This window comes from Euzebya rosea (assembly GCF_003073135.1).
Taxonomy (GTDB): Bacteria; Actinomycetota; Nitriliruptoria; order Euzebyales; family Euzebyaceae; genus Euzebya; species Euzebya rosea.
On the sequence record NZ_PGDQ01000012.1, the window covers coordinates 1 to 57,671 of the forward strand.

The window sequence follows — 57,671 nt, forward strand, 5'->3', positions numbered from 1 at the left end:
GCTGTTGGGTCATCGTGTGGGTCCTTCGCGTTGTAGGAGACATGAAGTTCACACGGTGGCCCGCCCTATCGGGCGGACCCTGCTCCTACACCACGTGGTGGGACTCACCCCTTGCCTGCACCCCTTGGACCTAGTAAGAGCCTGAAGCGGTGTTGAGCGGCATCCCTGCCTGAGAGGGTGTGGAGGTTCCGATCAGCTTCCTGTGGATACCGAAGGCGTCCATCGGTCAGGTCCCACCCATCCCTGCTGGCAGTGTGTGCGGCGTGCAACTTGCCGGACCCTCCGTCCGGCATCTGGCAGCGTAGACCACCCAAACGTGCGGTGCGCGCACAGCCATCGAGTTCAGAAACATTGCCGCGACCCGTCCCAGTAGATGGAGCAGTCCATCTCCTCGTCGCGGAGGACCCGCATGCCGCACAGTGGTGAGGCGGACTCCCGACAGAAGTAGTCGCCTTGAGGATCCGTGCACACGACATCGCCGTCCGTGGGATGCGGGCTGCAGGTTCCATAGGCCCATGTCTCGATCTCTGGACCGCAGTCCACGTCTGCGTTGCCGTAGTTGAAGCACCCGTCTCCCTGGAAGACGATGGCCTCCGGGTCGCCGCATGCGGCCTGGTAGTAATCGCTGGTGGGGTCGAGAGTGCAGAAGATCTCGCCAGATCCTCCGGAGGCGCAGTAGAGGTCGACACCGGTGCCGTGGCACCGCCCTTCGATCCGGGTCGTTGACGCCGGGGCGGGTGTTGGTTGCTGGGCGTCGGTGGGGGCGACGGTGTCGATGTCGAAGTCCTCGGGCTCGAGGAGCCACTCCGTGCACAGGTGCATCACGGATGCCGCCAGCAGGCTCTGGGCGTCACTCCGTTCGAACCCGATCGCTTCGATCACCTCCCAGGCGTCGACGAACGCGTCCAGGATTTCGCGGGCGTCGTCGGGGCTGGCGATCACCGACACCACGAAGGTGCCTTCGGCTAGGTCCAGCTCTATGTCGTGCGTGTTCCCGCTGGCAACGAACTCCGCAACGGTCTCTCCGCCAACCGACACCTCGACGGTGCTGCTCGCCTCAGCGGTGATGGACAGGCTCACCCGTGACCCGGTGACCTGGTCCCGCACGACGGGCTTGGGCGGAGGGGTCGTGTCCCGCGGGGGCGGGGGCGGGGGTGGCGGAGGAGGTGGGGGCGGGGGTGGCGGGGCGGCCGAGGAATTCGACCCGCTGCTGGACGACCCACTACCCCCGTGGCAGTGACGCTCGCCGGTGGTGTATCCGTGGCTTGCACAGTTGGTCCGGCACACATGACACCCCGAGGAGTCGGTACCACCCGAGTGCGCCTCCGCCGGTTGGGTGAGAGGCGTGACCGCCGACGCCAGCAGCAGTGCGAGCCCGAACAACAAGCTGTACACGACCCTTCGGCGGTGATCCCGTGTCGTGATGGCGATCGTCTCGGTGCTCATGCCCCGTGCACCATCTGCAGGTCCTGCTCGAACTCCTGCGACCGGACCCGCAGCGCCCCCACGTAGACGGCGACTTCTCGGGCACCGTTCAGGTCACCAGATGCGACAGGCGTCGCCGCACACCGTCGAGGACCGCTGCGAAGACACAAAGGACCGAGGGGTCTGGTGTCTCGACCGTCACGCTGCGCACACCGGGGTCGAGCTCGGCCTGCCGGGTGAGCGTGCTGATCAACGAGCGCTCGCGCTCGTCCGTCGCGGTAACCAACGGGGCGTACCGCCGCCACGTCTTTACCCTCAGCCCCCATTCCACGACGCCGCCGGTGGGTCGCGTGCGCATGTGGTTCAGCGCGTCGCGGTGACGCCGGACACTCACCCGCTCGCCGGTGTCGAGCGTGGCGAACGCTTCCGGCTGCTCGAACTCCTCGAGCTGTGATCGGGTGGTGGGGACGAACGCACCGGATCGTGGGTCGTTGACATCGTGCACAGGGCTTCCTCCAGGAACTCGCGTGCGCGCGGATCCTCCGCACACCCGGTCGTCGTGACTGCGTCGCGCGGGTCGCACAGATTGCAGAACGACCGAGCCAGCATGGCGTTACGGCGAGGTCAGGTCTGACGGTAGATCACCCCTCGACAACGAGAACCAGCGTCTAGGGTCCGGATGCTCCGGGCAATCGGACCCGACGACGTTCCCGGGATACCTCGAGAACCTGTGCGAGGCCCACGATCTCAAGAGCGACTACTACGCACACACCGGCGCGGCCGTCGGCGAGGAGTCCGTACACACGCTGTGGCGGAGGTCCAACCCCGACGCCGGCTTCCACTGCGACTTCGTGCTGGTCCCCCGCTCCTGGATCGTCCACGACGTCGTCGTGGGCAGCTACGAGGAAGGGGGCCACCCGGCGCTACCGGTGAAGAGCGACCACGCGCCCCTCATCGCCCGCGTCTCCCCCGGCGGCTGACACGAGGATAGCATTGCCGCGGAACGGACCTTCGTCACATGTGACGCATTGCATGGGCAACGATGACAACAGCCGAGTCGGAACCACCGGTCGGCACGCAGTCATCGACGTCAGAAGGAACGACCCATGAACCGCCCTGTGATCCTCGCGATCCTCATCCTTGCCATCCTCGCCGCCGGCGCGACCGTCGCCTCGTCCCAGAACCAGGTCTGGCGGATCACCGATGCCACATCGACCGTCGAGGACAAGCAGATCGTCCTCCGCACGACCATCGAGAACCCACGCTCCTTCGGTGAGCTGAGCTGGTACGAGGACAGCGACGACAATGTCAACAGGCTCTACGTCTCCGCCGGCAACCTCGGTTCGTCCACGAGCGTCCGGCAGAACGGTGAGTCGATCGACTGCCCCGGCATCACCACGACGTTCGACAGCAGCAGCGGGCAGGAGGAATGGACCACCACCATCCCTGCGGGATGCATCCAGGAAGGCACCTACTCGATGTTCGTCAACCGCAGCAACATCGAGGGCGGCGACACTTCCAACACCTTCGGCCCGGTCGAGCTGACCTCCCCCGGCGGCGACATCCCCGCCCCGGAGTTCGAGCCCGCCGCCATCGAGCGACTCGCTGGGGCATCCCGCTACGAGACCGCCGTTGAGGTCAGCCGCTTCGCCTTCCCCAACCGCGCGTCCCGGGTCATCCTCTCCAACGCCAACGTCCAGGTTGACGCACTCCCCGGCTCACAGCTGAGCGGCGGTCCCATCCTCTACGTCCCGGCCGACGGACCGGTGCCGCAGATCGTCCTCGACGAGGTCGCCCGGCTTAACCCCACAGAGGTCATCGTGCTCGGTGGCGCCTTCGCGGTCAGCGACGACGTGGCCGCCCAAGTCCAGGCGCAGACGTCCCACCGCACCAACTGACCCCCCGAGGAGACGGGCAGAAACAGTCGCGGTCGGCCCATGACGACGGGCGGCAATCCGCCCGGCCAGTACTCGTCAGCCAGACCGGATCGGCACCGATCTCGACGGCACCACCAGCCTCGGGAACGGCAGCGGCATCTACGTGTTCGGCACGGGTGTGCGGATCGGCGGAACGGCCCCCGGGGCGGGCAACACCATCTCCGGAAACGACGGCCACGGGGTTGTGCTCCAAGGGGGCGGCGCCGTTTTGCAGGGCAACCTGACCGGCACCACCGCTGACGGGGCCTCAGCGCTCGGCAACCGTGGCGGCATCAACTCCGGCGAAGGCATCTACGTCCTGGGCTCCGCGTCCGGTGCCCTCATCGGCGGCACCGACCCCGCCGCCGGCAACACGATCGCCGACAACGGCAACCACGGCATCTTCGTGCAGGGCCCGGACGCCCTCGTCCAGAACAACCGGATCGACACCAACGCCGCTGGCACCGCCGCACTGGGCAACACCAACGACGGCATCGCCTCGTGGTCCTCGGCCACCGGTCTGCGCGTCGGCACCCCCGGAGCGGGGAACCTGCTGTCCGGCAACGGCCGCTTCGGGGTGTACGCCCTCACCGAGGGCATGACCGTCGAGGGCAACCTGATCGGCACCGACGCCGCAGGCACGGGCACGGTGCCCAACGACGACGGTGGCGTGGTCGTCCAACAGGTCGACGTTCGAGTTGGCGGCGCCGACGCCGGGGCCGGGAACACCATCGCCGGCAATGACGATTTCGGCCTGCTCGTGGTCGCGGGCGCGAGTGCCGCCGTCAGCCGCAACACCATCCACGACAACGGGGCGCTCGGCATCGACCTGGGTAAGTCCTTTCTGGCAGATGGGGTGACCCCCAACGACACCGGTGACGGCGATGTCGGTCCCAGCGGGTTCCAGAACTTCCCGGTGCTCAACACCCCGACCGCCGGCCGGGCCCTGCGCGGGTCGCTGGACAGCACGCCCGACACCGACTTCGTCATCGAGGTGTTCGCCTCCGACGAATGCGACCCCTCCGGCTACGGCGAGGGGGAGCGGTTCCTCGGCGCGGTGGACGCACGGACCGACGCGACCGGAACGACAACCTTCTTCGTGGGTGTGCCGCTGGCCGTTGGCGAGGTGGTCACCGCGACCGCGACCGGTCCGGAGGGGACCTCGGAGTTCTCCCCCTGCCGGGAGGTTCGGGCGCCCTCGCCCACACCCACCATCGACCCTGCCGACGTGTCCGCGGCCAGCAGCGCCGACGACCCCATCCAGGCGGCCATCGACCTGTCGAACCTGCGGTTCACCGAACCAACCGCATTCGCCCAGGACACCAGGACGGTCCCGTTCGCGGTTCTCGCCCGCGCTGACGTCTTCGCTGACGCGCTCGGCGGATCGGTCCTCACCGGCGACGCGCCGCTGCTGTACACGGCGGGCGACACCCTCGACCCCCGCACCGCCACCGAGCTCGACCGCATCCTCGACGACGGCACCGTCTACCTGCTCGGCGGCACCGCCGCCCTGTCCGACGACGTCGAACGAGCCATCACCGACGCCGGCCACACCCCAGTCCGACTCGCCGGCCCCAGCCGGGTCGAGACCGCCCTCGCCGTCGCCGACCTCGCCCTGACCCTCACCCCCGATCCCGACGGGGTGATGCTCGCCCGCGCCGACGGCCCGGCCGACAACCCAACCGCAGCCTGGGCCGATGCCATCACCGCCGGCGGACTCGCCGCCGACATCGGCCAGCCGATCCTCCTCACCCCCACCGACACCCTCCACCCGGCCGTCGCCGACTGGCTCGACGGACAGGACCTGCCCGTCACCGCGCTCGGTGGCCCGGCCGCCATCTCCGACGACGTGGTCGACCGGATCAGCGCGACCCGCGCCAACGGCACCACCCGGTACGGCACCGCCGTGACGGTGGCCGACCTCTGGCCCGCCACCTCCGGCGGCTACGTCATCGCCAACGGCACCGCCGACGACGCCTGGGCGTTCACCCTCGCCGCCGCCGGCGCCGCTGCCGACCTCGACCAGCCGACCCTTCTGGTCGACTCCGACCGGCTGCCCGACGAGACCGACGACCGCCTCTGCGCCACCGGCACACGCGCGGACACCACCCTCATCGGCTCCGACCGGCTCATCGACCAGGCCGTCCGCGACGCCCTCACCCAACCCTGCTGAGGCGCGGCACGACCCGGCGATCCCGACGCTCCCCGTGCCCTCGCGCACGGGGAGCGCCGCCATCGTGGGACGACGGCGCTGTGCCGGCGGCTACTCGGGGGGAGCCATCCCGGCAGTCTCGCCGCCGTCGGCCACGAACTCCGCGCCCGTGGAGAAGCTGGACTCGTCGCTGGCGAGGAACACGATCATGTTCGACACCTCCTCGGGCTGGCCGACCCGCTTCATCGCCACGTGGGTCTGCGGCGTCTCCATGCCGTCGGTCATCGGCGTGGCGATCACACCCGGGTGCACGGTGTTGACGCGGACGTCGTGGACGCCGAGGTCCAGGGCGGCGGACTTGGACAGGCCGACGAGGCCGTGCTTGGCCGCGCTGTAGCCGGGAAGGCTCGCGAAGCCCATCAGCCCGGCGGTGGAAGAGATGTTGATGATCGAGCTGGGCGCGCCGGCCTTGAGCGCCTCGACGCTGGCGGTCATGCCGTTGAACACGCCGGTCAGGTTGATGGCGATGAGGGTGTCCCACTGCTCGCCGGTGTACTCCCCGATGGGCGCGAAGTTGGCGATGCCGGCGTTGTTGACCAGGACGTTGAGCCCGCCGAACCGCTCGACGGCCGTGGACACGGCCTCGGCCCACTGTGCCCGGTCGGTCACGTCGAGGTGGACGTAGACCGCAGCATCGCCGAGCTCGTCGGCGAGGGCGTTGCCCTCCTCGTCGAGGATGTCGGCGATGACGACCCGGGCCCCCTCGGCGACCATCGCCCGGGCGTGGCTGGCGCCCATCCCCCTCGCCCCTCCGCTGATCAGGGCGACCTTGCCCTCGAGTCGGGTTCCGGTGGTCGTGCTCATCTCGTTGTCTCCTCCGTCGGCGGATGTCGTGTCAGGGCCCAACCACTACCCCGTCGGTGGGGATTCCCACGCTCGGCCGGTGCGCTTCGTTCGAATCCGAGCGCTGGCGGCTATCGGGGCTCGGAGACCTCGACGCCGTCCGGCGGGTCCGTCAGCAGCTCGACCCGGCCGGAGCCCGACCCGATCATCAGCTGCAGCGCCGCCGAGGTGATCGCCTCGGTTAGCCGGTGGGTCTCGGCAGGGTCGAGGGTTCCCGACAGGCCGATCCGGCTCGCGAGCGGGGTGAGGAGCGGGAGCACGGTGACGTCACGATGCAGCGTGCCGGGGATCGCCAGGCCGACCGCCTGCTCGGTGTCCGCGTGCACCTCGACCAGCAGGGCGTCGTTGTCGTCGCCCATCCACGGGTCGCTGCGCAACGACACCAGCGGCACGTCAAGCCCGGCCGACCGGACCGCCGGGGGCAGCGGCTCGACCCAGGGGTCGTGGCCGATCACGCCGTCGCACGCCGGGACGCCGAGCTCGGCGCAGGCCCAGATGGCCGCCCCTCCGCCGGTCGAGTGGCCCTGGATGACCAGCCGGTCGAGGTCGGCCGCGGCGACCACCTCGACGGGCGCACCCTCCCCCGCCGGTCCGCCGCCGTCGACCAGGTCGGCGACAAGCGCGAGGACGTCGTCGCGGAACAGCCGCTCGAGCTCGGTCGAGGCGCGGTCGTACTCCTCGTCCGACACCCCGTCGGGCAGCAGGTCGGGGTCGATGCCGATGACCTCCCCACCGTCGATGGGCTGGCTGACCAGCGCGCCGTAGGCGTGGTCCATCGCGATGACGAGGTGGCCGTCGGCGGCCAGCGCCTCCAGCAGCTGGGCCTGCGCGGCACGGAACCCTCCCCAACCGTGGACCGACACCACGACCGGCAACGGCTCGGTGGGCAAGGGCGCGTCGACGATCGCGGCGGTCCTGGCCATCCCGAGGTGTCGCAGGAGGAGGGACGGCAGGCCGAGGAAGTCACCGGCGATGGCCGCGAACTCGGCCGGCTGCGTCGTGACGGGGTTGCGTGGCCCCTCGGTCGCGTCGGTCGGATACCAGACCTGCACCGGCAGGGCCCGAGGCACGCCGGCCGGGCCCGACGGGTGGGTTCGGTCGCCGTCGAGGAGGGTGTAGCTGGTCGTGCCGACACCCGCCGGTTCGGTGAGGGACAGGACCGGCAGGGCGGTCCCCGCCACCAGGCTCACGAGCGCGAGCGAGGCCGCCAGCAGCCCGACCAGCTTCTGTCCCCGACGGGATGGGACGTCCCGCCCGCCCGCGCGGACCACGCCGATGACCAGCAGGACCGCCGCCGCCACGTACGCAGGAACCATCTGCCACCGGGCGGCAGCCACGGCCTGCAGCGCGACGATGGCCGTCGCCATGACGGCTGCGGGAAGCGCCAACCGGGGCCGCCACCACGCCGTTGCCGCAGCGAGGAGGACGGCCACCACCGTGGTGAGGTCGAGGAAGGTCATGGCGCCGGACAGGTGTCGGCGGACCTCAACGTCGGCGCACGCTTGTCCACCGGCTCAGCCCTCCCGCAAGCAGTGCGAGCGTCAGCACCGCGAACAGCGGCAGGTCAGTGGCCGGGTTGCCACCGAGGTCCAGGCCCACGACGTGGGAGACGAGGTGGGCCGCCGAACCGACGCCCACGCCGGTGAGCGCGACCACCAGCGCATCGGTGTGCACCGCGGCCAGCAGCAGCACCGCGCCCAAGCCGATCTGGAACGCCCCGATGTCCTGGAGGAAGTGCGGGTTGTAGGGCTCGAAGGTTGCCACGGCGTCGAAGAACGCTCGTGGGGCGGCCAGCGCACCGAGACCGGTCAGCAGGAAGAACACGCCCGCGATGGTGGCCACCACTCGCGGCCAGCCGGGCGTGGGCGACGCCGATCGCGCCGAGGGGCTGGCCGTCGGGTCGTCGGTCATCGTGGGTGCCCCTGGTCGTCGGTCACTCGGGCTCGCAGCCTACGTGGGTCAGTCGTCGTCGACGAAGGAGGGCGTGTCGTGACGAGGGCGCGGTCCCCATCGAACGCCGTCATCCGTCGGACGGGATCACAGCGGTGCCGCGGATCATGATGCGCGCGTTGAAGGACCGCCACCCCTCGTCGATCGTGGTCAGCTGCAGGTCGTCGAAGCCGGCCTGCTCGAGGGTCGCGCCGGTGTCGCGCATGACATCGCAGCCGTTGGCCACCCACTTCTGCACCGGCCGGGTCACCCGCTGGAGCGCTCGGATCCCCGGGGTGGTCGCCACCACGTGCTCGAGGAAGAAGTAGGTCCCGCCGGGCTTGACCACCCGTTGGATCTCCGACAGCACGCTCGCCGGGTCGGCCACCCCGCACAGCACCAACGTCCCGACCGCGTGGTCGGCCTCGTCGTCGGCCAGGTCCATCCGCTCCCCCGCCACGGTCCGGATCTCCAGGTCCACCCCGTGCTCGTCGGCCTTCTCCCGCAGCCGGGCGTGCATGACCGGGTTCGGCTCGACCGCGATGACCTTCACCCCCGGCGCGTAGTACCGCATGTTCGCGCCGGTCCCCGCCCCGACGTCGACGACCGTGCCGGTCATCGCCCCGATCACGTCCTGCTTGGCCTGGCCGTGCACACGCCGGACCCCCGGGTCGATCAGGTCGAGCGTGCGCGCCTCGAACTTCGAACGCAGGCGGCCGAACGTGGGCAGGTCATCAGGCATGCCCCCATACAAGCAGCCGTGACGAGTCGAGCTCCCCGGGAAGTCCACGACTGGCTGACGGGCCCAGCCACGGGCAGCCCGCCAGCACGTCAGCGGCGAAGCAGGCCGAGGGTGTACTCGATGGCGGCGGCCGTGGCCGGGTCGGCGGCGGACCGGTGGGCGTCGAGGGCGCTCAGGTGGTCGGCGGTGATCGACGTCGTCATGCCGGCGAGGGAGTACGCGGCCCTCGCGCGGACAGCGGGGGCCGGGTCGTCGAGCGCGGCGACCAGCGCATCGGCCACCACCGGGGCGTCGTAGGGGTCGAGGAACCCCGCGGCCGTCTCGCGAAGCGCGGGCTGGTCGCCGTGGGCAAGGATGTCGACCAGGCGGCGTTGGGCGTCCGGGCCGCCCACCTGCGCGATCAGCTCGATGGCCCTCGTCCTGGTCCACTCCAACGGGGCCGACTGCACCGCGCGGCCGAGTCCGGCCAGGAAGTCCGGGGACAGCCGGGAGGCGATGGCCTCGGTTGCCTCCCACGTCGTGTCCTCGTCGTCGGACGCGAGGGAGTCCAGCAGCTCGACGTCCGCCGCCGTCAGCGGTCCGGCGAGGGGGGCACCATCGACCCGCCGGGCCCGGCCGTCGTCCTCGGCAACGAGGGCCCCGGACGCCCAGGCCGTGCCGAGCTCCGCAACCATGTCCGCCAGGGAGCCGAACGCCGTCGCCGGATCGGGGTCCTCGGCGTCCACCCGCAGCACCGGTGGGTCCGGCAGCCGGCAGTCCACCACCCAGCACGTTTCCTCCTGGTGAGAGGCGATCACCGGCAGCCACCCCTCGTCCCATCCGATGGGCTGTGCCATCCCGATGTCGCGCGCGACCGACTCGGCGGTGTCCCATCGTGCCCGGGCAACCGTCAGGGCCCGGTCCAGCGGCAACGGTCGACCTCCGACGAGCAGCTCGTGGTCCGATGCCGTCCCGTCGTGCCAGGCGAACCATTCCACGACGGGTTCGGGCAGGGGGTGGCCGTGCAGCCGTGCCGCCGTCAGCTCGTCCCGGCCACGGCCGGGACGCCACGAGTCCACCAGGGGGGAACGTCCCTGCATGGCCGCGGTGAGGTGCTGGGTGTCCATGTCGTGCCGTTTCCTTCCTGATCTACTGCCCGCAGACCCAGGACGGGCCGGGCAGGCTGACGGGCTGGACGCCGAATCCGGACCGTGCACGGTTCGGATGGTTTCGCTTGACGTCGCAGACCCGGAAGAAGGCGGTGAGCAAGCCGGCCTGACGACGTTGTTCCCACTCCGGGACCAGCCGCAGCGACGAGGCCCGGCTGGCCTCCCGCGTGGCATAGAACGGGTACTCGTCGCACCAGAAGCCTGCCGTCGCCGGGTCGTTGGACTGGCATCTGGCGTCGCCGCGGTACCAGCCGCGGGGGATCGCGTTGTCGCCACGGGTCAGGAACGACCACGACCGGTTCCCGGTGATGGCGTCCCTGATGTGATCCGTGGTCCGGGGCGTGTCGCGGCCGGGGAAGAGCATGTGGGCCTTGGTGACGTCGCACTTGCCGGCCGGTCCGTCGACGTCGGCGAAGGCGCTGAGGACGGCGGATCCGACACAGGCGACGACCGCGGCCTCGACCGCAAGTCCGACCACGGTGGTCAGGCTCGGCAGGCTGATGGCCGCCAGCGTCGGCATGGTCCACGTCGGAGCGATGGCGGCGGTCATGGCCATGTAGCCGTTGGGGTCGACGTGGTTCACGGGGTCACCGTTGCCGTAGGCGTACCGGTGCAGCGTCGCTGGCTCGGTCAACGAGGGTGGGAACGGGTCGACGGTGGTGAAGCGGCCGGACCACGGGTCGTAGTCACGGTTGCGCAGGTCGACCAGTCCGGACGCCTCGACGCGCTCGCCGGCGAACCGGTAGGGGTTGACTGTGGCCCCTGTCGTGCTGCGCGGCACACCGAAGGGGTCGTGGTCGTAGGTGTCGGTGACCGCACCCACGGAGTCCGTCACGTCGCGGACGCTGTCGAGGTGGTCGGCGTGGAACATCGACGGCACGCCGCCCCGTACCTGCGCGAGCACGTCGTCGTCGGCCAGGACCGTGCTGGCCATGACGGCGCCGCCGGGCTCCATCTCGGCCAGCACATGGCTGAGCCCGCCGCGGTCGTCCACCAGCAGGTCGGTGTGGACGCCGTCCACGTCGGTGGAGACCCGGTTGCCGAGTGCGTCGTACTCGTGGTCCACCACACGGCCGTCGACGCTGGCCGAGACGATCCGGTTGCGGCTGTCGTAGACGTAGAGGGCCGTCCGACCGCCGCCGCTCTCGCCCAGCATGTTGCCGGCGGCGTCCCACGAGTAGGTCCGTGCGCCCATCGTCAGCAGGCGGTCGTTGTCGTCGAAGGTGGCGGTCTCCACCGTCCCGCCGTGGTCGACGCCGATCCGGTTCCCGACGGCGTCCCACGTGTAGGCGGTCACCTGGGGGGATCCACCGATCGGGGTGACGGTCTCGCTGGCGAGTCGGCCGGCGGGGTCCAGGTGGTAGGACGACGTACCGAGGACCGAGTCGACGACCTCGGTCACGAGCCCGCGCGGGTCGTAGGTGTAGCTGCGGCTGCGAACCGGACCGGCGGGGCCATCGGTGACGACGGTCGTCGGACGTGCAAGCGGATCGAGGGAGGTGGTGGTCACGAGCCCGTTGGGATAGCGCACCTCGGTGATGGCACCGGTGACACTCCGGGTGAGGGCGAACCGTCCGGCGTTCGGGTCGACGACCTCGACCAGGCGTCCGGCCGCATCGTGCACCATGCTCGTCGTCCCGGCAGGGGTCGTGCGCGAGGTCAGGTTGCCGACCACGTCGTAGGCGTAGCCGATCGTGCCGGCAACCGGGTCGGTGCGCTGGACCAGCCGGTCCCGGGCGTCGTAGTCGAAGGTGATCGTGCCGCGGGCGTCGGTGGCGGTGGCCAGCAGACCAGTCGCGGTCCATGTGAACGACCGGGCGCCCGCTGGGCTGTCCTCGGCCAGCAGCTGACCCATCGCGTCGTGCGTGCGCGTGATCGTCACACCGTTGGGATCAGTCGTGGACTCGAGGTTGCCCGCGAGGTCGTAGGTCGCGGCGGTGTGCTGCCCGAGGGGCAGGGTGTGGCCGACTTGCCGGTCGAGGGCATCGTGGCTCCACGTCGTCGTACGGCCCAGCGCATCGACCTGGCGGATCAGGTTGCCCGCCTCGTCGTGGGTGTAGGTCGTCGTGGCGCCGAGCGGGTCGGTGACGGTCGCCAGGTTCCCGACGGCGTCGTGGGTCCAGCTGGTGGTGGAACCCGCTTGGTCGGTGTGGCTGGCCAGGCGCCCCGCGGTGTCGTAGGTGCGGGTCTCCACCGATCCATCGGGATGCTCGATGCGGATCGGGTTGCCCTCCCCATCGCGGTCCGTCCGGGTGGTGTGGCCAGCAGCATCGGTGACGGCCACGATGTGGTCGTCGCCGTCGCGGACCCATGTCGTCGTGCCACCGAGCGGATCGGTCGTCGAGACGAGGCGGTTGCGCGCGTCGTAGGTCATCGTCGTGGTGTTTCCGGCGGCATCTCGCACGGCGAGGAGGTTGCCGACGGCGTCGTACTCACGGGTCTCCACCGCCCCGTCGGGATACGTGGTCGACACGAGCCGGTCCAGCGCGTCGTAGGCGTGGGTCGTGGTCCGCCCGGCACGGTCGGTACTCGACACCACGTTGCCCTCGGGGTCGTGGACGAACGCCTCGGTCGAGCCGTCGGGGTGGGTGATGGTGACCAGGTTGCCGCGACGGTCGTAGGCATGGCTGGTGGTGTGACCGGCGGGATCGGTGACGGCCGTCTGCCGGCCGTGGCTGTCGTAGGTGTAGGTCGTCGTGCCACCGGCGGCGTCGGTGATCGCCACCGGACGGTTGGACGCGTCGTAGGTGATGGCGGTCTCGAGCGTGGCCGTGGTGCCGTCCGCGGACGTCCGCGTCTCGGTGGTCCGTGTCCTGTTGCCGTTGGCGTCGTAGGTGCTGGTCGTCACCGAACCGGACGGGTCGGTGGTCGTCGTGCCGCGGCCGGTCGCGTCGTAGCCGTCCTGCCACGCCGCGCCGTCCGGCCCCACGGTTCGCGTGGTGTTGCCCCTCGCGTCGTGGGTGAAGGTGGTGGCGGCTCCGCGGCGGTCGGTGGCCCGGGTCACGTTGCCGTTGGCGTCGTAGGCGAACGTTGCCGTGGTCCCGTCCGGGCCGGTGGTGGACAGCAACCGATCCCGGTTGTCGTAGGCGAACGTGGTCACGTCGCCGTTGGGGAGCGTGGCGCTGGTCACGTTGCCGCGGGCGTCGAAGGTCCGGGTGGTCGTGTTGCCGTTGGCGTCGGTGACGCTGGTCTCGTTGCCGTTCGCGTCATGGGTGAAGCTGGTCGTGCCACCCATGGCGTCCACGATGCTGGTGACGTTGCCGTCGACGTCGTATGCGGTGACGGTGACGTGGCCGTTGCGGTCGGTCGTGGCCACCTGCCGGCTGCCCGGCTGGAAGTCGAAGGTCCGTCGGTTGCCGTCGGCATCGACCACGGCGGTCAGCCGTCCATCCGCGCCGTACTCGTTGCGGGTCGTCGGTGTCCCGTCGCCGGCCACGATGGCGAGCAGGCCGTGTCGGCGGTTGTAGGCGAACCCGGTCGTGTCCCCCACGGGGGAGGTGTGGGCGATGAGGTCGCCTCGGTCGTCGTAGTCGTAGGCATGGACGTTGCCGGCGGGGTCGGTGATCTCCGTGATGCGTCCGTCGGCGTCACGGGTGAAGCGCAGCTGCGGCCCTGCGGAGTGGGTCACGCCGCTGTCGTCGAAGGTGAGGGTGTTGCCGTTGGGGTCGCGTCGGGACCGGACCCCGTCGGCGATGGACAGGACGTAGACCTCGCCGTTGGGGGCGGTGTACTCGAACGCGTCCGGGTCGTACACGTCCAGCGTGCCGTCGTAGTAGAGGGTGACGTCACCGGGTTGGCCATCGGGAATCCACAGGCGAGTGGCGCCGAGGGGCCGCAGGCGGCCGAGGGTGCCGGGCCTGGCGGTGTAGGCCGCCGTGGTCTGCTCGAGCTTGGAGATGGCCTGGGAGCCGGGGGTGGGCGTCAGGTCGAACTCCTCGACATCACCGCTGGGGGTGGTGACGGTGACGACGGCGGGCCGGTTGGGCGACAGGACATACCGGACGTTGAAGCCGCTGCCGACACGGTCGACGCGCCACTCCTCGCCCTGGAGGCGGTTCGACTGGACCGTCATGGACGAGACAGCCAGGTTCCAGCCGTACCCGAAGTCGCCGGGCCGTCGATCACGGGAGTCATAGACCCGGTCGACGGTGAGGTCCAGCCCGGCCACGTCGACCTCGAGATCGGTCATCTGGATGGTGAACAGGCCAACCTTCTGGTCGCCGGAGACCTGGACGCCGACGGCAGTGGTGACGGTGGTGCCGCCACGGTCGGTCACCTCCAGGCGCAGTTCGTACTGCCCGTTGCGGAGCAGGGTCGGGTCGAGTTGGCCGAGCGCGCCGTCGACGACGGGGGTGACGGACTCGGCGAGGACCGTGAAGTCCGCGGTGCCCACCGGGGCAAGGGCAAGCTCGTAGCGCAACAGGTTGGCGTCGTCGGCGGTCCCCACGACCTCGACGATGTCGCCGATGTCCTGCCCGTCGGTCGGAGCGGTGATGGCCGCCGTCGGGGCGATGTCGTCGTCGGGGACCGCGGCGGCAACGTCGACCTGGATGCTGCCGCTCGTGCCACCTGCGGAGGCGGTGATCGTGGCGGTTCCCGGGCCGGTGGCGGTGACGAGTCCACGGTCGTCCACTGTGGCGACCGCGGGGTCGGTGGATGTCCACTGGGCGCGGTCGGCGATGTCGGTGGCCGTGCCGTCTGCTCGGACGCCATCGGCGACCAGCTGCTGCTGCCCGCCGGGGAGCAGCGCGGTGGCGGCGGACTCCACGACCACATGGTCGAAGGCGTCGTCGCCGCTGCCGTCCGGGATGACGTCGATGGTGACGACGGCCTGGTCGCTGCCCGCGGAGTTGCTGGCGGTGTAGGTGAACCGGTCCGTACCGCTGAAGCCGGCGGGCGGGGTGTAGCGAAGGCTGCCGTCGCTGCCTAGCTGCAGCGTTCCGGTGGGCTGGTCGACCGCGGTCGCCACGAGGGCGTCACCGGTGCCGGCGTCGTCGTTGCCGAGGACGCCGGGAGCGTCCACGACGAGCTCGACGTCCACCGGGGTGGTGTGGCGGTCGTCCACAGCGGTCGGCGGGGTGACGTCGGCGGGGCTGACCACGACCGTCACGGTGGCGGGAGCGGACTCGGCGTCCCCGTCGGAGGCGGTGTAGGTGAACGAGTCGGTCCCCGTGAAGCCGACGGTCGGGGTGTAGGTCAGGTCCGGGGCGGTCCCATCGAGGTTGCCGTTGGACGGCGGGTCGAGGACCGCGAACGCCAAGGGGCTGCCCTCGACGTCGCGGCCGGTCAGCGTCACCGACACGGCGGTGTCGGTCGTCGTCGTGACGCGCACGTCGTCGGCGGTGGGGATGTCGTTGACCGGAGTGACCGTGATGTCGAGCCGTGCGGTCGCCTGCAGGCCGGAGGGGTCCTCCACGGTGTAGCGGAGCGAGTCGGCGCCGGCGAAGTCGACGGCGGGGGTGTAGGTGACCCTCGCTCCGTCGTGGGTGGCGCTGCCGTTGACCGGCGGGTCGAGGAGGACGATCGTCAGCGGGTCCCCGTCGGGGTCGCGGTCGTTGGCCAGCACGTCGATGGTCGTTGCGGTGTCCTCGTCGGTCGTCGCCTGGTCATCGGTGGCGATCGGTGCGTCTGGGGTGGGGACGACCGTGATGGTGACCGTGGCCGGGGCAGAGCGGTCCTCGCCGTCATCGGTGGCGAACCGCAGCTCGTCGGTGCCCGCGTAGTCCGGGTCGGGGGTGTAGGTCCGTGTGTTCCCACTCCCGGTCAGCGACCCGTGGGCCGGGTGGGAGAGGATGTGCCAGGCCAGCGGATCGCCGTCGGGATCACTGCCCGACAGGACGACCTGGACGGGGGTGTCCTCGTCGGTGGTCACGCTGCCGTCGGCGGCGACTGGGGGTGCATTGACCCGGTTGACCGTCACCTCGACGGCACCGATCGTGCACCGCGGGTCGGGGCTGCCCGCGGTGGTGCCGTCGTCGCAGACCGTCGCGGTAAAGGTGGCCAGTCCTTCGTAGCCGGTGTCCGGGGTGTAGGTGATCAGCCCCGTGTCGCTGTCCAGGCGCGCGGTGCCGTGGGAGTCGGGGCCGACGCTGACCGCGGTGAGGGCGAGGGCCTGGGTGGACTCGTTGTCCGGGCCGGGCAGGTCGTTGCCAAGGAGGTCGGCCACCGCGAGGTCGACGGGCACGTCCTCGTCGGTGATGGCCGCGTCCGGACCGACGAGCGGCGGGTCGTTGACCTCGGTGACCGTGACCGTGACCCAGTCGTGGTCGATTCCACCGGCCCCGTCGTCGATCCGGTAGGCGAAGGTCGCAATGCCGTTGCCGTCGGGGACGGGGGTGTAGTGCGCGGTTCCGGCGTCGGTGTCGATCGTCGTGTCACCGCCGTCGTCTGGCTGCGTGATGCCGGTGGCCGTCACGCTGTCGCCGTCGATGTCGATGACGTCGTTGAGCAGGTCGATGGTGGCGGACGTGTCCTCCGCGATCGTGGCCAGGTGGGGCGCGGCAGTGGGCCGGTCGTTGGCCGGGGCCACGACCACGGTGACGGTGGCGGGGGGCGACACGGCCTCGCCGTCGGTGGCGAGGAGGGTGAAGGTGTCGGTGCCGTGGAAGTCGGCGTCCGGCGAGTAGACGACGCCGGTGCCCTCGAGGTGTGCCGTCCCGTGGGTCGGCGTGACGTCCACGGCGAGGGTGGTCAGGTCCCCGTCGGCGTCGTTGGCCTGCGAGGACACGACGATCGGGACGTCCTCGTCCGTGACGGCGTCGGTGCTGCCCAGCGTGGGCGGGGTGTTGGCAACGCCGTCACGGGCTGGTGCGACGTGCAGCTGCACCGTGGCCGCCGGTGAGTCGTGGGCACCGTCGGAAGCCGTGTAGCGGAAGGTGACGAGGCCGACGTGGTCCGTGGGTGGGGTGTACTCGAACGCACCGTCGGGCTGGAGAACGAGGGTGCCTACCGTGACGTCCTCGACGAGCGCGGCTGCCAGCGCATCGCCGTCAGGGTCGGTGTCGTTGCCCAGCACTCCGGGCGCCGGGACGGTGATGGTGCGGCCCTCGGTGAGGTGGAATCGGTCGTCGGTGGAGAACGGCGCATCCGGTGCGGGCGCGGTGCCTGCGGTCGCGTCGTACAGCGGGCCGTCGTCGACGGCAGCGCCCCGGGGCCCCCTGCTGTGCGGGACCGCCACGGTGGCGGTGACCTGGCATGCCCCACCCAGGTGGTCGGTGGCGGTCCAGGTGACGTGGTACACGCGGCCGTTCCCGCCGCCCTGCCGTTCTGCACGAAGGCTGGCGGTCCCCGTGCCGATACCCGAGCCATCGGGAGAGCCGGTGCCGTCGCCGTTCGCCTCGACCGGCTCGTCGGCGCGGATCTGGGTGACGACGACGTCGATGGGGTCACCATCGCCGTCGACGACCCCGTCGAGGGTGACGTCGACCACGCGGTGGTCGGGCGGCCACAGCTCACCGGTGGAAGGCGCGGCGGCGCTGCAGTCGGGGGGCTGGTTCAGGACCCTGACGGTCAGGCCGCCGGTTCCGGTGGCGCCGTCGGCATCAGTGACGTCGAGCCTCGCCTCGTAGGTTCCGGGGGTCGTGAAGGACAGCGTGTGACCCGCCGTCTGCCCGTGCTCGAGGTCGGCATCCACCGGGTCGCCGATGGGGTCGCCGGTATCCCGGTCGGCGATCGTCCAGCGGGTGGCATAGCGGTCGTCCAGCGACCCGGCAGGGTCTGCGAAGCGCCCGTTCAGGGCCACGAGCTCGTCACGGAAGACGGTGCGGTCACGGCCAGCTGACACCTGCGGGGCGACGTTGAGGACGTCCACGGTGGCGGTATCGGTGGCGCACTGACCCAGGACGTCGCAGACCCTGGCCGTGACCACGAGGGAGGTGGGACCATCGATGTCGACGGTCGACAGCCGCGGCGTGCGGCCCGGCGTCTCGAAGGTCCCATCACCGTCGAGGTCCCAGTCGTGGATGGCCGGCTGGGCGTCGGGGGCAACGGTGCCGGTGGCCAGGAGGGTCAGGGCCGCGCCCTCGTCGACGGTGTAGGGACCGCCGGCGTCGACGGTGGGGGCCGGGCAGAGGTCGTCGTTGGTCTCCTCGCGGATGTCGGCAAAGGCGGTGATGAGGTCCTGCGCGGCCTCGGCGTAGACGTAGCGCCCCCCGGTGGGCTCGGCGACCCCCCGCAGGAAGCCCGCGTTGTGTCCCCGACCGAGACCGACGGCGTAGATCACCACGCCTTCGTCGATCGCCCGCTGGGTCAGGCCGTTGGAGTACGAGCCCTGCCCGTCGGTCAGCAGGATGAGGTACTGGGGACGGTCGGGGTCCGGGGTTGCGGCAAGGGCGTTGAGCCCCGTCTGCACGCCGGCACCGATGTTCGTGCCACCGCTTGCGGCGCCGGCGGAGGTGAGCCGCTGCTTGACCAGGTCGCGGTCCGCGGTCAGGGCCTGCAGCAGGCTTGCGCTGCTGGAGAACCGGACGGCCGCCCCCTGATCACCGTCGATGAAGGCGTCCACGAAGTTCTGGGAGGCGGTGACACGGATCCGCTGCGGATCGTTGCTGCTCATCGAGCCCGACGTGTCGATGACGAACGCGAAGTCCGCGGCCCCACCGGTGGCGCCTCCGTCCTGGGGATCACAGAACGGCGCTGCTGAGGGCTGCGCCGACGCCGGCAGCCCAGTCAGCAACACGCCCAGCACGACAACGATCGCCGCAGCGCGACGCGAACGATTCCCACCCATCCCGCAATCCCCTTGACCCCGCCGCCTGCCGACCGTCGGTCAGACACTAGTCACGGTAGGTCATGCCCCCGGATGGTGGCAAGGACGGACAGGTTCCGATCAGCACGGTCCGCAACGACCGCACCCTGCCAGCAGATCTCGCCGTCGGTGTTGGAGGGAGAGCTGCGGTCGGCTCGACGTGTCGCTAGTTCAGGGTGATCGCCAGCTGTGAGGCCAGCAGGGCCCGGATGGCCGGGGCGCCGAGGTCGTCGACCTCGTGGCGGGTGTTGCCGGCGTCGATGGCGGCGACCAGCTCGTCGTAGGGGTTGACCCGGCCGGAGGCGCCCCAGTCGTAGCCCTCCCAGATCTCGAAGTGGATGTGGTCCACGCCGCAGTCGGCGTTGCCGGAGGAGCCGGTGTAGCCGATGTGCTCCCCGGCTTCGACACGGACGCCCTCGAGGGTGCCGCGCTGCCGGAGCTCCTCGACGAGCCGTGGGGCGAAGGCGTGCTCGACCCCGCCGAGGCCGTCACAGCCGTTGGGCCGGTGGGGGGTGTCGTCGTTGAGGTGGATGTAGAGGTACCCGCGGCCGTCGTCGCCGGCGATCGCCAGGTAGTAGTCCCGACAGACCTGGCCATCGACGCAGTCCTCGCCCCTGGCGCGGATGATCTCGCCGTCGACGGTGGCGTAGGCGGGGGCCATCTGCGGGGCGAGGATGTCGGTGCCCTGGTGGCTGCGGCCGCCGGACCGCGGCGCGCCCCAGGTGTTGTCCATCGCGTCGAGCGGCAGGCGGACCGGGAAGAAGATCCCCTCCTCGGCGTCGGGCTCGGCGTCGGCGTCGTCCTCGGGCTCGGTGGTCAGGCTGTCGGTCGGGGCGGTGGGGCCGAGGGGAAGGGCGGAGGCCGTCGATGGCAGCAGGGCCATCACGGCGATCAGCAGGAACGGGGACAGGCGTCGAAGGACGGGCATGGGGGAAAGCTCCTCACGTCGGTCGACGCGCCGCGGGGGGAAGGTCAGGGCAAGCGCAGGCGCGGAGCGGGAGGGTGGGCTCGGGCGCGGCGGCATGGCGGCACGTCGACGGTCCACTGTGCGGCGCCCCCTCAGGCCCGCACCCGACCGTTCGGCCCCTGCCCGGCCGGCCACGGCTCGAAGTGACCATCGGTCTGCGCCACCGTCACATGTGACGCCACTGGCGGAGGAGGCTGGTGCGTAACACCGGGGACATTCGCTCGTTCCCTCCTCCGGCGCCCTGCGACCGCAGTCGCGGGGCCGGTCACGTCCTCAACGCAGTCAGGAACCCAGCAACCATGAGCAGTCCTTCGCGGACCGTCGCGGCATGGCTGACGGCGGCAGCCCTCCTCGCGGGATGCGCGCCGCCGTCGACCCCGGATGCCATCGCACCGACCGACATCAGCGAGCTTCGCGAGGAACGGGCCGAGCTGCTGAGCCGCAACGAGCAGCTCGCCGGTCAGGCGCTGTCCACCCAGCGGAGGGTCGAGGACGCGGAGGCCGAGCTCGTGGCCCTCGGCGAGCTGCTCGACGAGCGGCGAGGTGAGGTCGAGGAGCTGGACGCCGAGATCGACGACCTCAACGACGAACGTCGTGCCCTGGATGCCGAGCGCCGGCGGCTCGAACGAGAGGTCCGCGATGCCCGAACGACCCTGGAAGAGGACACGACGGCAACCCTCCAGCCGGTGGCCGCACCCGCACCTCGGCCTGCCTCCACGACCGCCCATCGAGGCAACTGCGTGATCAACCCCGACCGGGGCGACATCGTGTGCGAGACCAACACCGGCGAGTACGTCTGTCGGGGGTCGGCCTCACCAGCCTGCGGCACCAGGTCGCGCATGGAGACCCGCGGCACCTGCGACGTCTACTGGAACGGCGGCCGGGTGTGCGGACCGAACCGGGGGAGCCACGACCCGCCCGCCCACACGGGCGTGTCGCCGGACGACGTCACGACCAGCCCCTCCCCCGCCCAGCAACCCGCTGACACGCACACCTCGGGCGCGGGTGTCGGCCGCAACTGCAGCGAGGAACGCGCGCACGGGCACTCCAACATGTCCCGCTCGCATCCGCACTACCGGTCACAGTTCGACGGGGACGGCGACGGCATCGCCTGCGAGACCTGACACCAGCGACGACGTGAGCGAGACCGACACCGCCCACACAGCCGTCACCCCGTGGTCGCGGCCACAAGCTGGGCCAGCCGTTCCTCCGGCCGCCCGCTGACCTCCAGGACCCGCGTCCCTGCGACGACCGCTGGGGCATCGACGAGGTCCAGCAGGGCCGCATCCATCGCCGTGCGCAGCTCGGGGTCCTCGTCCTCCGACACCTCGATGCGGTCGTGCGTCGACAGCGGCAGCACCACGAGCAGGTCGACGTGCTGCATCGCGTCCGCCGCCGCCCCGACCTCTCGCTCGCGTTCCGCCTCCGGGGCGGCCGGACGACCCAGCGCCTCCAGCGCGTCGAGGTAGGCGACGAAGTCCAACGGCCCACGCTCGGCGATCACCCGCGCCCCGGCCGGCACCTCGACGAGCCGGTCGGCCGAAAGCCACAGCTGGGCCAGGAACACGTCCACGTCGGGATCGTCCGGGGTCTCGTCGAGCAGCTCGAAGGGGTCGGGGAACACCTCGAACCCCGCTGCCCTGCGCGCGAAGTCGGCGACGAGGGTGCTCTTGCCGCTTGCATGGGTGCCCGAGACGACGATCCGCATGCGGAGGACGCTAGTACAGCAACATCCCGGGAGATGAACGGGGGCGAGCCGACACCCGTCGGCCCGCCCCGCTACAACGCAAGGGACGGGAGCCAGACGGTCAGCTCGGGCACGAACGCCACCACGACGACGACCAGCGCCAACACGGCGAGGAACGGCGTGACCGCACGCACCGCCTGACCCGTACCGACGTCGGCCAGGCCGGCGCAGATGTACAGCAGGATCCCCACGGGCGGGGTCACCGTGCCGACCAGCAGCGCGGTGATGATGATCATGCCGAGGTGCAGCGGGTCCAGTCCCAGCTCGGGCCCGAGGGGCAGCAGCACCGGGGTGATGATCGTGGCCGCGGCGACGGTCTCGACGAACATGCCGAACACCAGCAGGAACCCGATGACGACCAGCAGGATGATCCGCGGGTTGTCGCTCAGGCCGACCAGCGCATCCACGACCAGGCGGGGCAGGCCGACGAACGCCAGCACCCATGCGAAGCTCGTCGCCACGAACAGCAGCAGCAGCAGGACGCCGGTCAGCTCACCGGTCCGGATCGCCATGCGGCCAACCATCGACCAGGTCAGCTCGCGGTAGACCAGCTTGCCGATCACCAGCGAGTAGACGACGGCGACGACGCCACCCTCGGTCGCGGTGAACAGCCCCTCGAGGATCCCGTAGACCAGCAGCGCGGGCAGCACCCCGGCGAGGATCGAGCGCTTGGCGGTGCGCCAGACGTTGGCCAGCGAGAACGGCACCTGTGCACCGACCTGCTTGCGTCCCGACCACCACGTGATGATGCCCAGCGCCAGCCCGACGGACAGGCCCGGCAGGACCCCGGCGAGGAAGAGGTCGCCGATCGACAACCCCGAGATGCCGCCGTAGATGATCAGCAGCACGCTCGGTGGGATCAGCGACCCGATCGTCGCCGAGCTGGCGGTCACCGCGGCGGCGAAGCCCGGCTCGTAGCCGGCCTTCTTCATGGCGGGGATCATGACCCCGCCGATGGCTGCGGTGTCCGCCGCGGACGACCCGGACACCCCGGCGAACAGCACGCTGCCGCCGACGTTCACCAGGCCGAGCCCACCCTTGACCCAGCCGATCAGGGAGTTGGCGAAGTCGATGATGCGCTGGGACATCCCTCCACCGGTCAGCAGCTCGCCGACGAAGATGAAGAACGGGATCGCCAGCAGGCTGAAGGAGTCGATGCCGGCGAACGAGCGGCTGAACAGGGCCGTCAGCGGGATGTCGAGCCACAGCATCGCCGCCAGCGTCGACACCCCCATGGCGTAGGCCAGCGGCACACCGATGGCCGACATGACGAGGAAGACCCCGATGAGCGCGACGCCTTCCACCTAGACCACCCCTCCCCGCTCGACGACGACCGCATCGGCGTCGCCATCAACGGCCACGGACTCCTCGATCCGGACCGGGTCCGGCTCCCCGAGGAGGACCCGGCCGAGGAAGGCCAGCAGGAACAGCAGGCCACCGATCGGGCCGCTGGCGAAGGTCCACGTCGTCGAGACCTCCATGGCCGGGCTCAGCCGGTCGAGGTTGGCGACGGCGAACCGCAGGCCCTCCGTCGCGAGCAGCAGGAAGAACACCACCGACAGCCCGCCGACGATCCAGCGCAGCACCCTGCCGGCCCGGCTGTCGGCGTCGACCGACAGGGTGTCGATCCGCAGGTGCGAGCCGTTGGCGACCGCCAGCGCACCGCCGACGAACGTCATCCACACGAGGATCCGTCGGGCCGTCTCGTCGGTCCAGTCGACGGTCACCAGCCCCACGTACCGGTTGAGGACGTTCGTCAGCGTGATGCCGATCACCAGCAGCAGCAGGCCCGCCACGGTGACCTGCAGCGCCCTGACGTAGAGCCGCCAGGCGGAGTCCAGCCGGGAGGGCGCCCGGGTCACCGCCCGAGCTCCGCCCGCATGCGGGTGAACAGGTCGGTGGTGGCGTTGGCCTCGAACTCCTCCCACTGCGGCAGCACGAGCTGGCGGAAGGCGTCGACGTCCTCGACCTCGGCGACCTCGATGCCCTGCTCGATGAGGTACTCGCGGTCGGCGACGTCAGCGGCCGGCCAGCCCTCGCGGTTGGCGGCCTCGGCGTTGCTGGCGGCGGTCCGGATGGCGGCCTGGTCGGCCTCGCACAGCCCGGACAGGAAGTTGGGGTCGACGGCGATGGCGAGGTTGGCGTAGGCGACCGGCAGCTCGCTCATGCTGTCGCTGACCTCGTACATCGAGGTTGCACGGGTCGCCCAGTACGGCAGCCAGTAGGCGTTGATCGCCCCGGTCTGCAGCGCGGTGTAGGCGTCACCGAGCGGCATGGCGACCGGCTCGGCACCGAGCAGCCGCCAGGCCTCGACGGCGACGGGGGCCTCGGGCACGCGGATGGCCAGGCCCTGCAGATCCTCTGGGGTGGTCGCGGCGTCGACGCCGCCGAAGAAGGGGATGAGCGCGCCCACGGAGGACCAGCCGAGGATCTCGATACCGGCCTCCTCGAGGATCAGCGCGTTGATGTCCTCACCGATCGGCCCGTCCATGATCTGGTGGAACTCCTCCTCGTTCTCGAAGAGGAACGGCAGGTTCGGTGCGGCGACGTCGGGCACGACCGCACCCAGGGTCGAGGCGTCGGACCACGCGAACTCGATCACGCCGTCGCGGAGCAGGCCCGCCCACTCGGCGATGCCGCCCAGCTGCCCGGCGGGGAAGACCTCCATGGTGATCCGGCCGTCGGTGGCCGCCTCGATCTCCTCGCCCATGGCGACGAACGCGTCGTGGCCGATCACGGTGTCACCGAGGTGGTGGGCGAACCGCGTTTCGATGCCGGACTCGCAGTCCTCGGTTCCCGCAGCCTCGTCGTCGGGCCCTGCGGCCTCGGTTGCGTCGGTCGCGTCCGCGGCCTCGTCGGTGCCGGTGTCTGCGGCGTCACCGTCGCTGGAGCTGCAAGCGGTCAGCATCATGACCAGCAGCAGCGCGAACGCGATCGCCCGGGTCGGTGTCGTGGTGGCCCTGTCGTGCATCGTGTGTTCTCCATGTGTCATCACCGCCCGAGGGGGCGGTCGGCTCTCGCCACGAGGGCGACTGATGCGCCTGTCGTTCGCGCCGTTCCCCAGCGCGCAACAGACGATCTACTGACTGGTCGGTAGAACACTAGGGCACCACGACAAGCAGGCGCATCAATATCCGTGAACTCCACGACAACGAGACCGCGGGGGCGGGAGGGTGTCAGGTGCCGTGGATCGCGCCGAGCGTGTCGTCGGCGAGGGCCTGCCCGGCTTCTTCGTGAAGGTTGCGGGCCACGTCGACGCCGGCGGCCTGCAGCTCGGCGACCTGGTCGGGGTAGTTGGCGACGGCGGCGATGCGCACGTCGGGGAGGAACTCGCGGACCCGCTTGACGCACTCGACGTTGGCGTGGTGGCGGCCCATGGTCACCACGACGAGCTCGACGTCGGGGTGCAGCCGGACCCGCTCCCAGAAGTCCCGATCCAGCGCGTCGCCCCGGATGACGTTGCGCCCCCTCCCGACATGGCGCAGCAGCTTGGCCTCGTCGACATCGACGCCGAGCACGCAGTTGCCTCGACGGATGACCAGCTCGTCGAAGGCGCCCGTGCCGACCCGCCCCATCCCGAAGACCAGGATCCGCGCGTCGGCGATGTCGATGACCGCGTCCTCGGCCACGGTCGGATGTCGCTCGAGGGAGGCCAGGGCGTCGCCCACCCGCCCGTGAAGCGCGTACCGCAGCCGCCCCCCGATCGACGCCGCCACGAACGACAGCCCGACCGCCACGGCGAGGGCGGCCAGCCACTCCTCGTCGATGAGCCCCTCCCCCAGCGCGGCCGCCGCCACGATCAGGCCGAACTCGCTGTGGGTCGACAGGTGGAGCGCCGCGCCGAGGGAGGTTCGGGCCCGCAGTCGGAACCGGGTGAACAACCAGACCAGCAGGAGGGTGCGCAGGGGGAGGACGACCAGGACGATGCCGCCGATCGCCCATGCGGGCCCCGTCGGGATGCCGGCCAGCCCGATGGACAGGAAGAACCCGACGAGGAGCAGGTCCTTGAAGTCCAGCAGCCGGCTGGCCAGCTCGGGGGCACGTCGATGGTTGGCGAGCAGGATCCCGGCGACGAGCGCGCCCAGGTCCGGCTTGAGGTCGACCAGCGAGAACAGCTCGGCGCCGACACCGACGGCCGCGGTGAACCCGAGGAGCACCAGCGTCTCGCCGTGGCCGACCCGGTCGAGGAGCCAGCCGAGCAGCGGACCGACGATCAGGAACGCCGGGACGACAAGCAGCGCCCAAGGGGAGGGCTGGGTGCCGCCGACCGCGACGAGGAAGGCCACGGCGAAGACGTCCTGCAGGATCAGCACGCCGATGGCGACGCGGCCGGCGACCGACGCCGTTTCGTTGCCCTGCTCCAGGACCTTGACGGTGAACACGGTGGAGCAGAAGGAGAAGGCGAACCCGATGACGACCAGCCCGACGGGGTCGAGGTCGGCGGCCAGCGGGAGGCCGAGCCATCCGACGAGCCAGAGCAGGCCAGCCATCCCGGCGGTGGCCAGGACCGCGAAGGCGGTGGCGGTGCCCCAGACCTGCGGCGCGGCCAGCGTGCGGACCCGCAGCTTCAGGCCGATGCCGAAGAGCAGCAGGAGGATCCCGACGTCGGCGACGACCTCGATGGCGGAGGTGGCCTCGAACCCGAACCCGTGGAGGACGAACCCGGCGGCGATGTACCCGATCAGCGGGGGCAGCCCAACGGTGCGCGCAAGGAAGCCGAACCCGAAGGCGGCCAGCAGGAGCGCGATGTCCATGGGTGTGGATCATCGCCTGTCTCGCGGACGCGCACATCCCCCAGATCGCGTAGGGGCCGGGAGGAACAAGGCTGTGCACAACCGTTCGGGCCCTCGTGCGGCTCGCGCTAGATTGCCCCCGACATGGTGGTGGCAGGGGGTAGGGCCGGATGACGACGGCAGGGATCGACAGGAACGACGCCGAGCTGGAGATGACGGTGTCCCTCGCGCCCGGACACGGGCGGATGCAGCCCGGCAGCCTTCGTGCCTACACCGACGGCCGCGTCGTGCTCCGACGAGGCGCACGGGAGTGGCAGTTCGGGCCGAAGGCCAGCGTCGACGCGAGCGAGCAAGGTGAGGTCGTGGTCGCCGACGCCGCAACCCCGGAGCGGCTGGTACGCCTGCGGTTCGGGGACGTGCCGACGATCACCGTCGAGCAGCGCTTGGCGATCGTCGCGGCACTGCTCGTCGTGGTGCCCACTGCCGTCCTCCTCCTCGGGGTGAGCGCCCAGGTCGTCGGGGTCGGGGTGATCCTCGTCATCAGCCTTGCCCTACGCGGCCGGAGCGACGGCACCGCCGAACGCCAGCGGTTCCTCGAGCACGCCGAGCTCGTGGGTCATGGCCACTTCGACGATGCGAAGGCCGACCTGACCTGGGTGCCCACCGTGGCCCTCGCGGGCCCCGTCGATCGCCGAGACCGTCGACTGATGTTCGTGGAGTACGCGGCCGGTTCGCTCGGGGCCCTTCCCTTCGTGCTGGCGGCGCCGTTCCCCCTGACCACGTCCGAGACGGCGAACCTCGTGCTCAGCGTGGCCATCGACATGGCTGTCCTGTGGTTGGCGGCCATCCGGGTGGCCCGGTTGCCATGGCGCCGGGTGAGTCGTGACGTCCTCTTCGCCCTGGTCATCGTCGGCGGGGTGTGGGTTCCGCACATCGTTGCGCTGGCCTGGCGCACCGGGGCCATGGGCCCATGAGGGGACGTCCACCAGCACGGGAATCCGGGGGTCGACGAGCGCGGCCGGTGACGTCGGCAGGTCGATCCCGGAGGTGACGTCGCGCCGTTGGGCATCGATGCGGGCCAGGACCTCGAGCACCGGACCGAGCGTGTCCTCCGGAACGTCGAGGAGGAAGCCCGGCGAATTGCCGGGGTGTGCGCCGTCCAGGGCGAAACCCAGCGACGTCGCCATCTGACCGGGAACGCCGGCGAGCGCACCGGGCAGCCGCACGACCCCTCCCGCCGCAACTGCGCCCGCGAGCAACCCATGGTCCACGTGTTCGGGTTCTCCGGCGACGGCACCCGCGATCGCTTCCGTCGCGCCAAGGGCGATGCTCCCGACCAGCAGGAGGGTCCCCCCCGGAACCGATGACGAAGGCCACCGTGCCGACCAGGCCGAGGATCGCCTGCCCCACCTGCGCCACGTCCGCCACACCCGCCGCCACCCCGTTGCGCACGACCGGCGTCGCGACCAGCTGTGGCTCGTCGAAGACCCGGCCATGACCTCGGCGAGCTCGGGGGCGTGTGTTCGCAGCTCGGCCATGACGCGACCGCTGAAGGTGTCGAACACCGCGGCCACGAAGGCGTCTCGGGGCGCGGCACCGCACACGGCACACCTCCGTCGAACGTCACCCGGCCGTCCATGGTCGGCGTGTTCGCCCGGAGGGTCCGTGCCACCGCGGCGGCACCATCGGCGAACGCCTCGTCCAGCTGCCGAGCCCGGACATGCAGCCGCGCGAGGTCGGCCTCGAGCGTCGTGCATCGGTCCCGAGCAGCGTTCGCGGCCTCGTACCGCGACGACGCCCGCATGCGGAGGGACCGCTGGTGGGGTTCCTGGCCCTGCACTCCCTCGAGTCGGTCTGCACGGCGAGTCAGGTCGTCGGCCTCGCCCAGCAGCTGCACCCGTCGATCGTCCTGCTGGTGCCACTCGCGATGTGTGCCTCCACGTCGGCCAGGAGCCTTCGTGCCTCGGCCCGCAGGAGTTGCAGCGTCTCGGCCCACCCCGAGAGGGCACGACCTGCGTACTCGGCAGTCTCGGCCATGCCCTTGCAGGGTTCGACCAGCGTCTGCCACGACCCCATGTAGGCGTCAGCCATCGCACCGGCCCAGCCCGAGTCGGCCATGTCGAACCCCAACCGGTCGACCCCGTCCGCGATCGCGACGGCTGCCGACCCGCCCGCCAGCAGCCGCTCGGCAGCTGCTGCGACCTCTCCTTCGTCGGCCTCCTCCAGCACGGCCAACCCCAGGTCCGACCCCAACAAGCCCCATCCGTTCACGTGTACGTGGTTCCGCATGTCGAGCACCCCTTGTCCAACAGTGCTGTTCATTACATCTTAAATCTCGTAAAGCTGTGTCCACACCTGTTGACAACTGTCGATTAGTCATTGCTCGAGGCCGGCCCACGGCACCGCCACGGGCGCCTCGGATGGACTACGGTTGTCCACGGCGCCCGGCCGTCGCACGGCCCGGCGGGCTCCATCCGGCGACCATCAACGGGAGATGACCACGTTGCTCGCGCCACCCACGACGCTCCCCGACGAGTTCCGCCCGCTCACGCGGGAGGAGTACAACCGCCTGATCGACCTCGGGGTCTTCGAGGGCTCGAAGGTGCAGCTCGTCGGAGGGCTGCTGATCGAGATGACCCCGCAGAAGGACCCCCACTTCCAGCTGATCGTCGACCTGACGATGATCCTGGCCCACCAGGTCCACGGGCGACACTCGGTCAGCGTCCAGGGGCCCCTGCAGGTCGACGACATCTCCGAACCCGAACCCGACCTGTCGATCCTCCCGCTGCCCAGGTACGGCGGCGTCGGGAAGACCAGCGAAGCGCTGCTGGTGATCGAGGTGGCCGAGTCGAGCCTCGCGTTCGACCTCGGCGAGAAGGCCAGGCGATACGCGGCCGCTGGTTATCCCGAGTACTGGGTCATCGACGCCGTCCATCGCGTGGTGATCCGCCACACCGACCCCCGGCCAGACGGCACGTGGGCAACCATCGACCGCCTGACCAGCGGTCTCCTCGAGCCCGTTGGGGTGACCGACGTGACCGTCGACCTCGACGAGCTCTTCGACTTCTGACGGCGGTGTGCCGGGCCTCAGCCGGGCACGGCCACGGTGACCGTCCGGCCGCCCCAGCCGTTGGCGAGGTCACGGCCCTCCACGGTGATCTCCTCGACGCCGTCGGGGATGACCAAGCCGGTCAGGGACCGCGTGAACGGCTGCTCGTTGGCATGGTCGTGGGTCAGCACGCGCACACCGAGCTCGGACCCGTCGGGCGCCAGCGCACGGAAGGCGTCGGCGTACCGCTCGGGTGAGTCGTACGGCGAGGAGATCGTCGCCGACAGCGTCCACGCCTCCCCGGACCGTGCCAGCTCGGCGTCGATGACGTCCGGGAACGACTGCTGCACCGTCGCGTCCTCCACGGTCGGGCTGGCCGCGCCGGCGCCGTCGGTCGACGCCGTGTCCTCGGCGCAGCCAACCATGGCAGCCAGCAGGGCCAATGCGACGATCATCCCTCCGGCACCGCGCCGCACCGGCCGGCCCACGGTGGTCAACACCCCAGGACGCCGGCGATCGCCCGCTCGTGCGAGGCGGAGATCGCGGCGGCCCCACCAACCAGTCGAACCTGCGAGCGACACGTCCCCAGCGATCCGAGCGCCGACGCGGTTGACGACGGGACGGCGCCGGCCAGCCCCTCGGTCAGCAGGACGACACCGTCGTCGCGAACGGCGGCTGCCGCGGCGGACAGCGCGTCGGGGAAGTCACGGCCGGTCGCGATCCACACCGATGCCGGCTGGCCCGTCCGGGCGACGGCTTCCTCCGCCGCCAGCCGGGAGGTGTCGTAGCGGCCATCGCCCCCGAGGCGGGTCACGGTGGCGCCCTGCGCCCGCAGGTCGTCCAGCACCTGCTCGTCGACGACCGCCTGCCCACCGACCACCAGCACCTCGGCCTGCCCGATCACCGCTCCGGTCCCCGCCGACACCGTGCGGCCGTCGGTCAGCAGCAGCGGCGCCTCGAGTGCGCCGGCCAGGGCCGCCCCGGACAGCCCGTCGGGGAAGGCGAAGCCCGATGCGAGGACCACGATCGACGGGTTCCCGCCGGTCCGCTGGGCGGCCGCCACAGCCGTGGCGATGCGGTCCTCGCCGCTCACCCGCTCGACGTCGAGCCCCCGCTGGCGCAGGGCCCGCACCACCGCCTCGTCGATGGCCGCCGGGCCGCCCAGCACGATCACCCGTCCGGCCCCCAGCCGGTCGATCTCGTCCAGCGTCACCTGCGGGACCGCCGACCGGTCGGTCAGCAGCAGGGCGGCGTCCTCGGCGATCGCCAGGGGCGCGCTCACCAGCGCGTCGGGAAACGTCGCCGCGCTGGCGAGGACCACCGCCCCCGCACCGTCGAGCACGCGCTGGGACACCGCGACGGCAGTGGCGATCCGCTCGCTGCCCTCGATCCTCGACAGCTCCTCGGCCCCGCCGTCGCCACCTGCCTCGACCAGCAGGACCCAGTCGTCGTCACCACCGGCGTTGCTTCCCGGCGGTGCCACGCGGACCCCGGTGGCGGTCAGCTCGGGGGCGGCGTCAACGGTGGTGCCGTCGACGGGGTCGTACCACCGCACGGTCGCCCCTGACGGGTCCTGCCGGAGGTCCAGCGCGATGGACCGCAAGGTGGGCAGGTACACCACGGACACGCTGCGGTCGGCGGTGGCCGCTGCCACGGCGAAGTCCTCCTGGCCGTAGTTGCCGGATCCCTCCACGACCAGCGATGCGTCGAGGTCGGGTTCGAGCACCGTCCACGGCAGGCGTTCGAAGAGGGTGCGGACGTGGACCTGGTCCCGTGCGCCGGGCGCGTCCAGGGCGTCCCGCCAGACGGACACGAACTGCCAGATGGCAGAGTGGCCGTAGACCTGCCCGGCGGCGCCGCTCAGCAGCGACCCGTAGGACTGGGCCCGGAGCTCCTGCCGGGTGACGTCGCGCTCCTCCTCGTAGGCGGTCTCGAACAGGAAGTGCGGGATGTCGATCTCGTCGGTGTGGTCGTCCCGCGACTTCACGTAGGCGGGGTCGTAGGTGTAGGTGGCGTCGATGTCGAGCGCGAGGTCGAGGCCGAGGTCGGTGGCGCTGTCCCCGGGCGTGCCGTGGGCGGTGCGGAGCTGGGACGCCCCAGCGGCTGCCAGCCCACGCTCGACGGCCTCGACCAGCCGGAGGCCCTCGGGCGGCGGGGAGTAGTCGCCGGCGTGCAACCACACGACGTTGTCGGCGTCGGCGAACTTCTGTCCGACGTAACGACCGTAGTCCTCCATGACCTGTTCGCCGGCCGCCAGCATGTCCTGGTACCAGCCCTCCGTGCCCCCGTCGAACCCGAGGTAGGCGGGCGCGAGCAGGACCATGAACCCCTCGTCGGCGGCCTGCCGCACCTGATCGACCGCCGCATCGAAGTAGGCGTCGTTGGGGGCGGAGAAGTCACCGGGCGAGGCGAACGGGTCGTTGCCCGCTTCGTCACGTGGCGGGTCATCGGCGAACTCGTGCTCGATCAGGTTGACGACGAGGGTGTTGAACCCCTGCTCGCGCCTGGTGGTGAGGTAGTCGGCGGTCTCCTGGGCGTCGAGCTGCAGGACGAGTGACCAGGCCGCGTCGCCATGGATGAGGAAGGGGTCGCCGTCGGCGTCGACCAGGTGACGGTTCGTCGCGTCGACCGCGAGGGGGAAGGTGGGTCGTGTCAGCTGGGCCGCGTCGGCGATGCCCTGCCCGTCCGTCGCCTCGTCGAACGCCGGGCCGGTGGTTGCGGGGGCGTCCTCGGTCGACGGATCGTCGGGGCCGACAGCCGGGGTGGCTGTTCGTTCCGCGCTGGACGAACCGACAGGGGACGATACGTCCGCCTCGCCGGCGCAGGCGGCCAGGACGAGGGCGAGGGACAGCAGGATCAGGACGAAACGACGGTGCGGTGCCACACGAGAGGAGTCTACGACCGTCCCGAAGCTGCAGGACGCCCGCCCCTGATCACATGGTCACCCGGGAAAGGATCTCCTCGAAGGCCGCGTCGGCCAGCGCGACGAGCTCCGCGTCGGTGCGGTCCTGGATCGGGTGGGGCACGAACACGCGAGCGGCGTCGAACCCGAGCGCGTCGGCCTGGGTGTCGGCAGCTTGGACGAACTCCGTCGAGGCGACCATCACGCCCACGAGACCTCGTCGTTCGAGGTCGGCGATGTCATGCACACTGCACGACGTGCAGGAGCCTCAGTCGGCCAGCGCCTCGATGACGACGTAGCACTGCTCGGCGATCTCCTGCCGCAGGTCAACGGGGGCGGGCTTGGCGAACGTCGGCTTGCGGTACCGCTCGACCGCCACCCCACGATCCCGCAGCCGCTCCTCGATGCGGTCGAGGAACACGTCGCCACGCGCCTTGGAGATGTCGAGCAACCCGACCACCTTCCCGTCGAGGCTCGCCGGGCGAGGGTTGCGCGACCGCACCGCCGGGGTGCGCTCGTCGGTCGGGTCGAGCACCCACCTGGTCGTCACGCCTGCACCTCCACGGTCGTCGGGTCGCTACCGGCCTCGCCGCTGACCCATCCGCCGATGATGCCAGAGAACATCCCAGCGGCGCCGCCGGCATGGACGATCAGCAGGCCACCGGGCCGGAACTTGGGGATGTCCATGTCCGCGACCTGCTCGGGCAGCCCCTCGTCGATCCCGCCGGCGCCGCGGACCATCTCCTTGCCCGGGATGGTCAGCAGCGTCGCCAGCTCGGCGTGGAGCCGTTCGCGGTCCCAGCCGGCGTCGGCGAAGACCCGGGCGTGTTCGGGGGCGACGACCAGCATCGCGTCGAACGCCATGGCCAGCTTGGGGTGGGCGACGCTGCGCAGGCTGGCGGCCATCGATGCGGCCAGCGACTCGGGGCGTCGGCTGATCTGGTCGATCATGCCGTGCACCCCGCACCCGGCGAACACCGTCACGGTGGTCGCGTCGGCGGAGAAGCCGCGCTCGACGGCGAGGGAGGTCCAGGGCGAACCGTCCTCGTCCTCGGCGAAGCAGAACGTGTACTTGCCGGGCTGGCCGAGGGTGGCCCGGTCGACCCCGCCGGGGCGCCCGCCGCCGAGGTTGCGCACGATCAGGTTCAGCGCCCGGCCGATGGTGGCGTTGGCGCGGTTGCCCTGGCCGAGGGCGTTGATGCCGCTGTTCATGCCGATCCGTCGGGCGCCGGGTCCGTTGACCACCACGACCGGTCCGGCGAAGTAGGTGGTCGCCAGCAGGCCGTGCATGTTGAAGGAGTCCGAGCAGGCCGCCTGGACGGCGGCGATGACGACGGGGAGGTACTCCGGCCGGCAGCCGGCCATGACGGCGTTGACCGCGACCTTCTCCACGGTTGCCTCGGCCAGGTTCGGCGGGACGACGGCGACGACCTCGTCGGGCGCACGGGTGGTGCCGGTCAGCATCGCGGCGACCCGTTCGGGGGTGGGCGGGACGACGGGCAGCCCGTCGGTCCAGCCACGGTCGTACATCGCCTCGATGTCGTCATCGGCCGACGCGAGCTCCACCCGGCGGCTGGCCAGCCCGTCACCGGCGAAGCGTGCCCGCAGCCGGTCGGCGACGTCGGGGTCGGCCGACAGCGAGCCGCAGCCGGGCCGGAAGTCCGGCAGGTCCGGCCCCAGCCCGGACAGACGGGTGAACGCCTCCCACTCGTCGCGATCCCACCCGACGATCCGGTCGACCACCTCACCGTCGGCGACCCTGAGCACCGTCGGCACCACCTCGATGTCGTGGTGCCACGACAGCGACAGGTCCTCGTCGTGGAGGGGGTCGACGGTCGCCGGCCACGCGGGGTCGTCCTGGGTGACGACGGTCACGAGGCCGGTGGACCACAGCCGTTCCAGGACGGGGACCACCAGCACGCAGGTCGGGCAGTCGCGCTTGACCACGACGACCAGGCCCTCGGGCAGGTCCGGCACGGTCGGTGAAGCCATCGACGATGACGCTACACCGCAGGCGCCGTCCCGGTCCTCGCCGGGGGAGCTGTGGACAAACGGGCATCGACCCGCCCGTCGCTGTCGCACCCCCGGAGCACGGTGAGCCCCATCGCACCGACAAGGGAGGATCCCATGGACCAGCACGACATCTCCGACTTCATCGACCGGCTCGACGACCCCAGCGGGTTCGAGGCGGGGGCAACCAGGACCGCGACCGCCATGCCCGCCCTCATCCAGCATCGCCGGGCGGGCAGGGTCGACGACTGGCTCGCGCTGGCGGCCGACGCACTGCGGGCCTGCCTCCGTGATGGCTGGCAACCGCCCTCGGCCCACGCGCTGCTGCAGACGCCCGACGCCGTCCGGACGATCGAGGCCGAGCCGTGCTGCGAGACCAGCTGGTTCATGGCCGAGCTGAACCGTACGGCCGCGACGCTCCCCGACGTCTGGGTGGCGCTGGCGGTCCCCGACAGCGAGCCACACGGCATCCCGGTCGGGTACTGGAACCCGGCCAACCGCGGCCCGGTCGACATCGACCACGTGCGGTTCTACGCCGAGGTGCGGGGGCGCGGGCTCGGCCTGCCGCGGGGCGTCAGCATCCGGACCGCTCGGCTGGCGCTCGACGACGGGCCGGTCGACCTGACACCCACCGACGACGCGAGCCTGCGGCGGCTGGGCCGGCGCATCCTGCATCGCCACCCGATCCGGCGACGGTGAGGTGGTCGCTGGATTTCAGCTGAGGGGAGGTTCCCCGGCGGTCCTCGAGCGTCAGGTCGGGGCGGGTCCGTCGACGTTGATCGTCGGCGCGCCCTCCCCCGCCCGGACGATCACGGCCCGCGAGGTCACCTCGCCGGGGTTGGACTCCCGGTGGACGGCGTACGGCGGGACGTGGAGGAAGTCACCGGGGCCGGCGTCCTCGACGACCGTCCCGCCAGGCCCGGACTGCATGCGGAGCGTGCCGGCGACGACGTAGAGCGTGCTGTCGTGGTCGCCGTGGTGATGCCAGCCGCTGGCCACGCCGGGGGCGGTCTCCACCGTCCCCGTCCACGTGCGGTCGGTCCGGAACGCCAGGCGTCGGGTCATGCCGGGCGTGGGGTCGGCCACGGACAGGTCGTCCTCGTGGACGACGCGGGCGGGTCGTGCAGGGTCCTGGTCGTGCATGCCCCGATCCTCGCACCACTGCCCCACCCGGCGGCGGGTCAGCAGCGCCGGCTGCCGTCCCAGTACAGGTCGCACCCACCCTGGCTCCGGAACCACCCGGACCCGCCACACATCGGCGACGCCGAGCCGCGGCAGACGTAGTCCCCGCTGGAGGTCGAGCACACGATGTCGCCGCGGTCGGGGTTGGTCGTGCACCGGCCCGGATACCAGGCCCCGACGGGCGCGGGCGCTGGACGGGGAGGGGCGGGCGTTTGGGCCACCACGACCTGTCGGACCGGTTCGGGAGCGTCACCGGCCGAGGGGTCGGCATCCATCGAGGACAGGGCAGCCACCGCGTCCTCGGCATCGTCCGCACGATCCAGCGCCTCGTCGAGCTGGGCGTCGAGGTCGGCGATGATCCGGTCGAGGTCGGCGTTCTCGGCCAGCAGCTCGCCGTTGACGGTCCGCAGGTCCTCCACCTGCTGTTGGAGCACGTCGACGGTCCTCGTGTCCCAGCTGGCGGAATCACCGCGGACGATCCGGACCTCCTTGTCGGCGCGCACCGCCGAGCACCCCCCGGTCAGCACCGCCAGCACCAGCGCCAGCACGATCCACGTTCGCATGTCCTCATCCATCCATCCTCGACGACAGGTCGCTGTCGTCACGCCACCACCGTCCACCCCGGGTGCCGTCAGATCGGACGGCACTGGCGGGCAGGTGGCAGGCGGGGGAACGACCGGGGCGGCTTGTCCCTACCGCGTGCGGCACTTCTCCGGCCGACTGGGGTTGCACGGCGGCACGAGTTGGCCGTCCGTCGCGCGTGCACCACGGAGCGTCGGGCACCATGCATCCGCTGATGACCTCGTTGGACCTGCCACCGTCTGCTGCGGAGCGCCGCCATGCGGACCTGCTGCGGTCCGAACGCACCATGCTCTGGGTGCGGACCCTCGCCGCGGTCTTCGGCCTGGTCCAGATCGTGACCTACGCGGCCCTGCCCTACCCGGATGGCTGGGCGGGGGCGGCGCTCGGCCTGGTCGTGGTCATGGCCGTGGTCAACATGGTGGTCCTCGTCCTGCTGATGACGCGGTGGCCGTCCACGTTGCCCCGCGCCCGTGGCCTCGCGCTGACCACGACCACCCTCGACGTCCTCGTCGCCAACGGGCTGGTGCTGGCCTACAGCTTCGACCCCGGTTCGGCGCACTGGGCGATCCTCTTCCTCACCCCGCTGCTCGGCGCCGCCCGGTTCCGCCTGCCCGGTGCGCTCGTCGCGTGGGGCGCCACCACCGTGCTGTACATCGCCCGCCAGTCCTTCGCGGCCGCACGGTTCGACGACATCAGCTTCTCCCCCTCCTCCATCGGGTTCCGCATGGGGCTGGCGCTGCTCGTTGCCCTCGTCGCCGGCCTGCTGGCCCGTGACCTGGCCCGCGAGCGGGAACGCACCGCCCAGGCGTTGACAGAGGTCGCCCGCGTCGACCTGCTGCGGGCCCGCCTGGTCGGATCGTTGGCCCACGACCTCCGCTCGCCGCTGACCGCCATCGCCGGCGCCCTCAAGGCCATCACCCCCGGCCAGCCGCCGGACATGCAGGCCCAGCTGCTCGACCTCGCCCGCCGGCAGGCCGCCCGGCTGTCCCGGGTCGCCGACGGCATGATCGACCTCGCCCGCGTCGAACGGGGCCAGCTGGAGCTGGAGACTCACCCGACCGTGCTGGCCGACGTGGTGACCGCGACCCTCGAGGCGCTCGCCCCGAAGGACGGCGAGGTGGAGGTGACCGTCCCCGGCGACCTGATGGTCGATGCCGACCCCGACCGGCTGGACCAGATCCTCTACAACCTGATCGGCAACGCGATGCGCCACGGCCGGCCGCCGGTGGAGGTCACCGCCGTCGAGGACGGGCAGACGGTCGTCCTGGCCGTCACCGACCACGGCAGGGGGGTGCCGGAGGAACGGCAGGACGAGCTGTTCGACGCGTTCACGACATCGGGGTCCGGCGGGATCGGCCTGGGCCTGTGGCTGGTGCAGGAGCTGGCCCGCGCCCACGGCGGCGAGGCCCGGTACCGCACGACCGAGCACGGTGGCGCCTGCTTCGAGGTCGTCCTCCCTCGCGCCTGACCCGTCACGTCGGTGGGTCCGCCGCCGGCTCGCCGCCGTGCAGCCACTCCAGCAGGTCCGGCGGGAACAGCTCGGCCGCACGTTCCTCGTAGCGCTGGATGAGGCGGGGGTCGTGCCGGCGCCCGTCGCCGATCCGCCCGCCACGGAAGAACTGGCTGGGGTCGAGGATGATGCCAACGGGGTCGGGGACCATCCGGTGGGCGTTGTCGCGCATGGCCTCCAGCGACGTCGCCGCCACGGTGCAGTCGACGTGCTCGAGCGGCAGGTCCAGGGCCGTCGCCAGCCGCTCGACCTCGCGTCGCCGGTCGACCACGAGGTCGGCGTAGCGGACCAGCACCACGTTCGGTTCGTCCCGCCGGTTCCACGCGTCGACCAGGTGGTGGGCAACCCCGTTGAGGGAGTCGAGGTGCTGCCGCGGGTCGGCGTCGTCGACGACCCAGCGGCTCAGCCACGTGCCCAGCTCGACGACCGGCCGGCCAGCCGGGACCGGCTGGCCAGCCAGCTCGGCCATCCGCCGCCGGTCGAGGTTGCGGATGTGGTGGAACAACGACGTCGCCGCGTCCAGCGGATGGCGGGCCACCACCACGTAGGACAGGCCGTCCCGCCAGGGCAGCCCGTCCAGCGGCGTGTGGGTCTTGATGACCCGCCGGTGGTCCTGTGCCTCCAGCCGGCCGAGCACCTCCAGCAACGGCTCGACGAGGTGGTCGATCCACGGCGAGACCACCGGCAGCGGCGCCGGCAGCTCGGGGCCGTGGATCAGGTGGAGCAGGATCGCCTGTGCCCATGTAGTCCCGTGCTTGCTCCGCGTCGAGACGATGATGTCGCCGTCGCGGCGCGACAGCGCACCCCAGCGGCTGGAGTCCTCGTCGCGCGATCGGTATCTCGGTCGGCCCACCACACGCAGTGTGCCGTGCCGCACTTGACGGCCGGGGGCAGGAGCGCAACCGTGACGGGGCCGCCCAGTCCGACACCGTCAGGAGCACACCGAGATGTCCGAGGAGATCAGCGCCGAGATCGACGACTGGCTGGACCAGCTGGGCGACTGACGTGGGGACGTGCTCGGCCGGCTGCGGACGTTGATCCTGCGCGCCGACAGCAACGTGGTCGAGGACATCAAGTGGCGCAAGCCGTCCAACGACATGCGGGGCGTGCCGGCGTGGTCCAGGGACGGGATGATCTGTACCGGTGAGCCCTACAAGGACAAGGTGAAGCTGACGTTCGCCAAGGGGGCGTCGGTGGACGATCCGACGGGGCTGTTCAACGCCAGCCTCGGCGGCGGCACCCGACGGGCCATCGACATCCGCGAGGGCGACACGATCGACGAGGACGCCTTCGTCGAGCTGGTCCGGGCGGCCATCGCCGTCAACGGCTGACGAGGACCCCACCCCCCGGCCGGCGTAGGATCAGCTGCTCGTGAAGCCGTTCCTCCTCCTCGCCCACCGCACCGTCGACCGTGCCGCCGACGACGAATACGCCGCCATGCTGCGCTTCTCGGGCCTGGAGGAGTCCACCCTCCGCCGGGTCCGGATGGAGCAGGGCCCGCTCGGCCCTATCGACCTCGACGACTTCTCCGGCGTGATCCTCGGCGGCGGCCCCTACAACGTCACCGAACCGCAGAAATCGGTCGTCCAGCAGCGGGTCGAGGCCGAGATCAACGCGCTGCTGGACCAGGTCGTCGCCCGCGACCTGCCGTTCCTCGGCGCGTGCTACGGCATCGGCACGCTGGGCACCCACCAGGGTGCGATCGTGGACCGCACCCACTCCGAGCCGGTCGGGCCGATGACCATCACCCTCACCGCCGAGGGCCGGGTCGACCCGCTGATGGCCGGCCTGCCGGAGACGTTCGAGGCCTACCTCGGCCACAAGGAAGCGATCCGGCAGCTGCCCGACCACGCGGTGCGCCTCGCCTTTTCACCCACCTGTCCGGTCCAGGCCTTCCGGATCGGGCGCAACGTCTACGCCACCCAGTTCCACCCCGAGCTGGACCTGCCCGGCATCGAGACGCGCATCGATGTCTACTCCGACGCCGGCTACTTCGAGCCGCACGAGGCCGAGGTGCTGATCGCGAAGGCCCGCCAGCGCACCGTCGAGCACCCGATGCGGATCCTCGCGACGTTCGTCGACCGGTACGCCCGCACCCGCGTCGCCTGAACCGAACCGTCGCGGCAGGAATCCGCGACGACCACGTCGAACCCCCTCCCGGAGGCGACCCGAAGAGCCGACCGCTCGAGCCGACCGCTCGAGCCGACATCGCCTCCACGAGGAGAGCAAGATGTCACGTCGTCGTTCGTTCCTGCCGATCGCCGTCGCCACGCTGGCCATCGCCCTGGTCCTGCCGCTGCTGAGCGTTGCCGCGCCGGCCACCGCCGAGGACCCCGTCGTGCGGGTCGGCTTCGGCGTGCGGGCCATCACCCCGGTCGGTGAGCCGCCGGCGGAATGGGCGCAGTTCTTCACCCCCCACCCCGAGACGGGCGTGTGGGGCGAGCCCTACGTCGACCTCGACGAGGACGGCTGCTACTCCGGCGCCACGAACGAGGATGCCGCACCGCTGCTGGACGGTGACCCGCCGACCGGCGCGGCGCCCGAGCCGTTCGTCGACCAGCCGTGGAACTCCGCCGGCGACGGTGTGCAGGAGCCCGGCCCCTGGTCGGTCCGTGGCGTCGACATCTACGGCGACCCGGACTCGACCGGCAAGTGGGACGGGGTCTGGGGCAACGCCGGGTTCGGGGCGATCTGCGCGCTGGGCGCCAACGACGACACCCTCGCCTCGGCCATGGTCGTCGACGACGGCGAGACGACGGTGGCGATGGTGTCCCTCGACGTCGTCGGGCTGTTCAACATCGAGGTCCAGCGGATGCGTCGCGAGCTGGTCGCCCGCTACCCCGACATGGACATCGACGAGCTGGTCGTCAGCTCCACCCACACCCACGAGGGCGTGGACACGATGGGCTACTGGGGGCAGCTGTTCCTCAACACCGACGGCAAGTTCCCGGCCTACCAGGCGTTCATCCGCTCCCAGATCATCGACTCGGTCCGCGAGGCGTGGGAGGGACGGGTGGCCGCGGAGGTGAAGTGGGCCAGCGGGGCGCAGCCGATGGGCATCCGCGACAGCCGGCCGCCGTTCGTCGTCGACGGCGAGGTGCCCTCGGGGCAGTTCCTCGACGCCGACACCGGCGAGGTCATCGGCACGATCGTCAACTGGTCCAACCACCCCGAGGCGCAGGGCTCCAACAACCCCTACGTGTCCTCGGACTTCCCCCACTGGACCCGCGAGTACCTGACCGACCGGACCGGCGCGCCGGCCATCTTCTTCACCGGTGCCGTCGGTGGGCTGCAGACACCGCTCGGCGTCAACATCACCGGGCCCGACGGAACGGAGTACGGCTCGCGGGTCAGCTGGGAGCGGACGCAGGCCATCGGCGAGCTGGTCGCCATCTCGGCCCTCGAGGCGCTGGAGGACGCGCCGGTCGAGACGTTGCCGACCATCGACGCGCAGCGCCGGGTCTTCACCTTCGACGCCGACAACAACGTGCTGCGGGCCCTCAGCTTCCGCGGGGTCTTCGACCTGCCGACGTTCGTCGGCGCCGAGTCGTGGGGTGCGCCGGAGGACCGCACCGACGGGGTGTACGCGGACTCCTTCGGCCCGCAGAACCAGACGGAGATGGTGCGGGTGACCATCGGCGACGCCGTGTTCCTGACCGTCCCCGGCGAGCTGTCGCCGGAGATCGAGCTGGGCGGCTACGGCCGCGTCGACCAGACGTTCCCGCACTGGAACGGTGGGGAGGGGACCTACGACGCCTGCCCGGAGGCCGACACCGGCCGTCCCCACGAGCCCGTCATCAGCGACACCTACCCCGACGCCGAGCACCTGTTCGTGCTGGGCCTGGGCCAGGACGAGCTGGGCTACATCATCCCCGGCTACGACTTCCACCTGATCAACGCCCCGGGCGACCCGATCGCCGACGCCGGCTTCCCCGGTGTGGGCCCGCGGCTGATCCCGCTCGGCGGGCTGGAGTACGAGTCCTGCGGCGAGGGGCACTACGAGGAGACGGTGTCGGTGTCCTCGACCTTCGCGCCGTGGGTGGCGTGCGTGGCCGTGGAGCTGTCGGGCATCCAGCCGTGGGGCCACGACGACTACCCGGCGTGCAGCCACGCCAACACCCACACCAACCCCTACGGCGTGCGCACCGACGACCTCCCCGGCGGCGGGTCGATGGCCGGGTTCACCGAGGCAGAGGCCCGCGAACGGCTGATCGAGGCGATCGAGGCGTCCCACGGCCACTCCCACCTGCCCGAGGCGCACGTCGTGTCCCCCGACGCGGTCGTGGAGACGGGCCACACCCACGCCGACGGGGTCAGCCACGACCACTGACGGGGCGCGGCCACCCGGTCGACATGGGTAACGATCAGGTGAACTGCCGACGCGCGCCGTCACTCTCCGCTATGGTCTCCCACCATGCTCGGAGGAGCGGCTGAGGGGCCGCGTGCTGGACGGCTCGTGTCGCGACGCCAGGTACTGCGTGCCGGCGGCGTGCTGGCCACCGCCGTGGTGCTCGAGCGCACCGTCGGCCTCCCCCAGCTGCACGCCCAGTCCGGCGACGATGCGCCGACCGCGGTGTACGACGTCATCCGCTCCGACCTGCAGATGCGGTTCACCCTCGAGACCTACGGGCTGGAGCTCGACACGGCCACGCAGACGCTGGTCGCCGCCGCCGGTGCCACTCGCACGCGGATCGCCTTCACCATCGGTGCCCAGCACGTCGACGACGAGATCCCCGTCGACGGCACGTACACCGCCGCCCCCGTCCAGCATCGGGCTGCCGCCCCGTCCCGCCTGGCCTTCGACGTCACCCCGCCGGTTGCCTTCGACCTCGACACGCTGCTGGACTGGCAGGACATGGCGCTGGCGCTCGACGGCCGCGCCGCGAAGGGGCAGGCCACGGCCGACCAGTCCAACACCGGCGCACCGCACGGCGACGTCACCGTCGTGGAGGTCGTGGAGGGGTTGCAGCTCTCACCGATCCCGACCGACGGGTTCGTCGGGGAGGACGACCCACGGGTCCTCCTGTCCGCGGACCCCCAGCGGTTCGGCGCGACCAGCGTCTCGTGGCAGGCGTTGCTCGTCGGCGACAGCACGGTCCGTCCCGGGCCGCCGACGTTGCGGGCCATCTGGGCACCCGGGTACACCACCGGCGCGGTCCCGACCGACCCCGGCGAACCGTTCCTCCGTGCCGTCACCGCCCTGGACCGCCGCCGGATCGTCCAGGCCACCGGCGACTGGTCCGCCGCGGCCCTGGACGCCTACCCGGCCCACGAGCCGATCACCGCCGCCGCGCCGATCGCGCTGTCCCCGGTCGGGGCGACGGCCGCGATGCAGGGCGCGTGGACCGGCGGGGGGGCGCTGACCAGCTGGCTCACCGACACCGCGCTCGGCCGGACGATGCGGGCCACGACCGTCACCGCCGGTCACCTCCTGCCCTTCGGCCACCCCGCCGCCGTCACCCGCGTGGCGGTGCGGACCTTCGTGGTCGACTCGGCTGGCGCCGTCGTCGACGGGCTCAGCATCGTGGAGTCCCTCGTCATCCCGCCCTCCACGGTCACCCCGGACGTCGACCTGCAGCCCGACGGCGGGCGCGGCTGGCCGCTGCCGACCATCACGATCGTCCCGCCCGAGCAGGTCCCGCAGGGTCGCGGCGCCATCCCCGGCCAGCACGCCAACCTCGACACCGAGGTGGCCTTCCTGGTCCAGCCGGCCGACGGCACCGCCAACGCCGGCGCCGCCCCGCGCATGACCTTCGAGGCCACCGACCGGGCCGGCAGCCACGGCATCACCTTCGACGCGCCGGTGGTGTTCGTGTCCGCCGACGTCGGGTTCGAGCCCGACGGCGAGACGATGTACCGGGTCCGGGAGTGGATGAACAGCGGGGCACGGGACACCGCCTTCACCATCGACCTGGGCGGGCAGGTCGTGGCGCTGGCCGACGTGCCCGAGCCCGGCAAGGAGGGGCAGGTCGCCAAGGCCACCGAGTCGCTGCGCCTCACCATCGACCCGCCCGCCGCCGGTACCAGCCCGGAGGACCTCGAGGCTGCCGGGCAGGTCGGGGCGTTCCCCCGCATGCGCGAGGCCACCATCACCGACCAGGTCGTGGAGAGCCTCGGCGGCACCGCCGACCCGCAGGTCGTCGTCCCCCACCCCGACTGGCTGGCCCATGGCTACGCCCCCGACAACGTCGGCGGGTCCTACCTGCAGATGCCCGACCCGCTGACCCTTGGCTACCAGGGCGGCGGCGGGAGCCTCACCAACCCCGGCCTGGTGGTGCAGGAGTACAACCTCGACCTCGGGGTGTCCGCCCCGCTGGACGACCTGGTCGACGGCTGGAACCCGCTGGAGAACCTCGACATCACCTCCACGCTGTTCGGGGCCGTCCCGCTGGCCTGGATCCTCCCGGACTCCATCCCGGTGGACCTCGGCAACCTCGGGGCGCAGGCGGACATCCCCGGGTTCACCATCGAGCTGCTGGGTGGCACCCCGCCGACGAGCGCGGTCTTCACCTTCTGCTGGGAGCCGCCGCTCCGCTCGCTGGAGATCGGCGGATCGCTGACGTTCGTCACCAGCGACGACCTGCCGGCGAACCAGGGCGAGGCCGCCTCCAGCGACTTCGACTACGTGCTGACCGAACCGACGGCAGCGTCGTTCTGCGTCACCCAGACCGTCGCCTTCGACGACGGCGTCGACGGCAGCTCGCGGCTGGAGATCAGCATCGCCAACGTCGCGCTGCAGCTGCCACCGCTGTACCCGCTGGTCCAGCTGTACCTGCGCGAGGTCGCCCTGACCGTCGACGCGGAGGAGGGAGAGCAGCTCGACGTCGACCTCGCCGAGATCGCCTTCACCGGCCCGCTGAACTTCCTCGACATCATCCAGGACTACCTGGGCGGCCTGCTGGGCGACGACCCGTTCAGCCAGGGCGACGCCGACACGATCGTCCTCGCCGCCGGGATCACCATCCCCGGCTTCGCCCTGGGCGTGTTCGCCGTCTCCGACTTCTACGCCGCCACCCGGCTGGAGCTGCCGCGCGGCGACGACGGCCAGACCCTGGTCGAGCTGGACCTCGGTCCGATCAGCGCGACGGTCAACGGCTTCGGGGCGGGCGGGGAGTTCTACCTGCTGTGCGGCCCCCACCCCGACGGGATCGTGGAGCTGCGCGCCGCCCTGTTCGGGGTGGTGGAGATCAGCGTCGACGTGTTCATCGCCAAGGCGTGGGCGCGCGTCATCTTCGGGGCCGAGCTGCACCTGGAGGCCCACAACGAGACCAACCCGCGCACCGGCGAGCTGGACCGGGTGGAGGAGTGGACGATCTCCATCTTCCTGGAGATCTCCGCCGGCCTGTCGCTGCTCGGGATCATCTCGGTGTCGGGCCTGGTCCGGCTGGAGGCCACCTACAACCTGACCTCCCGCATCTTCAGCGGGTCGGTCACCGCCTGCTTCGCCGTGGACTACCTGATCGGCGAGACCTCCAAGTCGGTCACGTTCACCCAGTCCTTCCTGGTCGGGGAGATCCCCATCGGTGGACCCGGCGGCCTGCGGTCCGGCGCGGCGGCGGCCCAGCTGGGCACGGGGTCGGCCACCCGGCAGGGGTCAGGGGCCACGCCCGACCGGGTTGCCTTCGCCGACCGGTTCACCGAGGAGCAGTGGCTGGCCCGCTGCGGGAAGTTCGCCTGATGGTCGACCGCATGATCGTCATCCCGGCTGCCCACGGGTTCGTGGGCGAACCGGACACCCCCGACAGCGACCACGGCCGTGTCTCGGTGGTGTTCCTCCCGCGCCTGGACGGCAGCAGGGGCCAGCACCTGGACGGCTGGCCCGGCTGGAGCGTGTGGCCCAACGAGCTGGCCCAGCTGACCCCCGCCCTGTGGGTCAACGGCATCAACGTGTCGGGGGCCATCACCGACACCGGCCTGCCTGACCCGACCCTGCCGGGCAGCCACCCGCGGTCGCTGGCCGAGGCCCGCCGGTTCTGGCAGGCCGTCATCCCCGACCCCGCCGAGGTCCCCGTCCGGACCTTCACCTTCACCGACCCCTCCGACGGTGGGCAGCTGCAGACCTTCCCCGAGGCCGAGGCGGCCGCAGCCCTGGAGGAGATCAGCCGGCTGCTGCGCGAGGCCCACCCCTCGGAGGCGCCGAGGACCGTCGGCGAGCTGCGGGCGGCCGTCGGCCCGCTGGTGGACGACCTGCCCTTTGACGAGCTGCGTGCCTACATGGCCGACCGGCCTGTGGACCCGACCGCCGACGAGCGGATCGAGTTCCACCAGGGCATCTCCCAGCTGCGCCGACACCCGCTGGCCTGCCGCCGACTGGGCCTGACCATCGAGATGCGGGTCAACCTGGCCGCGATCCGCAACCTGCTGCCCCCCGGCACCACCCGCTGGGAGGTGCAGGTCGGCACCGACTGGGCCAGCCGGCTCGGCGGCCGGGCCGAGGCCAGCCCGGTGGTCCTGGTCGACGCCGAGACCTTCTGGCCGCACGTCCCCAACGACCCCGACATCGTGATCCGGGACGGGCAGATGCTGCTGGGCCGCCCCGAGTTCCGCCTCGGCATCGGCGGGGTCACCACCCAGATGACCGCGTGGGAGGGGCTGGTCGACGCCGAGGACGCCGACCCGCTGCAGCTGCCCGCGGCGCTGGGCAACCCCGGGCTGTCGCTGTACCGGGACGGCGCCGCCCAGGCCCTGAAGGACCGCTGGAAGCGGCAGGAGGAGATCGAGACGGGCCTGGTGTTCGACCCGGGCGGCAACCCCGACCTGCGGCCCGACAGCTCGGTGGTGCTCACCGACGACGACCTGTTCGGGCCCTACCGGATCGACGTCACCACCACCGACCCGGCCGACAAGGTCGATGAGGTCCTCGCCCTGTTCGCCCGCCACGCCCCCGCCGGGTACCACACCGCCAACCCGGCCTACGACGGCGTGGCGGTCCCAGCCGACGAGGGCTGGATCGGTGCGCTCATCACCGTGTCCCCGGGGCAGGCCCCACGGCTCGGGGAGTCCCTGGGCGCCTGGAACGGCTGGTCGCTGGCCGCCCCGCCGCCCAGCACCGTCTTCGACCCGGTGACCGGTGAGGCGGTGGACATCCCCGCCAACACCCCGCCCGACGACGCCTCGATCATCTTCGGCGTGGACTACGAGGTGCCCGACGCCACGCTGCCGCGGCTGCGGTACGGATGGCGCTACCGCTGGCGCATCCGGATGGTCGACATCGCCGGCAACTCCATCGCCCGCATCGACCCGTCCCGCAGCCCGGTCCACTCCAACGAGGTGTTCTACGGCCGGCCGAACCCGGTGCCGGGCCCGACGATCCTGCGCCGCTCCCCGCAGGTCCAGCCGCCCGTGCGCGGCGCCGACACCCTCCACATGGTCCTGCGCAGCGGGGTCACCCAGCCCGACGAGGAGATCCCGGCCCAGGACCGGATGCTGTTCCCGCCGCCGGCCGCGCCAGACGAGTGGATCCTGGTGGAGCAGCCGCCCGACCACCACCTCGCCAGCGGCTACCAGCGCCTCGTCGACGCCGACGCCTCGGCGCTGGCCGACCAGATGGTCCCCGACCCGGTGACCGGCGAGTCCATCGCGGCCGCGGTCGACGGCCGCGACGGCGTCGTCCCCGGCCCCATCGCGCCGGTCGCGGACTACCTGCGCGACCCCGCCGTGGCCGGGGTGTCGCTGGCCAACCTGCCCAACGCCGGCGGCCGGATCCGGATGGACTACGCCGCCCCCGGCGCCGGCCCGCCCCAGGTGCTGGAGCTGATCGCCCGACGGCTGGTCCTCCACGCCGGGGAGAAGGCGCCCGAGGAGCGGACCGGCGCCGACGCCGGCCTGCACATCTGGCTGCCGAAGGCCTGGATGCTGGAGGTCCCGGTCGCCTCCACGGTGCGGCCGGACCTGGCCAACCGGTTCCTGCCCGGCGCCGATGAGCAGGCCCGCCTGGTCGAGGGCACCCAGTGGTCCCACAACGGCGTCACGCGCCTGCAGATCGTCCATGCCATCCCCAACGGCCGGTTCGCGCCGACGATGCCCGACACCGCCAGCTTCGGCCGGCCCCACCTGGAGGCCACCGACGCGACACTGCAGGCCGACGTCGGGGTGGACGTGCCCGCCACCGGCACGTTCACCTTCCGCGGCCGCTGGGAGGACCCGGTCGACGACCTCGCCGTCGACGGCCCCTCGACCGTGGTGCGCCGGGCGGTGCTGGGCACCGCGACGGTCGGCTACAGCCTGACCGCCACCCAGACGGGGCTGCAGGTCACCCACGAGTTCCTCGACACCCGACGCCACGAGGTCGCGGTCCAGGGCCTGGCCACCGCCCGATACACCTCCTACTTCATCGACCCCCACCCGGTCAGCTTCGACGCCAGCGACGAGATCGCCCTGGGTGAACCGGTCGTCGCCACGACCTTCTCCCTGCGCCACGCCGACACCGGGCAGGTCTACGCCGAGGGAACCGACTGGGCCCTCGACCCCGCCGACGGTCGGCTGCGCCGTGTCCCCGACGGGGCGATCGTCCGGGGGGAACCGCTGGTCGCGGAGTACGCGTTCGGGCCCAACACCCTCACCACGCTGGAGGGGGACCAGCCGACCGTCGTCACCGTCGTGCCCAGCAGCTCGGTGCCGCCCACCCCGCAGGTCACCGCCGTGCAGCCCGCGTCGCGGCGTCGGCAGCGCCGCCGCTGGGGCGCCCAGATGCTGCAGTCCGACGGGCGGATCCTGCGGCTGCGGATCGCCCGCCCGTGGTGGGTCACCGGTGCCGAGGAGCGCCTCGCCGTCGTCGTGGACGGGGCGACCCCGCCGCTGACGACCCGCTACTCCCGCGACCCGGTCCAGTCCGGCGTGGGGGCGGGCGCGCCGTCCGTGGCGGACTTCACCGCCGCCGACCGCACCCTCGATCAGCTGGTGGCGACCGTCCCGGGCGGGGAGTCCCGCACCGTCAGCCTCGCCGGGCACACCCCGGTGTACGACGCCGAGCGGGGCGACTGGGTGGTGGACGTGGAGGTCCACGCCCCCGGCTACCGCCCGACCGTCCGGCTGGCGATCGCCCGCTGGCAGCCGGACTCCGTCGCCGGGGCCGAGCTGTCGGCGATCAGCCTGCTGGACCCCGTCCGGCTCGGGGTCACCCGCACCATGGCGGTCCGCCCGGCCATCGGCGCCACCGCCGCCGCCCCGGTCGCGCAGGTCGTCGTCACCGGCGAGGACCACGCCGGCCGCCTGGGCGCCGACGGCGTCACCCTGCGGTTCAACGTGGTGCGTGTCACCGTCCAGGAGGCCGACGCGGCCATCGACGACCCGGACCTGCGGTGGCGCTCGACGACCACGGTGGTCGACCTTGCCCGGACCGCCGGCGCGGACGAGACGACGTGGTTGGGCGACGTGGCGTTGCCACCGGCGCTCGGCCCACTCCGACTGCTGGTGGAGGAGCTCGAACCGGTCGTGCGCACCGACCCGGCCAGCTCGGCCGGGGTCGACGACCTCGAGGTCATCGCCGTGGAGACCATCGCCCTGCCCGAGGGGGTCACCGGTGGCCGCTGACCGTCCTGGGATCCTGCGCGGTCGGCCTGGCGTGCGCGGCCTGCTCGGCCACCCGTACCTGGTCGGCGTCGCCGTCGTGCTGGTCATCGCGCTGCTGAGCCCCGCCACGCCCGTCGGCCGGGGCCTGCCCTGGCTGTCCGGAGAGGCGCTGACGGTGGGGCCGCAGGAGTACGGCCAGACCCAGGGCGGCGACGTGGAGATCCTGCAGGTCGAGGCCGAGCCGGTGGACACCACCGGCGCCAACGATGCCGCCGACACCGCCGAGCTGGTCGACGGGTTCGGCACCGGCGACGGCGACGCCCGCCACGCCGTCATCACCGGGGACTTCGCCGCCCCTGCAGCGACCGTCGCCGTCGATCCACCCGCGGCGGCCGAGGATGACGGCGCCGTCGACCTCGCCGTCCCGCTGGGACTGGCCGCCGGGGAGCAGGTCCTCGCGACCGGGACGATCGGCGACGGGCCGCACGGCTCGGCCGGCACCCGTCGGGGCGACGTGGACATGTGGGCGGTCACCGTCCCCGCCGGGCTGCGGCTGCAGGTGGAGGTGCGCGCCCCCGACGGGTCGGACCTGCAGGCCGTCCTCGGCCTGTACGACACCGGCGGGACCCTGTGGGCCAGCGACGAGCGGGGCGGCGGTGGCGCCGACGCCCGGCTGGTCCACCGCCCGGTCAGCGACGCCGACATGGTCATCGCCGTCGGCGCGCTCGGCAGCGGCCGGCCGCTGGACCCCTTCGACAGCGCCAGCGGGCTGGGCGTGGCCAGCGAGGGCGACTACGAGCTGCGCGTCCAGCTGGTCGACGACGACCTGGACGTCTACGCCGTGGACCTGACCGGCGGCGACGTGCTCGGGGCGACCGTGACCGGGGCCGGCCTGCAGGTACAGGTCTTCGACGGGATCGAGGGCGTGCTCGCGCTGTCCTCCACCACCGACCTCTCGGCCCAGCACCCGCCCGGCTCGCCGCTGGGCGGTGGCGGGCCGCACGTGGACCACGTCGTGGCCGACCACGTCACCGAGCAGCGCTGGTTCGTCGCGGTGTCGGGCCGTCACGCCGGCGGCACCCAGGGCACCTACGAGCTGGCCCTGGAGGCCATGCGCCCCGCCATGGAGCGGGCGCCGACCGGGATCGCCCAGACCTTCCTGCTCGACCTCGACGGCGCCAGCGTCGACGGCCAGCCGTTCGGCGGGACCCAGCCCGTCGGGATCGACCCGCTGGCCGACCAGCTGGCCGCGTTCGGCCTGGGCCCGGGCGACCTGCCCGCCGTGGAGCAGGCCATGCTGGCGGAGTTCACCCGGATCATCGACGAGCAGGGCCCGCCCGCCGGCTGGACGGTCACCACCGACCCGCTGGCCGCACCCGCCGGGACCACCTCCACCATCGTCGTCGGCGGGACGTCGTCGCCGCTGGGCGCCTCGATCATCGCTGCCGCCCCGACCGTCGACGTCGGCAACGTCGACCCGGCCGAGACCGGCGTCGTGCTCACCGACCTGCTGGCCGGCCCGGCCGGGGCTACCGGATCCCTGCGCGGCGCCGAGGGCGGCGTCACCCCGGCCCTGCTGGGCCGGGCCCTCGGCATCCTGTCGGTCCACGTGGCCGGCGGCATGCTCGGCGCCCGTGTGAGCGTGCCCTCGACCTTCCCGCACGTCATGGACGACCCGGCGACCATCCTCGCCGCGGTCGAGGCCGACTTCCCCGTCAGCGCCTACGGCGGCTTCGTGGACCCGCGGCAGGGTGCGGTGGGGTACGAGGACACCGGCGCCCGCATCGTCGCCGGCCTTGCCGTCGGCGCCGACGACGTCGACGACCCGCCGGTGGTGGCTGACGACGCCGTCGACCTGCCGCTCGGCGTGCTCGACGTACCTGCACCCGGCGTGCTGGCCAACGACCGCGACCCCGAGCTCGGCCCGCTGACCGTGGCCCTGGTGGACGGGCCGTCCGCGGGCGTGCTGGACCTGCGCGCCGACGGCGGGTTCACCTACACCCCCGACGACCCCGACGCGCCCGTCGTCGACGCGTTCACCTACACGGCCTCCGACGGCGGCCCTCCCGTGGGGCCCGCCACGGTCACCCTGGCTCCATGCGGCGGTACCGAGCTGGTCAACGGGTCCTTCGAGACCGGCGACCTGACCGGCTGGTGCGTGTCGGAGTCCGCGACCGTGCTGTTCCCGGCGACCGTCGTGGGGTCCGACGACCCCGTGCCCGGGCTGGGCGCGGTCGCCCCGAGCGACGGCGACCAGGCGCTGGTGTCGGCGTGGGAGGGGCTGGTCGACGGCGCCACCACCACGCTGATCCAGCTGCTCGACGTCCCGACCGGCGTCGACCCGACCGCGGTCACCCTCGACTGGCGGGCGCGCTGGGACCTCGCCGAGTGCGGCGGGTGCGCCCCGCGGACCCTCGGCGTGGTCGTCGAGGCGGTCGGTGGCCCCGGCCTGCTGGACCAGACCGTCCTGACCGCGGCCGCGGGCACCACCGAGGAAGGCACGGCCGGCACGGTCGACCTGCCGCTCGACCTCTCCTCGGTGGCGGGGGACCGCATCCGGCTGTCCTTGGTCATCGACCACGGTGACGGCCTGTCCGGCCCGGCCCAGCTCGAGCTCGACGCCGTCACCCTCGCGCTGGTCGGCGACCCCGAGCCGACCCCGACCCCGACCCCCACGCCCACCGGGTCACCGACCCCCACGCCCACCGGGTCACCGACCCCCACCGCCTCGCCCAGCGCCACCCCCACGCCCGGCCCGGGCGGCGGGCTGCCGGGCGGTCCCGGCCTGCCGGGCCCGACCCCGACGCCCTCAGCCGAGCCGACGGCGACCCCGACCCCCGGACCGACCGTCGACCCGAACCCCACGACCGGCCCCGCCGAGGTGCCGCCGGGCGTCACCCGGCTGCAGGGCGCCGGACGTGAGCAGACCGCTGTGGCCGCCTCACGGATGGCCTACCCGCAGGCCCGGTCCGCCGGCGCCGTGGTCCTCGCCCGCCGCGACAGCTTCGCCGACGGCCTGGCCGGTGCCCCGCTCGCCGCAGCCGTCGACGGTCCGCTGCTGCTGACCGGGACCGACGGCCTGCACCCGGCCACTCGGGACGAGATCATCCGCGTCCTCGGCGGGGGCGGCACCGTGCACGTCCTCGGCGGCACCGCGGCCATCAGCGACCGGGTCGTGGCCGAGCTCGAGCAGCTCGCCTACCGGGTGGTCCGCTCGGCCGGGGCCTCCCGCTTCCAGACGGCGGTGGCGATCGCCGACCGGGTGGAAGCCGCGCTCGGTGAGGTGCAGGTGGCCTTCCTCGTCACCGGCAACCAGTTCCCCGACGCCCTGGCCGCAGGGCCCGTCGCCATCGACCTCGGTGGCGCCATCCTGCTGACCGACGACGACAGCCCGCACCCCGACACCCAACGGTGGCTGGACGCCCACACCCGGACCAGCCGCGTCGCCATCGGCGGTCAGGCGGCGCAGGCCCACCCGACGATCGAAGGGATCTTCGGCGCCGGCCGGGAGGCCACCGCGGTCGCCGTGGCCGAGCGCTTCTTCCGCCGCACCGACGTGGTCGGCGTGGCACGCAACGACGACTTCGCCGACGCGCTGGGTGGCGGGGTGGTGATGGGTCGTCTCGGCGGTCCGCTCCTGCTCACCGGCGGGGACGAGCTGCACCAGGCGCCTCGTGGCTGGCTGGAGGAACACGATGCGGTCGCGTCGGCCCTGCTGTTCGGTGGGCCCGCGGCCCTGACGGAGACCGTACGCCGGGATGTCGCCGCCCTCGTCGAGTGAGCTCCCCCGGTCCGACCTCACGATCAGTTCGCGTCCACTCGTCGTGGGGTAGACCGGGGGCATGCGCATCTTCTTCACCGGCGGCAGCGGCAAGGCCGGCCGCCACGTGGTCCCGTACCTGGCCGAGCAGGGCCACCGCATCACCAACGCCGACCGGGTCCCGCTGGGCCACCCGGGTGTCCATGACCTGCGGGTCGAGCTGACCGACGCCGGCCAGGTCGTGTCCGCCCTGAAGGCCCCGGCCGGCTTCGACGAGCTCGACCTCGACGCCATCCCCGCCTACGACGCCATCGTGCACTTCGCCGCCATCCCGGCGATCCTCGTCGAACCCGACGTGGAGACGTTCCGCATCAACGTCCTGTCGACCTACAACGTCTTCGAGGCGGCGATGGCGCTGGGCATCCCGAAGGTGATCTTCGCGTCGTCGGAGACCACCTACGGCATCTGCTTCGCCCAGGGCGAACGCCAGCCCGAGTACGTCCCCATCGACGAGGACCACCCGACGGTCCCCGAGGACAGCTACGCCATGTCGAAGGTCGCCAACGAGGTGACCGCCCGGTCGTTCCAGGCCCGGTCCGGCATCGACGCCTACGGCCTGCGGATCAACAACGTGATCGAGCCGCACGAGTACGCCGAGCAGTTCCCCGCCTACGTCGACGACCCGTCGCTGCGCCGACGCAACATCTTCGCCTACATCGACGCCCGGGACCTGGGGCAGATGGTCCAGCGGTGCCTGGAGACCGACGGCCTGGGCTACGAGGTCTTCAACGTCGCCAACGCCGACACCTCGGTGGCCGCCACCAGCGAGGAGATCATCGAGCGGTTCTACGCCGGGGTTGAGGTGCGCCACGACATGGGGCCGCACGAGACGTTCTACGCCATCGACAAGGCCCGTCGGCTGGTCGGGTTCGACCCCGTCCATTCGTGGCGCGGCGAGCTCGGCGTCACGGGCCCGGACGGAGCCGGCCGGTGACCGCGGCCCTCCCCTCCCGCCAGCTGGGCGACCTCGTCGTCGGGGCCGTCGGTCTCGGCTGCATGTCGCTCGCCTCGATGTACGGGGCGACCGACGAGGCCAGCGCCACCGCCGCGGTGCACCGGGCGATCGAGCTCGGCGTGACCCTGTTCGACACCGCCGACGTGTACGGGGCGGGCACCAGTGAGCGGCTGCTCGGCGACGCCATCCGGGGCCGTCGGGACGACGTGGTGGTCGCCACCAAGTTCGGCATCGTGGCCGACCCCGAGGACTACAGCCAGCGGACCGTCTCCGGCCATCCCGACCACGTCCGCCGGGCCTGCGATGCGTCGCTGGACCGGCTGGGGGTCGACCACATCGACCTGTACTACCAGCACCGCGTCGCCACCGACGTCCCCGTGGAGGAGACGTGGGGGGCGATGGCCGAGCTGGTCACCGCCGGCAAGGTCCGCCGGCTGGGCATCTCCGAGCCGTCGGCGGAGTCGCTGCGCCGTGCCGCGGCCGTCCACCCCGTGGCGGCCGTCCAGAACGAGTGGTCGTTGTGGAGCCGCGAGGTGGAGGAGGAGATCCTGCCGCTGTGCCGCGAGCTCGGCGCCGGACTGGTCGCCTACAGTCCCCTCGGCCGCGGGTTCCTGACCGGCACCGTGACGTCGGCCGCCGAGCTGGACGCCACCGACTTCCGCCGCGAGCTGCCCCGGTTCGACGAGGCCAACCTGCAGCACAACCTCGACCTGGTCCAGCAGGTACGGACGTTGGCGGCCGAGCGCGACGTCACCCCCGCCCAGCTGGCGTTGGCCTGGCTGCTGGCGCAGGGCGACGACGTCGTCCCGATCCCCGGGACGTCGAAGGCCACGAGGGTGGAGGAGAACGTCGCCGCCGTCGCCGTCGAGCTGACCGACGACGAGCTGGACGCCATCCAGGCGGTCTTCGCCAACGGGGTGGCCGGGGCCCGCTACCACGACATGTCGTGGGTGGGCCGGTAGCGGGGTAGGGAGCGGTCATGCGCCACAACCCCACGACGGTCCTGTCCGACGACGACGTCGTCAAGGGGGTCATCCGCCGACACCCGTGGGCGACGATGATCAGCCACACCGACGACGGGCTGGTGGCGTCCCACTACCCGTTCCTGCTGGAGGAGGGGGCGGAGGACATCGTGCTGCTCAGCCACGTCGGCCGGCCCGACGAGGAGCTGCACCGGCTGGGCACCCGCGAGGTGTTGGTCGTCTTCCAGGGCCCCCACGGCTACGTGTCGCCGGGGTGGTACGGGAGCAGCCCGGCGGTACCGACGTGGAACTTCGTGGTCGTCCACTGCCACGGGACGCCGGAGGTGATGGACACCGACACCAACCTGGCCGTGCTTCAGCGGCTGGTCGACCACTTCGAGGCCCCGCTGCCCGAGCCGTTCCGCCTGCACCGCGACGCCGAGAACAGCGACCTGGCCCACCGGCTGGTGTCGGGGACGGTCGGGTTCTCGTTGCGGGTCGAGCGGTACGAGGCCAAGGACAAGATGAGCCAGGACAAGCCGCCGGAGGTGGTCGACCGGGTCATCCACGAGCTCCGCCAGCCCGGCCCCCACCACAACCCCGCCCTGGCCGAGCGGATGGCCGCCCACCAACGCCTCCGATCCGCACCCGAGGACACCTGACCCTGGGCCGGCGTGTGCGATCCCCAACCCCTCGGGCCGTCCATCGCACGCGGCCCCTCCTCCTGCGTGTGTGATCCACGACCGCCCGGGCCGTCCGACGCCGGCACCCCCTCCCCTCGCGTGTGCGATCCCCAACCCCCTGGGGCCGTCCATCGCGCACACCCTCCCCCGCCGTGTGCGATGCCCCGCCCGGAGGGGCGTCCAACCCCCACACCAGGTCGACCCGGGTGGCATGGGCCGGCCACTGGGCCGCCGATCGCACACGCCCACCGGCGCCGGGGCGCCGGTGGGCGCCCGGCCGGGACGACGCGAATAGGCTGACCCGCATGCCGACCGACGACCGTTCCAGCGACCAGCCCACCGAACAGCCCGCCGCGCCGCCTGCTGACTCCGTCACCCCCGACCACCGGCCGCCCGCCGGGGCGAGCGCCTCCATGACGTGGGCGCCGGACGGCCACGACCCTCTCACCGTCACCGCGACCGCCGGGTGGACGGTGCTGCGGCGCGAGGAGTCTCCGGCCGCGGAGATGTTCGCGGTCGCCTACACCCTCGACGGGGCCGACCCGGGCGAGCGGCCGGTCACGTTCGTCTTCAACGGCGGGCCCGGGGCCTCGTCGGCGTTCCTCCATGTCGGCGCGATCGGCCCCCGCCGGATCGTCGTGCCCGACGACGGCTCGTTGCCCGCCATGCCCGTCCGGCTGACCGACAACGACGCGTCGTGGCTGCCGTGGACCGACCTGGTGTTCGTCGACCCGGTCGGCACGGGCTTCTCCCGCCCGGTGCCCGCCGACAAGGACGGCAAGGGGGCGAAGGACACGAAGGCCGACGACCCCGGCTACTACAGCTTCGCCAGCGACCTGGCTGCCCTGCGCGAGTTCACCTCCCGCTGGTTGTCGGCCAACGGGCGCTGGGCCTCGCCGGTGTGGCTCGCCGGGGAGAGCTACGGCGGCTACCGGATCGGGCGGCTGGCCCGGTCGCTCCCCGTGGACGAGGGCGTCGGCCTGGCCGGCGTGGTGCTGATCTCGCCGGCCATGGAGCTCGCACCGCTGACGATGACCGACTACTCCGTGGAGGGCTTCGTCGACGTCGTGCCGACGATGGCCGCCGCCGCGCTGCACCACGGGCGGATCCGCGGCGTCGACGCCGACGCCGGAGTGGAGGAGGTCATGGCGGCCGCCGCCAGCTTCGCCTCCACCGACTACGTGACCTTCCTCGCCCAGGGTGCCGCGATGGCTCCCGAACGACGCACGGCCGTCCTGGCCCGCCTCGCCGACCTGACCGGCCTGGACCCGACGCTGGTGGACCGGCTGCACGGCCGCATCCCCATCGACCGGTTCGCCCGCGAGCTGCTGCGCGACGACCAGCAGGTCCTCGGCCTGTACGACGCCACCCAGACCGTCGTCGACCCGTTCCCGGACCGCGAGCCGTTCGGCGGCGCCGAGCACACCCTCCACGGCATGACCGCCGCGTTCACGATGGGCGCCAACCAGGTGATCCGCGGGGAGATCGGCGTGACCACCGAACGGCAGTACCACCTGCTGAGCATGGCGGTGAACAAGGCGTGGCGGGCCGACGAGGACGCCCATGCGCTGGAGAGTCCCGGCGGGGCCACCGACGACCTTCGCTACGGGCTGGCCGTCAACCCGCACCTGCAGGTGCTCGTCGTGCACGGCCGGCACGACCTCGTGACGGCGCTGCACACCTCCCAGCGGCTGGTCAACCAGATGCGCCTGGACCCGACCGCGGCCGACCGGGTGCGCCTGCGGGCCTACGACGGCGGCCACATGTTCTACACACTGGCCGACAGCCGCCGGGCGTTCACCGCCGACGTCGCCGACCTGTACGGGGGCACCGTCCCGGCGTAGGGACGGCCGGCGGACCGGGGCGGTCAGCGGACGAGCGCCTCCAGGCGGGCGATCGTGCCGGGGGTGACCGCGGCGGTGCCGCCGACGACGAGCAGGTCGCGGATGACGCGGTCCTGCTGCGCGATCAGCCCGGCGGTCCACGACGAGGCGTCCAGGTCGGTGCCGTCGACCAGCAGCAGCATGCCGCCGGCCCCTCCCGCGGCCGCGGCAGCGGCCAGCCCGTCGGGCCAGTTCCTGCCGGTGGCGACGAGCG

Annotated in this window: 41 protein-coding genes and 2 pseudogenes (1 of these 43 running past the window's edge); 19 read left to right on the top strand and 24 right to left on the bottom strand. The window is 72.0% G+C overall.

Annotated elements, in window-relative coordinates:
• Positions 1 to 342: 342 nt before the first annotated feature.
• From CUC05_RS25155 to CUC05_RS16050, 3 genes and pseudogenes are all read right to left on the bottom strand, one after another.
• The gene (locus tag CUC05_RS25155; protein ID WP_170128038.1) at positions 343 to 1,080 is read right to left on the bottom strand and encodes a hypothetical protein; all 738 of its coding nucleotides are present in this window, start codon (positions 1,078 to 1,080) and stop codon (positions 343 to 345) included.
• Between the two features lie 159 nt (positions 1,081 to 1,239).
• Positions 1,240 to 1,446 (bottom strand): annotated as a pseudogene (locus CUC05_RS26135) (hypothetical protein); the annotation flags it as partial.
• A gap of 88 nt (positions 1,447 to 1,534) precedes the next feature.
• A complete protein-coding gene (locus CUC05_RS16050; protein WP_108667145.1) occupies positions 1,535 to 1,930 on the bottom strand; it encodes a hypothetical protein in 396 nt (131 codons plus the stop codon).
• 346 nt (positions 1,931 to 2,276) lie between these two features.
• Between CUC05_RS16050 and CUC05_RS25910 the strand changes: the two genes are divergently transcribed.
• The 3 genes from CUC05_RS25910 to CUC05_RS16060 all read left to right on the top strand — a co-directional run bounded on the left by CUC05_RS25910 (position 2,277) and on the right by CUC05_RS16060 (position 5,514).
• Positions 2,277 to 2,405: a hypothetical protein gene (locus CUC05_RS25910; protein WP_276308910.1), complete on the top strand. Its 129-nt coding sequence runs from the start codon at positions 2,277 to 2,279 to the stop codon at positions 2,403 to 2,405.
• Positions 2,406 to 2,531: 126 nt separating this feature from the next.
• On the top strand, positions 2,532 to 3,323 hold the full coding sequence (locus CUC05_RS16055) for a cell wall-binding repeat-containing protein (protein ID WP_108667146.1): 792 nt from the start codon (positions 2,532 to 2,534) through the stop codon (positions 3,321 to 3,323).
• Between the two features lie 247 nt (positions 3,324 to 3,570).
• A complete protein-coding gene (locus tag CUC05_RS16060) occupies positions 3,571 to 5,514 on the top strand; it encodes a cell wall-binding repeat-containing protein (RefSeq protein ID WP_108667147.1) in 1,944 nt (647 codons plus the stop codon).
• A 90-nt stretch (positions 5,515 to 5,604) separates the two neighbouring features.
• Here CUC05_RS16060 and CUC05_RS16065 read toward each other — a convergent pair whose 3' ends face one another.
• From CUC05_RS16065 to CUC05_RS16090, 7 genes are all read right to left on the bottom strand, one after another.
• Positions 5,605 to 6,357, bottom strand: a complete 753-nt coding sequence (locus CUC05_RS16065; RefSeq protein WP_108667148.1) for an SDR family oxidoreductase — start codon at positions 6,355 to 6,357, stop codon at positions 5,605 to 5,607.
• A gap of 110 nt (positions 6,358 to 6,467) precedes the next feature.
• Positions 6,468 to 7,856 (bottom strand): alpha/beta hydrolase, encoded by a 1,389-nt coding sequence (locus CUC05_RS16070; RefSeq protein ID WP_108667149.1) that lies wholly within the window; start codon positions 7,854 to 7,856, stop codon positions 6,468 to 6,470.
• A 25-nt stretch (positions 7,857 to 7,881) separates the two neighbouring features.
• Positions 7,882 to 8,307, bottom strand: coding sequence for a pyridoxamine 5'-phosphate oxidase (locus tag CUC05_RS16075; protein ID WP_157965646.1), 426 nt, complete (start codon positions 8,305 to 8,307; stop codon positions 7,882 to 7,884).
• 109 nt (positions 8,308 to 8,416) lie between these two features.
• On the bottom strand, positions 8,417 to 9,067 hold the full coding sequence (locus tag CUC05_RS24785; RefSeq protein WP_157965647.1) for a class I SAM-dependent methyltransferase: 651 nt from the start codon (positions 9,065 to 9,067) through the stop codon (positions 8,417 to 8,419).
• 89 nt (positions 9,068 to 9,156) lie between these two features.
• Positions 9,157 to 10,173, bottom strand: coding sequence for a HEAT repeat domain-containing protein (locus tag CUC05_RS24790; RefSeq protein ID WP_157965648.1), 1,017 nt, complete (start codon positions 10,171 to 10,173; stop codon positions 9,157 to 9,159).
• Positions 10,174 to 10,195: 22 nt separating this feature from the next.
• Positions 10,196 to 18,943, bottom strand: coding sequence for a tandem-95 repeat protein (locus tag CUC05_RS16085; protein ID WP_108667151.1), 8,748 nt, complete (start codon positions 18,941 to 18,943; stop codon positions 10,196 to 10,198).
• A 184-nt stretch (positions 18,944 to 19,127) separates the two neighbouring features.
• Positions 19,128 to 19,889, bottom strand: coding sequence for a M23 family metallopeptidase (locus CUC05_RS16090; protein WP_108667152.1), 762 nt, complete (start codon positions 19,887 to 19,889; stop codon positions 19,128 to 19,130).
• Between the two features lie 338 nt (positions 19,890 to 20,227).
• Here CUC05_RS16090 and CUC05_RS25380 point away from each other — a divergent pair, with 338 nt between their 5' ends.
• Positions 20,228 to 21,052: an excalibur calcium-binding domain-containing protein gene (locus CUC05_RS25380; protein WP_205712374.1), complete on the top strand. Its 825-nt coding sequence runs from the start codon at positions 20,228 to 20,230 to the stop codon at positions 21,050 to 21,052.
• 44 nt (positions 21,053 to 21,096) lie between these two features.
• Here the strand turns inward: CUC05_RS25380 and CUC05_RS16100 are convergent, their stop codons facing one another.
• The 5 genes from CUC05_RS16100 to CUC05_RS16120 all read right to left on the bottom strand — a co-directional run bounded on the left by CUC05_RS16100 (position 21,097) and on the right by CUC05_RS16120 (position 26,429).
• On the bottom strand, positions 21,097 to 21,636 hold the full coding sequence (locus CUC05_RS16100) for an AAA family ATPase (protein ID WP_108667153.1): 540 nt from the start codon (positions 21,634 to 21,636) through the stop codon (positions 21,097 to 21,099).
• A gap of 71 nt (positions 21,637 to 21,707) precedes the next feature.
• A complete protein-coding gene (locus CUC05_RS16105) occupies positions 21,708 to 22,979 on the bottom strand; it encodes a TRAP transporter large permease (RefSeq protein WP_108667154.1) in 1,272 nt (423 codons plus the stop codon).
• Complete coding sequence (locus tag CUC05_RS16110) at positions 22,980 to 23,537, bottom strand: TRAP transporter small permease (RefSeq protein ID WP_157965649.1); 558 nt, start codon at positions 23,535 to 23,537, stop codon at positions 22,980 to 22,982. It abuts the gene before it with no gap.
• Entirely contained in the window at positions 23,534 to 24,646 is a 1,113-nt protein-coding gene (locus CUC05_RS16115; protein ID WP_108667156.1) for a TRAP transporter substrate-binding protein, read from the bottom strand. The genes CUC05_RS16110 and CUC05_RS16115 overlap by 4 nt, the downstream gene beginning before the upstream one ends.
• Positions 24,647 to 24,851: 205 nt before the next feature.
• Positions 24,852 to 26,429, bottom strand: coding sequence for a cation:proton antiporter family protein (locus CUC05_RS16120; protein ID WP_108667157.1), 1,578 nt, complete (start codon positions 26,427 to 26,429; stop codon positions 24,852 to 24,854).
• Positions 26,430 to 26,578: 149 nt separating this feature from the next.
• Between CUC05_RS16120 and CUC05_RS16125 the strand changes: the two genes are divergently transcribed.
• Both CUC05_RS16125 and CUC05_RS16130 read left to right on the top strand, forming a co-directional pair.
• Entirely contained in the window at positions 26,579 to 27,382 is an 804-nt protein-coding gene (locus tag CUC05_RS16125) for a hypothetical protein (RefSeq protein ID WP_108667158.1), read from the top strand.
• An 87-nt stretch (positions 27,383 to 27,469) separates the two neighbouring features.
• Complete coding sequence (locus CUC05_RS16130) at positions 27,470 to 27,775, top strand: hypothetical protein (protein ID WP_108667159.1); 306 nt, start codon at positions 27,470 to 27,472, stop codon at positions 27,773 to 27,775.
• Between the two features lie 499 nt (positions 27,776 to 28,274).
• On the opposite strand, the gene CUC05_RS16135 is transcribed toward CUC05_RS16130, so the two are convergent.
• A complete protein-coding gene (locus tag CUC05_RS16135; RefSeq protein ID WP_157965650.1) occupies positions 28,275 to 28,664 on the bottom strand; it encodes a hypothetical protein in 390 nt (129 codons plus the stop codon).
• 238 nt (positions 28,665 to 28,902) lie between these two features.
• Here CUC05_RS16135 and CUC05_RS16140 point away from each other — a divergent pair, with 238 nt between their 5' ends.
• The gene (locus tag CUC05_RS16140; protein WP_108667161.1) at positions 28,903 to 29,478 is read left to right on the top strand and encodes a Uma2 family endonuclease; all 576 of its coding nucleotides are present in this window, start codon (positions 28,903 to 28,905) and stop codon (positions 29,476 to 29,478) included.
• A gap of 17 nt (positions 29,479 to 29,495) precedes the next feature.
• Here the strand turns inward: CUC05_RS16140 and CUC05_RS16145 are convergent, their stop codons facing one another.
• The 4 genes from CUC05_RS16145 to CUC05_RS16165 are packed head-to-tail and all read right to left on the bottom strand — an operon-like array spanning position 29,496 to position 34,351.
• Entirely contained in the window at positions 29,496 to 29,912 is a 417-nt protein-coding gene (locus tag CUC05_RS16145; protein ID WP_157965651.1) for a hypothetical protein, read from the bottom strand.
• A gap of 38 nt (positions 29,913 to 29,950) precedes the next feature.
• A complete protein-coding gene (locus CUC05_RS16150) occupies positions 29,951 to 32,341 on the bottom strand; it encodes an apiosidase-like domain-containing protein (protein WP_108667163.1) in 2,391 nt (796 codons plus the stop codon).
• A 49-nt stretch (positions 32,342 to 32,390) separates the two neighbouring features.
• Positions 32,391 to 32,909, bottom strand: coding sequence for a UGSC family (seleno)protein (locus CUC05_RS25915; protein WP_276308911.1), 519 nt, complete (start codon positions 32,907 to 32,909; stop codon positions 32,391 to 32,393).
• Entirely contained in the window at positions 32,906 to 34,351 is a 1,446-nt protein-coding gene (locus tag CUC05_RS16165; protein ID WP_108667166.1) for a YbbN family protein, read from the bottom strand. The genes CUC05_RS25915 and CUC05_RS16165 overlap by 4 nt, the downstream gene beginning before the upstream one ends.
• 135 nt (positions 34,352 to 34,486) lie before the next feature.
• Between CUC05_RS16165 and CUC05_RS16170 the strand changes: the two genes are divergently transcribed.
• Entirely contained in the window at positions 34,487 to 35,068 is a 582-nt protein-coding gene (locus CUC05_RS16170) for a hypothetical protein (protein ID WP_108667167.1), read from the top strand.
• 51 nt (positions 35,069 to 35,119) lie between these two features.
• Here the strand turns inward: CUC05_RS16170 and CUC05_RS16175 are convergent, their stop codons facing one another.
• Together CUC05_RS16175 and CUC05_RS16180 are read right to left on the bottom strand one after the other, a co-directional pair.
• Complete coding sequence (locus CUC05_RS16175; RefSeq protein ID WP_108667168.1) at positions 35,120 to 35,512, bottom strand: cupin domain-containing protein; 393 nt, start codon at positions 35,510 to 35,512, stop codon at positions 35,120 to 35,122.
• A 38-nt stretch (positions 35,513 to 35,550) separates the two neighbouring features.
• Entirely contained in the window at positions 35,551 to 36,114 is a 564-nt protein-coding gene (locus tag CUC05_RS16180) for a hypothetical protein (protein ID WP_157965652.1), read from the bottom strand.
• A gap of 233 nt (positions 36,115 to 36,347) precedes the next feature.
• On the opposite strand from CUC05_RS16180, the gene CUC05_RS16185 reads away from it, so the two are divergent.
• Positions 36,348 to 37,601 (top strand): sensor histidine kinase, encoded by a 1,254-nt coding sequence (locus CUC05_RS16185; RefSeq protein WP_157965653.1) that lies wholly within the window; start codon positions 36,348 to 36,350, stop codon positions 37,599 to 37,601.
• A gap of 4 nt (positions 37,602 to 37,605) precedes the next feature.
• Here CUC05_RS16185 and CUC05_RS16190 read toward each other — a convergent pair whose 3' ends face one another.
• On the bottom strand, positions 37,606 to 38,496 hold the full coding sequence (locus CUC05_RS16190; RefSeq protein WP_205712375.1) for a sulfotransferase domain-containing protein: 891 nt from the start codon (positions 38,494 to 38,496) through the stop codon (positions 37,606 to 37,608).
• 94 nt (positions 38,497 to 38,590) lie between these two features.
• Here CUC05_RS16190 and CUC05_RS16195 point away from each other — a divergent pair.
• The 10 genes and pseudogenes from CUC05_RS16195 (at position 38,591) to CUC05_RS16240 (ending at position 57,418) form a co-directional block, all read left to right on the top strand.
• Positions 38,591 to 38,974, top strand: a pseudogene (locus CUC05_RS16195) (DUF1801 domain-containing protein).
• Positions 38,975 to 39,014: 40 nt separating this feature from the next.
• Positions 39,015 to 39,752: a glutamine amidotransferase gene (locus CUC05_RS16200; RefSeq protein WP_108667172.1), complete on the top strand. Its 738-nt coding sequence runs from the start codon at positions 39,015 to 39,017 to the stop codon at positions 39,750 to 39,752.
• A gap of 121 nt (positions 39,753 to 39,873) precedes the next feature.
• The gene (locus tag CUC05_RS16205; RefSeq protein ID WP_108667173.1) at positions 39,874 to 41,973 is read left to right on the top strand and encodes a hypothetical protein; all 2,100 of its coding nucleotides are present in this window, start codon (positions 39,874 to 39,876) and stop codon (positions 41,971 to 41,973) included.
• Positions 41,974 to 42,099: 126 nt separating this feature from the next.
• Positions 42,100 to 45,321: a hypothetical protein gene (locus tag CUC05_RS24795; protein ID WP_157965654.1), complete on the top strand. Its 3,222-nt coding sequence runs from the start codon at positions 42,100 to 42,102 to the stop codon at positions 45,319 to 45,321.
• A gap of 11 nt (positions 45,322 to 45,332) precedes the next feature.
• Positions 45,333 to 49,175 carry a hypothetical protein gene (locus CUC05_RS16215; RefSeq protein ID WP_157965655.1) on the top strand — a complete coding sequence of 1,281 codons (3,843 nt, stop codon included), beginning with the start codon at positions 45,333 to 45,335 and terminating at the stop codon, positions 49,173 to 49,175.
• Between the two features lie 31 nt (positions 49,176 to 49,206).
• Positions 49,207 to 52,935: a cell wall-binding repeat-containing protein gene (locus tag CUC05_RS16220; protein ID WP_157965656.1), complete on the top strand. Its 3,729-nt coding sequence runs from the start codon at positions 49,207 to 49,209 to the stop codon at positions 52,933 to 52,935.
• Positions 52,936 to 52,996: 61 nt separating this feature from the next.
• A complete protein-coding gene (locus CUC05_RS16225) occupies positions 52,997 to 53,908 on the top strand; it encodes an NAD-dependent epimerase/dehydratase family protein (protein WP_108667176.1) in 912 nt (303 codons plus the stop codon).
• Complete coding sequence (locus CUC05_RS16230) at positions 53,905 to 54,891, top strand: aldo/keto reductase (protein ID WP_240606270.1); 987 nt, start codon at positions 53,905 to 53,907, stop codon at positions 54,889 to 54,891. The genes CUC05_RS16225 and CUC05_RS16230 overlap by 4 nt, the downstream gene beginning before the upstream one ends.
• Before the next feature lie 17 nt (positions 54,892 to 54,908).
• Entirely contained in the window at positions 54,909 to 55,553 is a 645-nt protein-coding gene (locus CUC05_RS16235) for an FMN-binding negative transcriptional regulator (RefSeq protein ID WP_108667177.1), read from the top strand.
• A 326-nt stretch (positions 55,554 to 55,879) separates the two neighbouring features.
• On the top strand, positions 55,880 to 57,418 hold the full coding sequence (locus CUC05_RS16240; protein ID WP_205712377.1) for a S10 family peptidase: 1,539 nt from the start codon (positions 55,880 to 55,882) through the stop codon (positions 57,416 to 57,418).
• A 23-nt stretch (positions 57,419 to 57,441) separates the two neighbouring features.
• On the opposite strand, the gene CUC05_RS16245 is transcribed toward CUC05_RS16240, so the two are convergent.
• A protein-coding gene (locus tag CUC05_RS16245; protein ID WP_108667178.1) for a cell wall-binding repeat-containing protein crosses the window boundary here: on the bottom strand, positions 57,442 to 57,671 show its end. Its footprint extends 2,446 nt past the window's final position; only the last 230 of its 2,676 coding nucleotides appear in the window; its start codon lies off the right edge, out of view — the gene reads right to left on this strand; the stop codon is at positions 57,442 to 57,444.

What these genes read in the sequence shown, in the direction of transcription:
- CUC05_RS16085 (WP_108667151.1), bottom strand. Translation starts at nt 18,943, where the DNA reads ATGGGTGGGAATCGTTCGCGTCGCGCTGCGGCGATCGTTGTCGTGCTG.
- CUC05_RS16090 (WP_108667152.1), bottom strand. Translation starts at nt 19,889, where the DNA reads ATGCCCGTCCTTCGACGCCTGTCCCCGTTCCTGCTGATCGCCGTGATG.
- CUC05_RS16065 (WP_108667148.1), bottom strand. Translation starts at nt 6,357, where the DNA reads ATGAGCACGACCACCGGAACCCGACTCGAGGGCAAGGTCGCCCTGATC.
- CUC05_RS16215 (WP_157965655.1), top strand. Translation starts at nt 45,333, where the DNA reads ATGATCGTCATCCCGGCTGCCCACGGGTTCGTGGGCGAACCGGACACC.
- CUC05_RS16120 (WP_108667157.1), bottom strand. Translation starts at nt 26,429, where the DNA reads ATGGACATCGCGCTCCTGCTGGCCGCCTTCGGGTTCGGCTTCCTTGCG.
- CUC05_RS16235 (WP_108667177.1), top strand. Translation starts at nt 54,909, where the DNA reads ATGCGCCACAACCCCACGACGGTCCTGTCCGACGACGACGTCGTCAAG.
- CUC05_RS16100 (WP_108667153.1), bottom strand. Translation starts at nt 21,636, where the DNA reads ATGCGGATCGTCGTCTCGGGCACCCATGCAAGCGGCAAGAGCACCCTC.
- CUC05_RS16205 (WP_108667173.1), top strand. Translation starts at nt 39,874, where the DNA reads ATGTCACGTCGTCGTTCGTTCCTGCCGATCGCCGTCGCCACGCTGGCC.
- CUC05_RS16225 (WP_108667176.1), top strand. Translation starts at nt 52,997, where the DNA reads ATGCGCATCTTCTTCACCGGCGGCAGCGGCAAGGCCGGCCGCCACGTG.
- CUC05_RS16185 (WP_157965653.1), top strand. Translation starts at nt 36,348, where the DNA reads ATGACCTCGTTGGACCTGCCACCGTCTGCTGCGGAGCGCCGCCATGCG.
- CUC05_RS16165 (WP_108667166.1), bottom strand. Translation starts at nt 34,351, where the DNA reads ATGGCTTCACCGACCGTGCCGGACCTGCCCGAGGGCCTGGTCGTCGTG.
- CUC05_RS24785 (WP_157965647.1), bottom strand. Translation starts at nt 9,067, where the DNA reads ATGCCTGATGACCTGCCCACGTTCGGCCGCCTGCGTTCGAAGTTCGAG.
- CUC05_RS16115 (WP_108667156.1), bottom strand. Translation starts at nt 24,646, where the DNA reads ATGCACGACAGGGCCACCACGACACCGACCCGGGCGATCGCGTTCGCG.
- CUC05_RS16125 (WP_108667158.1), top strand. Translation starts at nt 26,579, where the DNA reads ATGACGACGGCAGGGATCGACAGGAACGACGCCGAGCTGGAGATGACG.
- CUC05_RS16075 (WP_157965646.1), bottom strand. Translation starts at nt 8,307, where the DNA reads ATGACCGACGACCCGACGGCCAGCCCCTCGGCGCGATCGGCGTCGCCC.
- CUC05_RS16240 (WP_205712377.1), top strand. Translation starts at nt 55,880, where the DNA reads ATGCCGACCGACGACCGTTCCAGCGACCAGCCCACCGAACAGCCCGCC.
- CUC05_RS16180 (WP_157965652.1), bottom strand. Translation starts at nt 36,114, where the DNA reads ATGCGAACGTGGATCGTGCTGGCGCTGGTGCTGGCGGTGCTGACCGGG.
- CUC05_RS16055 (WP_108667146.1), top strand. Translation starts at nt 2,532, where the DNA reads ATGAACCGCCCTGTGATCCTCGCGATCCTCATCCTTGCCATCCTCGCC.
- CUC05_RS16070 (WP_108667149.1), bottom strand. Translation starts at nt 7,856, where the DNA reads ATGACCTTCCTCGACCTCACCACGGTGGTGGCCGTCCTCCTCGCTGCG.
- CUC05_RS16140 (WP_108667161.1), top strand. Translation starts at nt 28,903, where the DNA reads ATGACCACGTTGCTCGCGCCACCCACGACGCTCCCCGACGAGTTCCGC.
- CUC05_RS16170 (WP_108667167.1), top strand. Translation starts at nt 34,487, where the DNA reads ATGGACCAGCACGACATCTCCGACTTCATCGACCGGCTCGACGACCCC.
- CUC05_RS16175 (WP_108667168.1), bottom strand. Translation starts at nt 35,512, where the DNA reads ATGCACGACCAGGACCCTGCACGACCCGCCCGCGTCGTCCACGAGGAC.
- CUC05_RS16145 (WP_157965651.1), bottom strand. Translation starts at nt 29,912, where the DNA reads ATGATCGTCGCATTGGCCCTGCTGGCTGCCATGGTTGGCTGCGCCGAG.
- CUC05_RS24790 (WP_157965648.1), bottom strand. Translation starts at nt 10,173, where the DNA reads ATGGACACCCAGCACCTCACCGCGGCCATGCAGGGACGTTCCCCCCTG.
- CUC05_RS25380 (WP_205712374.1), top strand. Translation starts at nt 20,228, where the DNA reads ATGAGCAGTCCTTCGCGGACCGTCGCGGCATGGCTGACGGCGGCAGCC.